The following is a 53,727-nucleotide window of genomic DNA, read 5'->3' as shown; positions in this document are numbered from 1 at the left end:
AGGCCGTCCTCGTCGTCGAGCCTCGGGTAGACGGACATGGGCGGCGCCGGGAGGTCGTGGGCGAGCGCCGCGAGCACCGTGGTCACGCGGATCTGGTCGATGGCGGCGCGCGCGGAGATGCGCGTCTCGGTGAGCAGGTCCTGCTCGCCGAGCGCGATGCCGTGGATGCGCGGATGCGCGGCGATCTCGTCGAGCCGCAGGAGGCCGCGCGCCGACTCGACGAGCGCGTAGAGCGGCACGTCGGCGTCGCCGAGGAGCGCCGCGGCCCGGTCGACGTCGGCGGCGCCCTCCACCTTCGGCAGTCGCACGCCCGCGAGGCCCGCGGCATCGGCGAGCGCCCGCAGGTCGTCGTCGGAGCGGGGAGAGCCGAGGCGGTTGACCCGCACGTGGAAGGCCGCGGGCGTCTGGGCCAGCGTCGGCGCGGCCGCGAGCACCGCCTCGCGGGCGGCATCCTTGCGATCGTCGCGGACGGCATCCTCGAGGTCGACGATCACGACGTCGGCCCCGCTCGTCGCCGCCTTCTCGAACCGCTCGGGGCGATCGCCGGGCACGTAGAGCCAGGTGATCGGATGCTCCACGCTCATGCGACGCATCGTATCGGCGGCCGCGATCGAGAGTGCACAGGCTACCCGGTACCGACAGGGCCTCCCGCCGCCATGGCGAGCCTGCTCTGATGGAGGGGTCGGCCAGGGAGCACGAGGGCGCACCACGCCCCGAGCCCGGCCGGCGACCGCATCCGAGATCCATTGGAGACCACCATGCGCACCGTCGACGCCTACGCGGCCACGTCCGCCACCGACCCCCTCGTCAAGACCACCATCGAGCGCCGCGACGTCGGCGCGAACGACGTGCTCATCGAGATCGCCTACGCCGGCATCTGCCACTCCGACATCCACACCGTGCGCGGCGAGTGGGGCGACATCGCCTACCCGCAGGTCGTCGGCCACGAGATCGTGGGCGTCGTCGCCGAGGTCGGCTCCGACGTCGCGAACCACGCCGTGGGCGACCGCGTCGGCGTCGGCTGCATGGTGAACTCGTGCCGCGAGTGCGAGAACTGCCTCGCGGGCGAGGAGAACTACTGCCTGAAGGGCAACGTCGGCACGTACGCGGCCGTCGACCGCGACGGCACCGTCACGCAGGGCGGCTACTCGACCCACGTCGTGGTCGACGCCGACTTCGTGCTGCGCGTGCCCGAGTCGATCCCGTACGAGGCGGCCGCGCCGCTGCTGTGCGCCGGCATCACGACCTACTCGCCGCTGCACCACTGGAAGGCCGGCCCCGGCGTCAAGGTCGCCGTCGTCGGCATGGGTGGCCTCGGCCACATGGCCGTGAAGATCGCCGCCGCCATGGGCGCCGAGGTCACGGTGCTCTCGCAGACGACGAGCAAGCAGGACGACAGCCTGCGCTTCGGCGCCTCCGCGCACCACGCGACGAAGGACGAGGCGACGTTCGAGACGCTCGCGAACAGCTTCGACCTCATCGTCAACACGGTGAGCGCCGTCATCGACCTCGACGCGTACCTGGGCCTGCTGCGCCGCAACGGCACCCTCGTGAGCGTCGGCGCCCCGCCGCAGCCGCTGCCCGTCCAGGTCTTCTCGCTCTTCGCAGCGCGTCGCTCGTTCGCCGGCTCCGGCATCGGCGGCATCCGCGAGACGCAGGAGATGCTCGACTTCTGCGCCGAGCACGGCATCGCGCCCGAGATCGAGCTCATCGACGCCGACCAGATCAACGAGGCCTACGAGCGCGTGCTCTCGAGCGACGTGCGCTACCGCTTCGTGATCGACGCCGCCACGATCTGATCGCAGCACGACGATGCCCCGGCCACGCGGCCGGGGCATCGTCGTGTCCGGGCGAGGTCAGCGACCGCTCTGCGCCGCGAACACCTCGTCGTAGGTGCCGTCGGCGGCGGCGAACCGCTGACGGCGCACGCGCTCGACGAGCACCTGCGGCGCATCCGGCTGCGTCTGGAGGATGTCGACCACCTCCGCCACGAAGTCCTCGAGCGGCAGCGCGTGGTCGTTGTCGGTCCCCTCGCCGCGCAGCCGCGTCCTGGTGAGCGGCGGGGCGATCTCGACGACCTGCACGCTCGTCTCGCGCAGCTGCTCGCGCAGCGCCTCCGTGTAGGCGTGCACGCCCGCCTTCGTGGCCGAGTAGGTGGGCGTCGCCGCGAGCGGCACGTAGGCGAGCCCGGAGGTGACGGTGAGGATCGTGGCTGCAGGTCGGGTGCGCAGGTGCGCCAGGAAGGCCTCGACGAGCCGGATCGTGCCGAGCAGGTTCGTGGCGATCGTGCGCTCGGCGACGTCGAGCGCTCCGGGCTCGCCGATCCGCTCGAGCTCCATGATCCCGGACATGGTCACGAGCGCGTCGAGGTCCGGATGCGCCGCCACGGCGTCTGCGGCGAGGGTGGCGATGGAGGTGGGGTCGGTGACGTCGACCACGAGGCCGTCGATGCCGTGCTCGTCGCGGATGGCGTCGAGCCGGTCGCGCCGGCGGCCCGCGACGACGACCGTCGCGCCCGCCTCGCGCAGTCGCAGCGCGAGCGCCAGGCCGATGCCCGAGGTGCCGCCTGCGATGAGGATGGTGCTGCCGGGGATGCGCATGGGTGCTCCTTCGTCCTGGCAAAGCGCTGATCTCGGCTTCGCGTTACCGTCGATAACGGTATGCGACGAGCGATTGTCGTGCAAGCCGATACCGCGATTCGGTTAGCATCGTGCACATGGCGCCCGTCGACACCCGCACCCGCATCCTCGACGCCGCAGGAGCCCTCCTCGACGCCGGCGGCCGCGACGCCGTCACCACGCGAGCCGTGAGCACCGCCGCCGGGGTGCAGCCGCCCACGATCTACCGCCTCTTCGGCGACATGGCGGGGCTGCTCGACGCCGTGGCCGCCGCGGGCTTCACCGACTACCTCGGGCGGAAGCACGCGATGGCCCTCACCGACGACCCCGTCGCCGACCTGCGCGTCGGCCACGAGATCCATGTGCGATTCGGGCTCGAGCATCCCGCGCACTACCTGCTCATGTACGGTCGCCCGGATCCCGAGCACGAGACCGACGCGGCGCGCGCCGGCCACGAGCGCCTGACGATGCTCGTCGCACGCATCGCCGCGGCCGGTCGACTCGTCGTCAGCGTGCCGACCGCGGTGGCCATGGTGCAGGCGGCCGGCACGGGACTGACGCTGCAGCTCATCGCCACGCCGCCCGAGGAGCGCGATGCGACCCTGTCGAGCCGCATGCTCGAGAGCGTGCTCGCCGCGATCACGGGCGATCGGGCGGAGGAGCCCACGACGTCGGCGTGGGCCGCGAGCCTGCTCGGATCGCTCGACGACCTCGGCGGCGTGCTCACGCCGGGCGAGCGCGCGCTCGCCGCCGAGCTGCTGCGACGCGTCGCCGACGCACGCTGACGCCCCCCCTTGCGCATCGCGGGACGCAACGGGGTCGCGCTCGCCCGCGCACGGGAGGAGCGTGGAGGCATGAGCGAATCGACCCCGCAGCAGACGCCGTCCGACCCCGACATGCCGATCGAGCCGGACACGGCCGAGCCGGCGCCCGAGGCTCCCGACGTCGAGCAGCCCACCGACCCCACCGCCCCCGGCATCGGCGAGCCCGAGGCCGACGGCCCCATGCAGTTCGCGACGGCCGCGGTGGGCGGCCCCGTGCGGTCGGCGCTCGACGGCCCGGTCACGTCGGAGCTCGACGGCCCGCGCGAGCTCGACGAGGCCGTGGAGCGCAGCGAGCGCGACTGACGTACCGGCCGGCGGGCATGCGGAAGGGGCCGACGGCCAGGTCGACCCCTTCGATCGGTGCTCTCGCGAGCGACCGGTTCGCAAGCCCCTCAAGGCCGCACCATCACGCTACGGCGAACCCCCGACGTTGGCGATGGGCAGAACTCCCCATGTCACCCACGGTGGACGCACGGCATGATGCCTTGCCTCGATCGGCACAGCGGGCACGGAGCCGAGACCCGCGGAGACCAGGAAGGCCACCTGCTCTCGCAGGTGGCCTTCCACTGTCTCAACACAGTGCGCGCCCGGAGGGATTCGAACCCCCAACCTTCTGATCCGTAGTCAGATGCTCTATCCGTTGAGCTACGGGCGCATGGCCTCGAAGGCCGTGGACAAGCATACGTGACCACGGCCCCTCGGCGCGAATCGGCGTGGCGCGAGCCACGCCGCGATCACAGCGGGGTGATGTCGGAGGCCTGCGGACCCTTCTGGCCCTGCGTCACCTCGAACTGCACCTTCTGGTCCTCGTCGAGCGTCTTGAAGCCCGACGAGTTGATCTGCGAGTAGTGCGCGAAGAGGTCTGCGCTGCCGTCGTCCGGGGTGATGAAGCCGTAGCCCTTGCCCGAGTCGAACCACCTCACGGTCCCAGTGGCCATGAGTCTCCCTGTCCTGCCGTGGCGCTGCGTCCGATGCACGGCCTTCGCCGTCGGCCGGGCGGCGGGCAGCCCCTGTCCCCCGCTCGGCGTGCTCTCACGGTAGCGAAGCCATGTCGCGAGTTCGAGCGAGGTCGATGCCGATCTCATAACGGTCTCGGACACGCGCGCGAGCGACGGCCGCCGGCCGTCAGCGGTGCCTGAAGTCCGGGTCCCGCTTCTCGCGGAAGGCGGCCATGCCCTCCTTCTGGTCGTGCGTGTCGAACTGCGCGGCGAAGGCGTGGCGCTCGAAGCGGAGGCCCTCGGCGAGCGACGTCTCGAGCGCGGCGTCGAGCGCCGCCTTCGCCGCGTAGAGGCTCGGCAGCGACTTCGCGGCGATGCCGTCGGCGATGGCGGCGACCTCGTCGAGCAGGTCGTCGGCGGGCACGACGCGCGAGACGAGCCCCGCGCGCTCGGCCTCCTCGGCGCCGATGAGCCGACCGGTGAGCACCATGTCGGCCGCCTTGTAGAACCCGACGGCGCGCACGAGCCGCTGGGTGCCGCCGATGCCGGGGATGACGCCGAGGTTGACCTCGGGCTGCCCGAAGCGCGCGGAGTCGGCGGCGACGATGAGGTCGCACATCATCGCGAGCTCGCAGCCCCCGCCGAGCGCGTAGCCCGAGACCGCGGCGATGACGGGCGTGCGGACGGCGGCGAACCGCGGCCACAGGCCGAAGGGGTCGTCGACGAGCCAGTCTGTGCCCGTCTTCGACTCCATCTCCTTGATGTCGGCGCCGGCGGCGAAGGCCTTCGCGGACCCGGTGAGCACGATGGCGCCGATGCCCGTGTCGGCGTCGAAGGCCGTCGCGGCCTCGACGATCTCGCGCATGATCTGCGCGTTGAGGGCGTTGAGGGCCTCGGGGCGGTCGAGCGTGATCCAGCCGACGCGGCCTCGGGTCTCGACGCGGATGGTCTCGGTCACGGGATGCTCCTCACGATCGGCAGGGGAAGGTCGAGGTCGCCGCCGGGCGGCGGCGAGAAGTAGGCGTCGACGAGCGCGTCGTCGACGTCGGCGAGGGTCGCCGGCTGCCAGCGAGGGTCGCGATCCTTGTCGACGAGCTGGGCGCGGATGCCCTCGGCGAGGTCGTGCGTGCCGATCGCGTGCGCGACGATGCGCAGCTCCTGGGCGAGGGCGGCCTCGAGGCTCGGCAGGTCGGCGCCGCGTCGGCGCGCCTCGGCCGCGACCCGGAGCCCGGTGGGCGACTTGGTGCGGATGAGGGCGGCGGTCTCGCGGTCGGCGTCGCCGCCGGCGTCGAGCGCGGCGAGCACGCCCTCGACCGTCGGCGCGTCGAAGGCCACGGGCACGTCGTCGCCCGCACCGCCGGCGGGCTCGGTCGCGAGCGCGGCGAGCGCCGCATCCGGGTCGTGCTCCTCGAGCGATGCGAGCAGCTCGTCGAGGCGGTGCGAGGGGATGTGGTGGTCGGCGAGACCCGCCCGGATCGCGGCGGCGGGCCCGACGGGCTGGCCCGTGAGCGCCATCCACGCTCCGACGCGGCCGGCTGCGGGCCGCGAGAGCAGCCAGGAGGCGCCGACGTCGGGCGCGAAGCCGATCGTGACCTCGGGGAAGCCGACCCGGCTGCGCTCGGTGACGACGCGATGCGAGGCATGACCGCCGATGCCGATGCCGCCACCGAGGACGACGCCGTCCATCAGCGACACGACGGGCTTCGGGAAGCGCGCGACGGCGGCATCCATGCGGTACTCGTCGCGGAAGAACCGCAGCGGGCCCTCGTCGTCGCCGTCGAGGATGGCCCTGCGGAGGCCGACGACGTCGCCCCCGGCGCACAGGCCGCGCTCGCCGGCGCCGCGGATGACCACGGTGGCGACGCCATCGTCGTCACGCCATGCGTCGAGCGCGTCGAGCACCCCGAGGACCATCGCGTGCGTGAGGGCGTTCATGGCCGCCGGCCGATCGAGGGTGATGACCCCGACGCGACCGCGGCGCTCGACGACGACGTCTTCGCTCATGCGCCCACGCTACCGACCGCGAGGCGCGGCGCCAGGGGTCAGAGGATCGGGGCCTGCTGCTTGCCGGCGGTGATCTGCTCGGCCTCCTGCTCGCTCACGAGCACGAGGCCGCGCGTCGAGTTGGCCATCTCCATGAGCGCCTCGAGCCAGACGCCGTTGAGCTGCGGCACCCGCGACCCAGCGAAGCGGAACTCGAGCGGGATGGACGGCGACATCCAGATGGAGACACGGCCCGAGCCCGCGTTGGCATCGACCGCCCACGAGAGCAGGAACGACTCCTGGCGGCGCAGCTTCGCCGCCACGACCGCCTTGACGTGCGCGAGCATGCGGTCTTCGATCTCGTACTGCGTCGATCCGGCGTAGGTGAGGTGGCCCATGCTGCTCATCCTACGAACTACCACCGACTTTCAGATAATTCAGTGGGAACCGTCAAGGAAGCCGTTGCTGCGATGCAACTAGTTCGCCAGGCTAGGCATCGACCAGTTCGTCAGACGAGCGAACGACGAATCATCCTCACTCGCCTCCTCGCGGACGGGTCCGCGGGGCCCTCCCGCAACCCCGTTGCTCACCCACCGCAGGACCGATGAGATGTCTGGTGACGACGAGGAGCGACATGGGACGCCTGCACTACGGCGACGACGGCACGACGGCACGCCTGGACGACGACGACCTGGAGCACCTCGAGGTCGTGATCGTGAACAAGCTGCGCCGCGCCGAGCCCTTCCTGCTCACGGTCGAGTCGACGGATGCGCTCGAGCCGACCGTCGCCTTCTGGATCCACGAGCACGCCGACCTGCGCTTCGCGTTCGACCGCAAGGAGGCGGCGCCGACGGATCGCACGCGTCTCGAGCACATGATCCAGCAGGCGTCCTCGACGGCGGGGCTGCACCTCCGCGCGGTCTGATCGGGAGATCGGCACCGGTCGGCACCGGTGCCGGCTGCTCCCGGCTGCACACATGTCCCCCGTGCGCAAGGCATGGTGCGGACGTCACCCGTACGGTGTGCTAGGCCCAACGGGGAACACACGCGCTCGTCATCTCGACGGACGCCACAGTGCCTCCTCTTCGCAGTCAGGTGGCCGCATGGCCCGCACGCACTCCGCCCGTCTCGTCCGAGGGGGCATCGCGCTGGCAGCAGCGTCGGCGATCCTCCTGTCGGCAGCGGCACCCGCCTCCGCCGACACCGTGATCGACGGCCCCGTGCCGTTGCTCACGGCCGAGCGGTTCGCGATCCTCGCATCGCAGTCGATCTCGAACACCGGCCCGTCGGTCATCTCGGGCGACGTCGGCCTCAGCGCCAACGGCCCGTCGTCCGTGACCGGCTTCGACGGTCAGGGGCTGACGCTCGAGGGCGAGCAGGTCTTCGGCTCGGACGCCGTCACCGCCAACGGCCACGCGCGACAGGCGTTCAACTCCGCCGCGAGCCTCACGCCGACGGACACGGGCGTCGTCATCACCCAGCTGGACGGGCTCACGCTCTCGCCGGGCACGTACGCCGGCGGCGCGGTCGACCTCGCCGTCGGCGGCGACCTGACGTTCGCCGGCTCGGACCGGTCCGTCTGGGTCATGCAGGTCGAGAGCGCGCTGACGATCAACTCGAACAGCACGATGCTCTTCACGGGCGGCGCCAGCGCGTGCAACGTGCTGTGGCAGGTCGGCTCGTCGGCCACCATCGGCAGCAGCGCGGACTTCGTCGGCACCGTGATCGCCGAGTCGGACATCACGCTCGTCACCGGGGCCGACGTGCAGGGCCGACTGCTCGCCCTGAGCGGCTCGGTCGTGCTCGACACGAACACGATCCAGGTGCCCGCGTCCTGCCCGACGACGGGCACGGTCTCCGAGACCACGGTGCCGAGCATCACCTCGCCCGCACCGCCGGACGGCACGGTCGGCACGCCCTACTCCTTCACCGTCACAGCCGACGGCACGCCCGCACCGACGTACACCGTCGAGGGCGCCCTGCCCCTCGGGCTCACGATCGACACCACGACCGGCGTGATCTCCGGCATCCCGACGACTCCCGGCGCCACGACGTTCACCGTCGTCGCCGACAACCCGGACTCGGACGACGACTCCGAGACCTACACCGTCACGATCACCGCAGCCCCGCCGGTGAGCTCGCCTCCGGTGACGCCTCCGGATGCGTCCGCGCCGCCGTCGACGCCCGGCCAGCCGACCGCACCCGCACCGACGGCCACGGCACCCGGCGCCGGCGTCCCCGGTGGCGGTGGCGGAGGCGACGGCGACGACAGCAGCACCCGTGGGCAGCTGCCGCAGACCGGTACCTCGCCGATCGGCATGCTCGCAGGCCTCGCGCTCGCGCTGATGCTCGTCGTCGCCGGTCTCGTCGTCGCCTCGCGCAGGGGCCGTCCGACGTCGGCGATCCGCAGCAGCTGAGCCGGGGCGCCTGCGGCGTCCGCCGTGTCGCATCGCGACGCGGCGGACGCCGTTCGACCGTCAGGTAGTTCGCGGTCGGAACCATCCCCGAGTCCGATGCTGCATGATCTCCGAGGGGCGCGATCCGCCGCCCCACGGTGGAGCACTGCGACTCCTCGGTCGAGAAGGAGCACGGTGGCGAGGCCCGAGCTGGCGAGCACGGACGAGATCGGCGTCCACGGCGTCGCCCAATCCCTGGAGGAGCTGCGGCTCGCGGAGGCGCGCCTGGAGCGACGCCATCAGCGGCAGTCGACGCTCGCGCCGCGCGATCGCGCGGCCGTCCGCTACATCTTCGAGCGCGCGGACGACGGCGACCCTGCGTCGCCGAAGGAGCTCGCCGACCATCTCGGCATCTCGCAGTCGGCCGTCACGGCGCTCGCGACCCGGCTGGTCGCGGACGGCATCATCGTCACGCGCGTGCACACGAGCGACGGCCGTCGCAAGCTGCTCGTGCCGATGAACCGCAACGACCACATCGATGGTCAGGACCCGCTCACGGACAGCATCCGCCGCGCGGTCGCCGAGCTGAGCGACCACGAGGCCGAGATCGTGCGCGACTTCCTCGAGAACCTGCGCGACATCGTGGACCGAGCGGGCTCGGACGCGAGCAGCACGCCGACGCCGGACGAGTGACAGCGCCGCCATACGGCGCCCGACAGAAGAGCGAGGAGCGATCGATGGAGACGTACCTGCAGTGGTCGAAGCAGGGGCTGAGCGTGCACGGCACCCATTCGAGCGAGGAGGCCGCCGAGATGTGGCGCCGGCATGTGGAGCGCAACGTCGCCGCCGAGGCGCAGGACGGCGTGCGGCTCTCGGCCGAGGACTGGGATGCGGCGGACCGGCTCTGGACGCTGCCGCCCGACGACACCCTGCTGACCGAGCAGCAGCAGGACGACGGCAAGCCGGCGCTCCTGCTGCGTGGCCTGCCCGACGTCTTCTCGATCGTCGGCAGCTAGGAGCGAGCCCGCCGCAGGGCGCCGAGTCCACGCCGTCTGACGCTCCTCGTCCGCGAGCGCAAGGGGCTACGGCTGCCCGCGCACGTCCTCCGATACTTGCCTCCACGCGATGCGAGAGAGGGCGGGGATGGGGACGTTCGAGTACGGGCACGAGCGGAAGCGGATCGACGACGCCGATCTCGCGCTGCTGCAGGATCTCGTCGCGGTCATGCTCCGTCGAGGCACGCCCTTCCTCCTGTCGTTCCAGCACGAGCACGACGGACGCGACTCGCTCTGGGTGCACCCCGAGGCACCGATGCGGTTCCAGTTCGACGGCGAAGCGCCGAGCGGCACGGACCCGCTGCACCTTGACCTCATGACGGCCTACGCGCGATCGGACGAGGGGGTCACGATCCGCGTCTCGCAGTGGGCCTGATGCCGTGCACCGTCAGCGCGGTCGGTGTCGCCGACGCTGCATCGAATGGGCGAGCACGCGCAGCCGCGTCCTGAGCCGTCAGGCCTGCGCGAGCCGACGGAGCGCATCGTGGGCCGCCCGTTCGCTGAGGCCGAGCCGAGCGACGAGGAAGGTGCGGGCGATGATGACGTCGCCGCGCAGGTAGGCGTCGTAGGCCGCCTCGGCCTCCCTGGCGAGCGCCGGCGTCACCTCGCCCTGCGCGCCCAGCTCGTCGGCGAGGTCGCCGGCGGTCGTCACCCTGAACGCCCGGGCGATCTGCGGTGGCAGCAGATGCGACGCGTACGATCCCAGCTCCATGACAGCCCCCATCCGTCGGTCCCGCCGACGTCGAGCCCATCGCTTGCCATGTGCACCCCCGTGCTCCGCACCAGACTCAGCCAGGTCCAGGCCGAGAGGCTCGAAGCAGGTGGATCGCGGATGTCGAGCGGACCCATGGCTGCGTCCGCTCGCTCAGCATCCCGCATCCTCGAGCAGATGCTTCTGTCGCAGAAGCGCGATCCGCACAGCGTGCATGCGCCGGGCCTGGGCGGGCATGTTCGCGTCGTCCGCAGCGGTCCTGCGATGCTGCAGTCGGCGCTCGCAGCGACGGATGCTGCCACGCCGAGGAAGGAGCCCCATGCGCACCCACCCCGAGCCTCCTCGCCACGTGCCGCTCGTCCACGTGACGCGAGGAGCGATCGTCGAGAGCGTGCACCACGGGTCGGTCGTCGCGATCGACGCGTCTGGCCGGTCGGCCCTCGTCCACGGCGATGCCGCGACGCCCGTCTACCCCCGCTCGTCGCTCAAGCCGCTGCAGGCGACCGCCATGGTCCGCGCGGGTCTCGACCTGCCGCCGCGCCTGCTTGCCCTCGCGGGCGCCAGCCACTCCGGCGCAGCGATGCACCGCGAGGGTGCGCGCGCGATCCTCGCCATCCACGGCGTGCCCGAGGAAGCCCTGCGCAACGCCGTCGACCTGCCGCTGGGTGCCGCGGAGCGCGAGGCCTGGCTGCGGGAGGGCGGCGAGCGCACGCGCATCGCGCAGAACTGCTCGGGCAAGCACGCGGCGATGCTCGCGACCTGCGCCGTCAACGGCTGGGACCTCGAGGGCTACCTGCTGCCGCAGCATCCGCTGCAACTGGCGATCCGCGTCGCCGTCGCCGAGCTGTCGAGCGAGGAGCCCGACGCCTCGACCGCGGACGGCTGCGGGACGCCGCTGTGGGCCATCTCCCTCGCGGGTCTCGCCCGGGCCTTCGCGCGCATCGTCTCCTCGCCCGAGGGCACGCCCGAGCGACGCGTCGCGGACGCGATGCGCGCACATCCCGACATGGTGGGCGGCGACGGCCGCGACGTCACCGACCTCATGCTGCACGTGCCGGGGCTGCTCGCGAAGGACGGCGCGGAGGGCGTGTACGCCGCGGCGCTGCCGGACGGACGTGCCGTCGCGCTGAAGATCGCCGACGGCAGCGAGCGAGCACGCCTGCCCGTGCTCCTCGACGCGCTGGCGTCCTTGGGCGTCGACGCGTCCGGCGTGCAGCGACCGGCCCCCGTCCTCGGCGGAGGCCAGCCCGTCGGCGAGCTGCTCCTGGCGCCGAGCGCGACGCGACCCGTCCGCTAGTCGCGACGAGCCGGGGGACAGCCCGGTACTCGCAGGTCCTGGCGCCCCGGCCGCCACTCCGGGACAGTGGATCGAGTGAGGCAGCAGATCGGCATGCAGATGCGGACCGCGCCGAGGCTCCCGGCCCGTTCGGAGCCTCGATGAGGCGTCGACGCGGCATCGCGCTCGCCCTGGCCTCTGCGACGGCCGCGCTGCTCGTCGCCGGCGTCGCGGGCGGCCATGTCGTCGCGACGGCGACGCCTCCCGACGTCGAGGGCACGACCTCCTCCCTCGTGGCGACGACCGGCACGCCCGACGTCGCGTGGCCGGTCGGCGTCGGCGCGAGCGCCTTCTCCGTGCCGCAGCTCGCGGGCGCGGAGGGTGCGGATGGCGCGACCGCGCCGCTGCCGATCGCGAGCATCGCGAAGCTCGTCTGCGCCCTGCTCGTCCTCGAGCGCTTCCCGCTGGCGGACGGCGACTCCGGCCCGTCGATCATGCTCACCGCTCCCGACGTCGCGGCGCTCGGCGAGATGCGCGCGCTCGCCGCCTCGACGCTGCCGATCGCGGACGGCGACGTCGTCACGCAACGACAGTTGCTCGAGGCGTCGATGCTCGTCAGCGCCGGCAACGCCTCCATGAGCCTCGCCCACTGGGCCTTCGGCAGCCAGGAGGCATACGTGGCGGAGGCGACCCGCTGGCTGCAGGAGGAGGGGCTCGAGGGCATCACGGTCGTCGACGCCTCGGGCATCGGCGCCGGCAACGTCGCCACGCCCGCCGCGCTCCTGGGCCTCATGGCGCGCGTGGACGCGTCCCCCGTGCTGCGCGCGATCACGGGGATGACGCAGACCGACCTGCCGAGGCTCGGCCTCGTCTCGAACACGAACGGCGCGCTCGGCATCGCCGGCATCGACAGCGGCAAGACCGGGTCGCTCGACGAGTCGGGCCGCACGGTGCTCGTCGGCGCGACGGTCGTCGTCGGCGGCGTCGACGTGCGCATCCATGCGGCGCTGCTGGGCGTGCCTCGCGAGGTCGACCGCGACGCCGCGATCGCCGGCCTCGTCGCGAGCGTCGCCGCGAACCTCAGGATCACCGACCTCGTCGCCGAGGGCGCGCCCGTCGCGACCTACGCGGGACCGTGGGGTGAACGCGTCCTGCTGCACGCGAGGGAGTCGGCGTCGCTGCTCCTGTGGCCCGGGCAGGCCGTCGAGCTGCGCGTGACGGTGCCGCCCGACCTCGCCGTCGGCGAGGAGGCCGCCGGGTGGATCGACGTCGTCGCCGCAGGCGAGACGATCCGCGTCCCGGTCGGCACCCGCGACACCCTCGCGGGCCCGGATCTGGGCTGGCGCCTCGACCACGCACCCGAGGTGCTGGGCTGGGCGATCGGCGGGCGACGCTAGCGGCGACCGCTCCCGGTCGGGCTCAGTCCCGCGCAGCGCCGACGAGCGCGGCATGCAGGCGCTCGCTCGCGGCGAGATCGGGGTCGTCCGCGCGCACGGCGTGCGCCCTCCCCCAGGCGAGCAGCGCCTCGAGCACGGGCGCGAGGTCCATGCCCGCGGCCGTCAGGTGGTACTCGTGACGACCGGCCGCACCGACAGGCCGCCGCTCGACGACGCCGGCGGCCTCGAGGGCTCGCAGGCGCGCGGCGATGCGGTCTCGGGGCGCTCCCGTGCCTCGGACGATCTGCGTGAACCGGTGCGCTCCCAGCCAGAGCTCGCGCACGACGAGCAGCGCCCAGCGCTCGCCGACGAGCTCGAGCGACGCTGCCACGGGACACGGTCGCCCCGGCAGATCCGCGAGCACGATCGTCGTCGCGTCGGGCATCTCGTCTCCCCGTCCGGCATCCATGCTGCTACGGTGCCTCGCATGAGTTCGATTGTCAAACCACCTGCGACCGGCGTGCGGCAGTCCGCGCTGCTGTGGGTGTCGCTCGGCACGGTGACGACGCTCGCGATCTACGTCGTGCCCCTCGCGACGATCCTCGCCACCTCGCAGGACCTCGACGCCGACGCCGGTGCGCAGGCGTGGATCCTCAGCGCGATGAGCATCGGGCTCGCGGCGGCGCTGCTCGCGGCCGGTGCGCTGGGCGATGCGCACGGCACGCGTCGCGTCTACGCCGCGGGCCTCGTGACGCTCGGCGCGGGCGCGGCGGCGTGCGCCGCGGCGCAGGAGGGCATCGTGCTCGTCGTCGGTCGCATCGTCCAGGGCGTCGGCGGCGCCGCCGTGCTGGCCTGCGGGCTCGCGATCCTCGCGCAGGCGTACCCGGGTGCCGCGCGCACGCGAGCGATGGCGTGGTGGGGAGCGTCCGTGAGCATCGGCATCGCCGCGGGCGCGCTGCTCACCGCGTTCGTAGACGTCGACGGGGGCTGGCGGATCTCCCACGTGGTCACCGGCGTCCTCGCGCTCGCCCTCGTCGTCCCGAGCATGCGCTCGTTCCCCGACCCGCGCTCGGCACGCAGCGGAGCCCGCATCGGCCTGCCGGGCGTCGCCCTCCTCGTCGTCGCGATGGCCGGCATCGTCGCGACGATGACCCAGGCTCGCGAGCGCGTCGACGCCACGGCCGTCGCGCTCGGCGCCATCTCGCTCGCCGCGCTCGTCGGCCTCGTGCTCGTCGAGCGCCGCTCGGGCTCGCCGCTGGTCGGGCCGGAGCTCATGCGCTCGCCGCGCTTCCTCGCCGCGACCGTCGGATCCTTCGCCGTCGGCATCGGCATCACCGGCATGGCCTCGTTCGCCCCCGTCATGGCCCAGGCGGCGCTCGGTGCCGACCTGCGCGGAGCCGCCGTGCCCGTGCTCGCATGGACCGGGGTCAGCATCGTCGCCGCGCTCGTGCTCGGGCGACTGCCCTGGTCGCTCGGCGGGTCCATGCCGATCGGCGTCCTGCTCGTCGGGGTCGCCGCCGCCCAGGCCCTCGCGATCGGTGTCGACGGAGGCTCGAGCCTCTGGCGGCTCACCCTCCCGTTCGCGATCGCCGGGCTCGCGACCGGTGCGCTCAACGGCCTGCTGGGGCGGGAGGCCGTGGCCAGCGTGCCGGCCGACCGTGCCGCGACCGGCAGCGGCGCGAGCAGCACGGCCCGCTACCTGGGCGCAGCCATCGGCATCACGCTCTTCGTCACCATCGCGACGCACGTCGGCGACGATGTCGGCGAGGGCTGGGCCGTCGCATCCGCGGTCTCCGCGAGCCTCACCGCCGGCGGCGGCGCGCTCGTGCTGATCCTCGGATGGATCGGCACGCGCACGGCGGTGCCGAGCCGATGACCCCACACGTGCACGACAGCGAGGACGCAGGAGCGATGGACATGGACGCGAACCCTCCCACCCGCACCCGGACCGTGCGATGGCACGATCCGACGATCGGCGCCGCGAAGGCGCCGACGATGGCTGGGATCGACTACCTGCAGGCGATGATCGATGGCGAGATCCCTCCGCCGCCGATGATCTCGCTCATGGATCTCGACCTCGTCTCCGTGTCGCCGGGCACCGCGACGTTCACGTGCCAGCCCGACGAGTCGCACTACAACCCGATCGGCGCCGTGCACGGCGGGTACGTCTGCACCGTGCTCGACTCCGCCGCTGGATGCGCGGTGCACACCACGCTGCCGGCCGGGGTCGGCTACACGTCGCTCGAGATCAAGGTGAGCTACCTGCGCGCCGTCCGCGGCACGACCGGGCCGCTCACCGCCGTCGGCACCGTCACGAAGCCCGGCTCGAGGGTGGCGTTCGCCGAGGCGGTCGTCACCGACTCGGACGGGCGGGTGGTGGCGACGGCCACCAGCACCCTGCTGGTGTTCCCGATCGCGACGTGACGCGAGCGGCCTGACGAGAGCACGTCGACGAACGTCGGCGAGCGTCCGCGAGCGTCGTGCTCGCTCGCTCGTCGGCGATCAGCTCGCGAGGCGGTCTCTCGTATGGTCGTGCGACGCGTCGATGGCATCGATGTAGGCCGTGATGGCATCGCGGTTCTGGGTGAGGAAGGCGATCTTCTCCGTCATCCGGTCGCGCTCGACGGCGAGCAGCTCGCGCAGGCCGGGCTCCGCGTCCTGGACGACGATCGTGCGCGACCGGTGCAGGCACGGGAGGATGTCGGCCACGATCCGCGTCGGGATCCCTGCGTCGATCAGGCCGCGGATCTTCCGCACCCGGTCGACGAGGTACTCGTCGTAGTCCCGGTAGCCGTTCGCCAGGCGGTTCGGGGTGAAGAGCCCCTGCTCCTCGTAGTACCGGAGCATCCGAGGCGGCACGCCGGTCCGGGCTGCGAGCTCTCCGATGCGCATGGTGCCTCCGACTTGACATTCACACTGATGGCAACGTTGAGACTAGCAATGGACGATTCAGCGCACATGAGGGGAACGACCATGACCACCATCGGCTTCATCGGCAGCGGCAACATCGGCAGCGGCGTCGCGCGGCTCGCGATCGCGGCCGGCTACGACGTGGTGATGAGCAACAGCAGGGGCCCCGAGACCCTCGCCGACCTCGTCGCGGACCTCGGCCCGCAGGCTCGAGCCGCCACGCCTCCCGAGGCGGCCGCCGCCGGCGACCTCGTCGTCGTGACGGTCCCGCTGCACGCGTACCCGGACGTCCCGGTCGAGCAGCTGCAGGGCAGGACCGTCATCGACACGAACAACTACTACCCCGACCGCGATGGCCGCATCGCCGAGCTCGACGACGAGTCGACGACGACCGCCGAGCTGCTGCAGGCGCACCTGCCGCAGTCGCACGTCGTGAAGGCGTTCAACAGCATCTACTTCCCGCATCTCACGGCGCTCGCACGGCCGAGCGGCGACGCGCAGCGCTCCATGCTGCCGATCGCCGGCGACGACGCCGACGCGAAGGCCGCGGTCGTCGCCTTCCTCGATGCGATCGGCTACGACGCGCTCGACGTCGGCCCGCTGTCCGAGGGATGGCGGTTCCAGCGCGACCTGCCCGCCTACACCGCGCCGTACTTCGGCGACCCGCAGGACCCGACCGTCGGCCGTCCCGTCGGCCGAGAGGAGCTCGAGGCACGCCTCGCCGAGGCGAAGCGGTACCGAGACCTCTGAGCGCGGACGCTCCGACAGCCGCGAGCCGAGGCCCGTCGGGCCCCAGGGTACGTTCCGACACAGGGGGTGGGCGCACGGTGCTGGCAGCCGGTTCGCGCGCCGGGTGGATGGCGGGCGGGCACACGACGAACCGCCGCCGGACACGTGGTGTCCAGGGCGGCGGCCGGCCGTGCGCGTGCGGTCAGCGCTGGGCGCGTGCGGCCAGACCGGCGAGGACGAGCGCCGTCACGGCGACGCCGATGCCGAAGGCGAGCGGCTGCTCGTCGCGGAGCGTGCGGATGCGCCGGCCCATGGAGCGGGCTGCGTCGCCGAACGACGGCGAGTCGCGCACCTCCTCGATGGCCGCGCGGGCCTCTCGGGTGCCGCTCTCCACGACCTCTCGTCCGCGCTCGAGCGCGTCCTCTGCCGTCCTGCGGGCGGTGGTGGTGTCATCGGTCATGGTGCGGTCCTCTCAGGGGATGCGGTGTCGTGCATGGTCGGGCGCTCAGCGCCCGAGGTCCTTGGCGCGCTTGCGAGCGGCCTTCGCGAGGTGCTCGGCCTTCTTCCCGGCGTCCTTGCGCAGGCGCTTCGCCGTCTTCCCGGCGTCCTTCTGCAGCTGCTTCGCCTGCTGCTCACGACGCTTGCGGGCCTTCGGGTCGTTCCAGAGCCGCACGAGCTGGTGACGCACGGACTCGCGTGCGACCGGGCGGTTCGCCCGGGTGCCGAGCACGTAGCCCGCCGCGGCGATGCCGGCGACGATGAGGATCTTGGTGCGCATGGTTCGCTCCTGTCGTTGGTGGTCGCTCGGCGTCAGCCGACGCGGCCGATGGGGTCGGTGGTGCAGGGGATGCCGATGCGCTCGGTGGAGCCGCTCATGCGACTCGCGACTGCTCGGCGTCGTCCTCGTCACCCGGGATGAACACGTCGGTGACGGTCACGTCGATCTCGGCGACCTCCATGCCGACGAGCTCGGTGATGCTGCGGGCGACGGCGCGACGCACGTCCTCCGCGACGACCTGCAACTGCTCGGGGTACTCGACGACGATCGTGACGTCGGCCGCGACCTGCTTCTCGCCGACCTCGACCTTGATGCCCTGGCCCTGGTCGCGCTGGCCGATCGCGTCGCGGACGTTGCCCACGAGGCGGGCGGCGCCGCCACCGAGGTCGTGCACGCCGCGCACCTCGCGCGCTGCGATGCCGGCGATCTTCGCCACGACCGGGTCGACAATGGTCGTCGTGCCGGTCACGGCACCGTTCGATGCGGAGGCGGGGGTGGTGTCGATGGTCATGATGGCTCCTTCCGGTCGTGACGTTCGAGGTCTTCGAGGGTGAGACGTCACGACCAGGCGAATCGTCACGCAGGTTCTCGCGTCGATCTGGCATGAGCCCGCGGCGAGGAGCCCGACGGTCATGCCGGTCGAGGGGTACGACGACGGGCCCTTCGACCACGGTGTTCACCTTCGTGTGCCACGCTCCGGCCATGGCGAAGGACGTTGACCACGACGAGGTCATGCGACAGGTGATCGTGCGACTGCAGGAGCGATTCCCGGACGCGTCCGAGGAGGAGGTCGCGCGCGTCGCCCGAGAGGAGCTCGACGCGCTCTGGCAGCTGCCGGTGCAGGACTACCTCACGATCCTCACGGAGCGCGCAGCGAAGAAGCGCCTGAAGAAGAGGTAGCCCGCAGGCTCGGCTCGACGCACCGCAGCAGCGATCTCCGCGGCGAGCGTGGACAGGCGCGGGCGAGCGACGCATCCCGAGATGCGAAGAAGCCCCCACCGGTGATCCGGTCGGGGCTTCTCGCAGTGCGGAGACGGAGGGATTTGAAACCTGCCTCGTAATGCGCAATTACAACGAAGCGGCGTCAGATGCCTGATTCTTGGCGGATCCCTGATCACAGCGAACTTGCTCCATTAGGGCGCGTACCGTCGAACTGTTGCCATTCTGTTGCCACGCCTACTGGCCTTCCGAAGGCCAATTGACGCGCTAGAGAAGGTCTTCCCGCCCGACTAAGCGAGCGAAGCGAGCCAGCGCCTTCGGGTGGCGTGCGAGATCCATCAAGGCCAGCTCCCGTTGTGCTTGAAGACGCGCGGTCTTGACACGCGAGGCGGGGTCCTCAGGAGTTCGCGCCTCGATCGACATTGCCACCAAATGAGTCAGTGGCTCGCCGATGGCTCGGCGGAAGTCGAAACCGAGGAGTTGAAGCACGTTCACGACCTCGATCGACAGCAGCGACTGCAGGGCAGGAAGGATCTGCTCAAGCTCAGCCTCCTTCCCCGAGGCAACCGCCAACTCTTGCACCACCGGAAGGACGTTGGACGTGATGTAGGCGATGTCGCCAGGTGTCATCCGCTGTGAGACGAGCTCCGCCTGGTAGGCCTGCGCGATCCTCGTGATGTCCGACTTGTCCTCGATGAGCTCGCCGATGATCTGCGAAAGCTCCTCGATGGTGGCCTTGTCGTCACCCCTCGCGCGTTGCGCTCTCACTCGCTCCTGAATGTTCAGGGCAGTGTTCCTCGCGAGTGAGGCACCCAGACTCACACCGAGCTCGGCCAACTTCTCGTTGACGTCCACGACCCTCCAATCGTCTTGGGCGAGAGTACAACTGCGAGCTGCTCGAGCTCTATCGGCAGCTGAACTCCTTCGATTCCAAGTCCATCGTCCAGTTAGCGTCGGTGCTGACGCCACGAGCTACGAACCTCGAGGTCGAGGAGGCAACGGATGCGTCCACTCCATCACTGGCCCTGCTTCCTCACGTCTCCAACGGACGACGATGTCTCTGCGGAAAGGGTCGTCGTACGTGGGGGCGAACATGAACGCGAAGGCACTCTTCGGGCCAAGGTCGAACGGCTGCCGCTGGGAAGCGTCGAGGTGCAGTTCCAACGAATCAGGGATGGAGCGCACTTCGACCGCCAGCGCAGGCAGCGGACTGTTGTTGGTCACAAGGAACGTGTCTCCACCGCTCCAGGCAACGGACCATGGCGGCCCATCGAAGATGCTTCGCTCGATAGCCGCGATCATTGCACCGGACGCCGCCGCACGCTCGGCCGCCGTTACGGCGCGCTCCTCGGCCGACGCCGCCCTACCAGCAGCCTCTTCCGCTCGCTGATGAGCGACGATAGCCACGACGACCCCTGCGACCGCGGCGGAACTCGCGAGCAGGGACAGGATCAGTTCCACGCAGCGAGGCTACGGCGCATCGTCGAACGAAGCGTTCCCCGACGCGGGATCGCTCTTGCCGCGGCGTCAGGTCTCGCCGGCAGCGCCCTCCTCGTCCGGATCATCTCGGTCGATCGCGGTCGGCTCGTCCCACGAGTCCCGAGGCTCTTCGTCCAGATGCATCTCGCTGCGGAGCTCGTGAAGGCTCTCGCTCCGCCGGTGGAGGTCCTCAAGCTCGTCGGCTCGCGAGCCGTCGCCGGTGACTCTCGCCTCGAACTCGAGGTTCGCTATGGCAGCTTCCACAAGTGCGATGTCGAGGGTCAGCTGCTCTCGGCTGTAGTAGCCGAGGTGGTGGACGCCGTGATCACGTCGCAAGAGTTGCCGTCGCAGGAGCGAGGTGGGGTCGGGACGCCGTGTCATGTCGCCCTCGACGAACCGACGTCCCATTTCTGTAGCGCTCATGAGGGTCGATCGGTCGACGAGTGTCGACCACATCTTCGCCACGGAGCCTGCCTCTTCGATGACCTCGGTCGACGGAGTAGCGACCGCGGTCTCTTTCGCGACCTCGAGGAAACGCCGCGACGAATAGAAGAGGACGGGCTGACCGACTCGCGCGGTGAACTCCGCGATCAACTCCGTGCGCGGTCCGAGCCGCTCGCCACGATGCTTGTGCCACCAATCGCTCTTCGTGTCGTCGGTGACGAAAATGATCGGCGCACTCTCCCGATCGGCGAACTCGAGCAGTTGCAGCCAGACGAACACGTCGCCTACTCCACCGTCGTCTTTACCGCGATCCTCGAATCCTGGCGGCGTCTTCGCCTTGATGCGCTTGAGGGCCTCGGCCGTCAACGTCGGGATGCGGTCGTCTCCGAACGCCTCTCCAACCTTCCCTTCGTAGAGCTCCGTGATCTTCGAATGCGTCTCCTCGGGCTCGCCGTCGTCATGGCGCTGCGTCTCGACAGCCAGGCCTTCACGCTCGACGAGCGTGCGCAGGCCCGCCTTCGCCGCCTCCCACTCCTTCGAGATTCGCTGTGCGTCCAATGTCGACGTCGCACGCATCGACTCCAGGCCGCGCGGCGGCTTCATGCCTTCGATCTCGGCGATGAGCCGCTGGAGCTCGCGCTTCTGCTCGGACGAGACCTCGCGCCAGTTCCGGAGATACTCCAGGGCGACCTGGTGCGGGAGCCACAACCTGTCCTCGAGCTGGCTCATCACCTCGAGGAAGTCATCGCGATTCGCCTTGCTGTAGCGGAGGAGATTCAGGAGCACGTTCGTATCGAAGACGATTCGGCCGCTCTTCCACGTCCGAAGGCGATCGTCCTCGCTGACAGGGAAGTGCTCCGGGAACATGGATCGCATCGCGGCCTCCCTGAATCGGTTCGTGACGTCGCGGCCGTTGGCCGCGCCTCCGATCCTGACGGAGAACGACGCGCGGATGCTGAATGCGCGCGAGCCGCTGCTGACGCAGGACTCGGGCTCCCGTTGGACGCGACATTGGCTGCCGAGCTACGCCCGCAGGCGTCCGGGCTCTGAGGATCCGCTCGAGCGACGAGCCGCAGCCGATGGGTCACCGTCACGGTGTGACAACGCCCACGCGAATGCTCGACGGGCGTCCGAGGAACAGATACATCAGGCTTTCGGGAAGGTACCCGGGGGCTCGGAGCCAGCCCCGGACGCGTTCCCCATCTCCTCGCCGCTCGGCAATCTGGACCAGGCGTGCTTCGGCGTCTGCAAAGAGATGAGCTCGACGCATCCCGTGCGGTCCACGCATGAACTCCTCGAGTGCGCTGTCGCCAGCGGTCTTGTCGAGTATCCACTTTCTCAACTGCGAAGCGCCGGTTGTCATGTCGTTGATGACGTTGAGCCCCTGCACCTGGTGCCAAATGTCGAGGATTGATGCGCTCGGAGCATTCGCCGGCTCGTCGGCGGCGATGGCCAGGTACCGGAGGAATCGCCCAACCGTCTGCGCGTTGTGCTCGACATTCACAGGGACGAGGGTGCTCAGGACGGCCTCCGCTCCGGCGCGCAATAGCAAGTCGCCGATGCTGACGACACCGCCGCCTCGCGGCGAAGTGTGACATGCGCTGAGGATGACCATCGGCGGCATCGGGCCCAGATCGAGCCCCAGGCTTCGCGCTGACTCGCCGATGACGATTCCTGCGACGTTGGACTTTGAGTCGTGGAAGCCATGCGCGCTGATGATCAGGATGTCGGGAGACTCCTGCGCCACCGTCTTTCTGAACGCATCCGGCGAGGCTACTTCGCGGATATCGAAGCGGACTCCCGCAGCGGCCATCTCGGTCGCGATAGCTGCCCACGCGGCCCTTGAGGCGATCCCGATTCGATCCGAGCGGGGAATGCACTCCACGACGAGGATCCGGAACCCGGGTTGAATGCGATGGAGGCTCGGGGGGCTCAACTCGAGCTGTAGTGCACGCGTCAAGGGATTGATGCTCCGGTAGCTGATGGGCAACCGGTTTGAGAGGGGTGACGAGTCGCCGGGCAGAGTGAGGAGCCCAAGCGGGAAGTTCGTGAATGCGTCGATGTGGGACGCATTCTTGATAGCGGCTACGAACTCGCCGGTCCAGATCTTCGCCGCCGCCTTGTCGATGCGATCGATCAGCCGCTTGACTGCGGCCGGCTTCGGGCCCTCAGCCCAATGGCGTTCGAGGTCCGCGATCGCTTGGAACATTGCTCGGTCGAGCACGCCTTCGAGCACCAAGCCCATCGAGTGGTCACCCGCGGATGCGTGCGAGACAAGGAGGCTGCGTACGTCGGGGTAGTCGTCGTTGAAGGTGCCGCGCGCGCTTCCCTCCGAGATCGTCGCCAGCCGTTCGTACGTTCCGGACGTACCCGACATGCTGACCGTGAGCCGCGTTCGCGTGGCGTTCATTTGTTCTTGGATCACCTGCGGAAGCTTCTGCTCCGCGGCAAGAGGAGTCGCACCCTCCCCTTCGAGTTCGACGAGAGCGTCCAGTCGAACTCGAAGATGACGCACGCCGGCAGCCGACTGGAACGGAGACTCAGCGTCATCGATCGTGCCCCGCGGAAATCCCATCAGTCGGGCGAGCCGGCGAAGAGAGAGCACTGAGCCGTCTTCAGCAAGAGGCCACGTCCACTGAATCGCGGTCGAGTCGACAGTGACGCCTGCTGGCCAATCGCCGCTCCACTGTGAAGCCAACTCGGCCCAATGCTCGTCAAGACTCTCTTGGTCCAAAGAGTCGAAGCTGGCCGGCGCTAGTCGAAAGCCAACGTGCGCGGCGACGGACCGAGCTGCCTCCAGTTGTGCTTCCGCGGCCAAGATAACGACAGGGTCGAACCTTGCGACCAACTGTTCTATGAGATCGAGGTCCGCAAGGAGCGAGTCGGGAATCAACGCGATCGAATGTGACCGGTGGTCACTCCGAGCCTGATCCTGGACGCCTTGAAGCGGGAGGTCGAGTGTTTCGAAGCGATTCTTGGGCAGGTGCAGCGCGTAGGCGACGCCGATGAGCGCGGGGGTCACATCCTCGTCGAATGTGCCGCCCTGCGGCTGGGCAACTATCGGTGTGTATGCCTGGGCCGGCTCTGGCCCTAGCGGCACCGCCACGACATACAACGGCGCAGGAAACGAGACTTCGCGCTCTGGCTTCATTCGTTCAGGATGACGCCGTCGACTTGGACTCAACCTTGAGTCCGGTCACGACAGAGCGTCGACGCCCTCATGGCCGACGAGCGCGCCATCTGGATGGCTAGCAGGATGACGCCAGTCCACAGTCGTCTCGAGCATCAGCCTCGTCGGCATGGAGGTGTTCGGAGCCGAGGAAGTACGGATCGACGACCCAACGCATCACCTGCTGGGCGAGGGTGAGCGTGCTCAGGATGCGGCGCAACGCCACGCCGATTCCGACGCCCACCTGGCTGGCAATGAACTCCGCGCTCTTCGGCCGCGTCATGCCGCGCAGCACTTCATGCACCCTTTTCCGCGGCGACACCTGCGATCGTCTGAGCGTCGGCGATGTGCATGAGTTCGCTTCGATCAGATCGCTCCCTGGGCTATGAACGTCCGCAGTGCATGCACCCACGCTCGTAGCACCTGGCAGCACGGACGGCCCGACCACCCGTCCCCGTGCCCCGTCTTTGCGGGCTCGGAGCCCTCTCCGTCGCTGCTCGCCAGGCCAACGGAGAATGCAGTCAACGGTCCACGCCCGCGCAGATCTCACGCACGCGCCGTTCGACGCCGCCCATTCCCTCTTCGAGCAGAGCACGGACGAGTGCCGACCCGACGATCGCGCCGTCTGCGTACTCGAGCACCTCGCTGACCTGGCTCGGCGTCGAGATTCCGAGGCCGACGCAAGCACGCAGAGCTCCTGCGGCTCGCAGACGGTCCACGACGCCGCGTGCGGCGGCATCGACGTCGGAGCGCGTGCCCGTCACCCCATGGTCGATGCCGCGTACAAGAAGCCTTGCTCGCGGCGACGACTCCCTCTAGACGCTCGGCGTTCGACGAAGGGGCCGCGAGGAAGATGCGGTGGAGGCCCTTCCGCTCCGACGCATCGGGCCACTCGCTTGCTTCGTCCGGGATGACGCCGTTCGCCGCGTTCACAGCTGCACCGCGTCTTCGTCGAGCAGACCGAAGTGGCGGGCGGCCGTCGCGACATCCTTGTCGCCGCGCCCCGAGAGGTTCACGAGTACGAGGGCTTCCGGGCCCATGTCCGCGGCGAGCTTCATCGAGCCGGCCAGTGCATGCGCGGACTCGAGGGTAGGGATGATGCCCTCCGTAGGCGAGAGGAGTCGGAACGCCTCGATCGCCTCGTCGTCGGTGGTCGGCGCGTAGGTGACGCGCCCCGTCGACGCGAGGTGCGCATGCTCGGGCCCGTCGCTGGGATAGTCGAGGCCGGCCGAGATGCTGAGGCTGTCGACCGTCTGGCCGTCCTCGTCCTGCATGAGGTACGACTTCGTGCCCTGCAGCACGCCTACGCGTTCGAGCGTGAACGACGAGGCTCATCCATGGCAGGGCAGCCAACAAACACCTCTCGCACGTCCCCCACTCGACGTGTAGGACGCCACACTCCGACGCTGCGTGCGGCGTTCATCGTTCGGCACTGCTTGGCTGCAGGTCATGAGCGAGCAAGACCTCAGGACCGGTTTCGTCGAGGACGACGGTGTCGAAGACGATCCCGCCGTCGCAGGGACAGTGACGTTCAATCCCGCGACTGGCACGACGCTGCACGTTTCCTACGCCTCCCGGATGCCACAGTTCGCACGACCCGAGCGTTGGTTCGAGGACATGGGTGCACAAATCCCATCGACGCTGATCTTCGACGACGGAGGAGGTTCGATCACCCTCATCGACCCCGGCGTGGTGCGCATGCGAGGACACGGCATCGTGAGTGTGCAGGTGCGCGCTGACGTGACCGTCTTCGGACTCCCCCGCTCCTGGCAGTCTGCATACGCGGTGGAGCGGTTCGCCTCCGTGCTCGACGGGCTCGGGCCGCTCTGCGGGTTCGCGCCAGTGACGATCGGAGAGGCAGGAGGGACGAGGCGCATCGTGGTGTCGCTCGAACCTCAGGAACGGATCGAGTGGGAAGCCCAGGGCTACACGTACTCACTAGTCTCCCGCGCGAGCTGGACCGGGCGCGATGGCGAACACTTCGAGATCGTCGACTCGAGGCCGTATCTCGAGACGAGGCGCACGGACGGATCGATCGTGAGTGATCACTTCTCGGCTCATTGGCCGATCCGGGCGCTGCTGACCCTGCTCTACGGCGCGCCGGTGCGCTGGCGCGAGCATTGGTTGCAGGACGACGAGTTTCCGACCTGGACGGCCGGCGGGACCGCGGTCACGGGGACGTCGTCTCGCGTCGAGCTACGGAGCACGGTTCGCGATCACGACGAACCGGAGTCGGACGACCTCCACCGCGTCAACCTGTCGGTCGGTATCGAGCCCCTCATCGACGGCGGCTTCGTTCGGTGGATCGATCGCTACGCCGACGATGAGTTCCGCCGCGCCGTCGACCCCGCGGTCGAGGTGTTCAACGGGGCGACGCGATTCGTCGAGCCGCAGCTGATGATGCTCGCGATGGCTCTCGACCGCTTCGGGCACTACCGGTTCGAGCGCAAGGCCCGACGTCCTCAGCACGTGAACATCCTGAAGTGCCTCGACGAGGCCGGCCTCGACCTACCGGCGATCGGAAGCCGTCTCGGCATCGCGAGCGCGATCGCTCGAATGAACAACGACCTGAAGCATCCTGACCGCGAGACCGACCCGACTTCGCCCGAGATCAGAGCCGTGACCCGTCTTGCCAAGTTCGTCGTCCGTGCCCAGCTCCTGGACCTGGTGGATGTTGATCCGGACGGCCGAATCGGCTTCTTCACGGGCTTCCAGGCGAGGGAGGTCATTCGACGCTTCACCTCGCATGGAATGACGGTCGCTGACGACGGCACGATCCTGCACGCCGGGTAGCGAAGATCGTCCGCGCGGGAACTACTCCTCGAGGCCTCGCGACGGACCTACCGACACATGAAACTGGCTCGCGCCGAGTTCGGTTCGGAGTCTCAGCGAAGTGGACTGCTCGCGGGCACGGCGCGACCTAGCTCCAAGGCAGTTTGCGTTGCCCTACTCTTCATCAGGCGCGGCCTCGACGCGCTAGCCGTTGACCCTCAGTCAGGCGCCGAGCAATGTCGGCGCAGCAAGAAGGACGGAGCGCTCGCGACCCGTGAATGGGTCGTGGACGACAGTTGTCGCGTCCTCGTCGATCAGTCTCGCCGCCACCTGCGCGGCCACTGTGGCATCGAGTCGGCCGGCTTGTCGCAGAGCAAGAGCCATGAGGAATGTGTCTTGCGCTGTGCACTCCAGCGCAGCCGCTTTGGGACGGGTCGCGCTGGTGCTCCAAACCGGAGTATCGGTGTCGGCAAAACGACGATCTCGGAGGACTGCGTTTACCTCAGTCGCCGCCGCATCATCTTCACGGATTCGACGAACTAGCGGAGACGTGAGCAGCGGGAAAGTGTCCTGCGGGTAAGTTCGCCGAACGATCTGCAGGTGCGCTCGAGCATAGATCACGGGCAGAGCCTCGGCGGTCGAGCACCTGACCGAGATCGCGAGAGTGTCTCGCCACGACCGCGACTCCCGGGAGCCATACGACCCGAACCAGCGTTCGAGATCTTCGAACATTGCCCTACTTTGCACGTCGTCGGGAAAGAGCTCGCAGAACAGAGCCCTGAGCGCGGGTTCGACATCGAAATTGGAGTGCTCCACGACTAGTCGACGGATGACCTCGATTGGGAGCTCCCACGATGAGGAATCAACTAGCCGCGCATAGAACGGGTCATCCTCGTCATCGAGAGCGTCCCCGTCGCCTGCAGCATCAAGGAATGCGGTGAAAAGGCCTCGATCCCGCTGTCCACGGCGATACTTCCAGAGCAGGTACTCCCGGCTCGGCGCGAGCTCGAGCTCGAGCTCAGGCGATGCTTCTGTGAGGAGGAGTGACTCGATAGCGGGTGCGACCGTACCCGATGTGCTCAGGTACCCCAACACCGTTCTACGAGCGTCATCCACGTTCGCCTCACGACGACGAGCTTGGTTGAGCAGGTGGAAGATGTCCTCTCCGAAGTGGTTAAAGAGGTCGACCCAATGCCTATTGACGAGCTCGATGAGCTCTCTGTCGAGCCCACCGAAGAGGTGCGAGAGCGCCGTCCCGGGTTGTGTGGGGTTCCCGATCGTCTCCCGGAGCCCGTCATGCAGGCGAAGGTCGCCAAGCATCAGCATGCTTACCCAGGCCGTTTGTCGCCGGTCTTGGAACGCGGGCCCATAGGCACAGAGCTCTTCTCGTGTCTGCTCGCGCAACCAATTAGAGACGTCAGTGACTTGATCGGCGTCAGCCTCGGGCGACAGTCGATAACGCTCGAGTCGGCGAATCAATCCGACGGCGCTCGTCCTTTGGACAGCTAGGTCGGGATCCATCGGCCAATGCTTCAGCGTGGTGCTGAGGGTCTTCGGCGACAGATCAGACCGGGTGAGCGCGCCAACGAGGACCTCCCGCAGCTGCGGAGGCAGATAGGCGAACCGGCCGAGCGCGATGCTCATCATCCGTGCCGCGGTGTCATCAGTTCGTGCCCCGTAAGCGCGAATGACAGCCGCTGGAGTCGGATCCGCGATCCCGCTGGCACTTCGCCGCGGTTGCACTAGAAGTCGTTCGGCGAACTCCACCACTGCTGGATTCTCGGGCCAGGCCGCGATGATCGCATCTACGTGCCATGAGAGGAAGTTGGTGTCGACGGCAACGCAGCGCGTTGCCAGATCGTCGGCGTCATTCCTCGCCAGCACTGCGAGAGCCCGCGGGTCATCAGTCCTCCCGGCAAGGTCGCGCCAGGCGCGAGCCAACGACATCGCGACGACGACACGCTCCTCGGCGTGCTGGCTACTTTCGGGCTCGCGGAGCAACGCTGCCAGCAGCTCCAGACCGTCAGAGTCCCCTAGAGCCTCAACGGCGACCGGCGCAAGCGGCGCGGCGGACGAGTAGCTACCCCTAAGACGGTCCGTGATCACGGATCGCACCAGGCGATCGTTCGGAAAGCGGCGAAGGAGCGCAGCTGCCGCTCCGGCGGGACGCCACGCGTCGAGCGCATCGAGCAGGGTCGCCTTCGCCTCATCGTCTGGAAGACGCCGCACTACCTCGTAAAATCCGCCGTCGAGCAGAGCGCGATCAGCTGCATCCTTCACGCCCACTGAGGCAGCTCGCAGAAACGCCCCATCGAGGTACCAGGCGTCGGGCATGAGCGCGAGGTTGTACAGAGCCAGTCCATGACGCTCGGGGTGAGCAAGTTGCTCGACCACCCATGCACGTATCTGGCCGTCCTCCTTGTGCGTGGTGCACGCAAGGAGCCACGCAAGCGAGCGATTACCTCCATTCCGAGTCGACAACGTCTCGAGCACGAACGCCGCTGACTGCGAGTTTCCCGCCAGCGCATCCTGGATCAGCGGTGCGGCCAGGCGTTCCCAGTGATCGGTGGGGCGAATATTGTCATCGCGCAACAGGTCAACCAGCCACCCACGCTCTTGATCCGTTAGATGGCGGGACGGCGCTTCGGCATCTTGCAGAAGGTGGATGGCGCACACCCTCAGCTCGGGTGTGGACTGTTCGCGCGCCCACGCGAGCAGCTCAGGCAGTTTGGGCCATGTCGGCCACCCTGTGCCTAGGCACAGTAGTGCGTAGGCCTGATCCACAGCACTAGTACCCGATTGCACCAGCTTCTCAATGGTGGTGCCGACTCGTGGGTCGTCCGAGTAGCGTGCCGCGATTGCATGCGCGGCGTTGAGCTTCGCATCATCGTCCCGATGCCTTAGCCCCCAGAGCAGGACGGTGAGCACCTCGGTCTCATGAGCGCTTGGCTCCCGAAGCGCCCACAGGGCGGACACCGGCTCGGGATCCGATGCGCGCAGCCAGCGTGCGAAGGTCTTCATCAGCTGAGGTTGGAGGTGCGCGAACTTGGTCATCGAGACAAGTGCCTCGATCAGCTCGGAACGATGCCCTTCAAGGGGGTGGTTGTCGACCCGCTCGATTATTCGGCCCACCCACGTGCTGGAAGTATCCGCCGTGACCGCCACCTCGGAGGCGATGGCGCTGGCGATGAGTTCGAATAGGTGGTCGGGATCGATGTCGTCGTGGCGCTCGAGGTCCTCGATCAACGCGGAATTCGCTTGCGGATCCGCTCTGGCCGCAAGAGCGGCCATGAGAACGTCTCGCCAAGACGGGTCCGGCACTCGATCCTTCAGCACTTCCTTGAAATGCTCTTGGGACACACTTGCCAGGTGCTCGCCGGCAAGTTGATCCAACAGGACTCTGTGAAGGAAGCTCACGACTCCTGCCCCGTGAGGCACGACTATCCCGTACTCATCCTCCGCCTGGGCCAGCATCGCCCGGGCGAGACGCGCCGCCTGCGTCAACGGGTAGGCGAGGCCATCCTCTCGGCACAGCTCGTCTCGGAACTCCCGCACCATCTCGACTCGCGGCACGGCCGCAAACGCGTTCTTTTTTCGGAGGCTGTACGCGACACCGCGGAGAACCACAAAGACGTCGGACGAAGAGAAGTCAGACCCGGAGGCATGGGACGCGCGCCGCCTCATCTGGGGGTGACGATCGAGCAGCAAGGCCAATAGTGCCGAGTTGAGCGCGAAGCGTTGAGTTGGCAGCGACTCTCCGCGCCAGGTCCGCGCGAGCATGTTGAGGAAGAGAGGCGTCTGCAGGAGGGGCTGAAGGGCCGGAAATCGAGCAAGCTCAGCGAGGAACGTCTCAGCTTGCGGGGCAGCCGCCCCGCGCGAACTGTCGGGACGCGCTTTGGCCAATGCGCGACCAACGAGTGTCACTTGCTGCGCTGGCGTCATCGGCGCGAGCGTCGCCGTTCGCCACGAGCCAGTCCAATGCAGCTTCTCCGTGGAGTGTGGACGGGCGCTCACGATCGCGCTGATGTGTCGATGTTCGATGAAAGTCTCGATAAGGCCCAGAGCTTGGTCTGCGGTGACGCGGTCACTCCATTCATCGATGCCGTCGACGATGAGAACCGAGCGCTCATCCTCAAGGGCGGGCTCGAGCGCGTCCCAAGCCTCAGGTGCGCCATGCAGCGTCACCCATGCGCGGAGCGCAGTGGCCACCGAGTTCGACGTGGAGTCCTGAAGGTGGCGACACAGGAACGCGAAAGGCAACCAGAGAGGAAGGCATCCGCTGTGCGCTCGCTGGAGCGCAGCGGACTGAGGTGACGTCGCTAGCAGGTCCATGGCGGCGAACATGAGAAAGCAGGACTTGCCTGTCCCGGGACCGCCAAGGAGCAGACGCAACGATCCAGATTCCGCCCACTCATCGATGCGCTGGCGCTCGAGTTCCTGAGACCTACTCGAGGGTGTGCGCGCCAGCGAACGACTGCTGCGGCGACGGAGGACGGGACCGCCTTCGTAGATCGGGGTCGGGAGGGGGTCCTCCGGTGACGTGTCTTCCATGCGCACATCAAGCTGGGCAGAGCGTCCGCCTTCGGCATCCCTGACCGGATGTGTGTCCAACATGACGTAGCCCGCAGTGACCGAGTCACGCTCTGAAAGCAATGCCGGTGCACCCGCAGACTGAAATGCGGCGTGGTAGAGCTTCCGTAGCGCCTCCCTCGCAGCCCGAGCGTCAGGCGCACTCATCCGTCGTTCAAGTTGCTGCAGCGCGGAGCTGCTACAGAAGGCGACCGCCCATCCCGGGCCGAAGAGATCATCGACAATCCGCGGCTCGTCTCGAAGGAGCGTCGACACTTCCTCGACACCCCACGCCACGAACGCGATTCCTTCCGCAGCAAGTCGATCTCGACCAGAGCGGATCGCGGCGTCGAGCTTCGTGTCTCGAAGGTTCGCGCTCGTTGCGTAGTAGAAACGGGCGCATCGGTCCGCCCACGATCCCCCGAGAAAGTCGTCGATCGCCTTAGTGATCGCCGATGCGCTAACGGCCTGGACTCGTCGCGACTGGAGCGCCACGTAGGTTTTCGAGCGCTCGTCTCGGTTTCCGCCGGCGGGCGAGATCCGCGCGTAGACGTCGATTCCCTCCTGGGCCTGACCAGGAACACCGTAGAGGGTTGCTTCTTCGATCACGGCGTCAGTTTCGAGAAGCCGAGAGAAGAGACGCTCTGCGTTCTCGGGCGTCAGCGAGCCGATGGGAAGCACTGGCGGCTTCGAGATCACCGGCGGCAACGGCCATTCTCCCGTGGGCGCAGACCGGAGCGAGGCAAGCAGGGCGTTGCGATCGGCCATCTGCCTATTCTCGCGGCAAGCGCGCGAAGGAGTCTGTGCGGGGTCGGGCCGCTCGTGAGACCACCCCGTTCTCGGCCGGGCATGTACGACTCGGATCGGCAGGGACACCCCCTGGGGGAACCCTTCGCCCCCGGTGTCCTTGGCGGGCCGCTCCGCGTTCTGTCGCTCGCGATGCGCGCGAGTCTGGGGGGCCGAGGCCACGCTCTGCAAGCGCGATTAAGAGCTCCGTTCTGCGCTCATTGAGGAAGTCGTGATTAACGATCCAAGTCACGAACCCGAACCGGGGCCTCAGTTTCCGTCTCAACGACGGGTCAACTGGCGCGTCATTGCCGAGGTGCGCGCGCCGAAGTGGGGTACCCGTGACGGCACCCCACTTCGACGGAAGTATCAGTTGCGGCTGGGGCCCAGCTCGGGCGGAAGCCCTCCACGTCTTCCCAGTTCCAGGCTTCGTCGCTCGCGATCCTGCCGCCGGATGAGATTGCGGGCCGCTTCCACGTCGTTGGGCTCTCCTGCGTGCTCCCAGGCGCGACGACGGAGGTCCGTCAGCGACACGCTGGCGTCGTCGATTCCGAGATGGTCACGAAGCTCACTTCGGTGCCGATCCTCGAGTCCCCGTACCGCAGCCTCATGCACCACGTCTTCCATGACGGCGACTCTCGCGATGATTTCCGCTGGCATGACCTTGTATCGGCTTGCGCGGTAGTGCTCTGTCACGGCACGAACTGCGTCCGGGTAGTCCAGGTCGAAGATCGTCTCGTGCCAGAGCTCGACGGCGACTTGGTCGATCTCACGCCCGTCGTACTGCGAGATGCGCGCGAGCAGCATCGAGGTCTCGGACTTCAGCATGGTTTGCCTCCTGGGCCTTGTTTCGTTCGACGAGGGCGAGGAGCTCTCGACTGCGGTTGGTCAGAACGGTCTGGGTTTGAGTCGGGTACGTGCGCTCCCAGCCACGACTGCTGAGCCATCTCTGCATGCCCTGCGTGAACTTGGGATCTTCGTTCGCTCGTGACTGTGCGTACGCGTGCGCGCCTTCCGTGATCAGCTCGAGGTCGACGCCCGACCTCGCGGCTCGTGCGAACGCGGGCCAGGCATCCGCACTGCCGTCATGTGCTTGCGCAGGGTAGGCATCCGTGAATGCCGCGAAGGCGGTGTCGATGCGGGAAGGGTTCTCTGGCGGGTTCTCTGATGGGTTCCTCTGACGGGTTCTTCTTGCCCGGCCAGCCAGGCCGCATGACCTGGACTCGTTGGCCGCTTGCTCGGACTGGTTGGCCGCTTGCTCGGACTGGTTGGCCGCCTGCGCGGAGTCGTTGCCAGGCTGCACAGTGACCTCTGCGCCCAGGAGTAGGCGGAACTCGTCGCTGGTCCGCGAACCGTCCATTCGGCGACGTCGGGACCGCTTGATCAGGCCGGCCTCCTCCAGCTCATGCAGAGCCCGACGGACCGTACGTTCGCCCCGCCCGGTCTTCGCCGCCAGCGTCGCCTGCGAAGGGAAGCAGAGTCCGTGCTTGTCGGCGAACTCCGCGAGGGCGAGCAGTACGTGATGGGCCGCCGGGCTGATGAGAGCGACCTGGTCCCATGCCCAGCCGTAGAGCTTGACGCTCATCGCAGCCCGGTCGTCGCTCGATCGCGGGCGCGCCGCTCGATGCTCACGCCGCCGTGCTCGTGCGCTCGGACGCCTCGATCCACGCAACCACGTCGCGTCGCCGGTAGAGCACGGTGCGCGGGGTGGGCTTCAGGAAGACGGGCCCCGTGCCCGCGTAGCGAAGCTGGGCGAGGTGCCCCTTCGTCATCCCGGGAATCAGCGCGCAGGTCTGCAGAGGCGTGAGGTAGACCTCGATGTTCTCGTTCACGAGCGTCCTCTCGGTTTATTGAGGTTTCGTCAATCATGATGCATCAGAACGAATGGTTACGCAAGCCATGCGATTTTGATACAGTCACCTTGTGAAGTTCAGGGACATTGATGGCGCGGTCGGCGCGACGATCAGGGCGTATCGCCTCGACACAGGAAAGAGCCAGGACGCTCTCGCGGCGGAGATGACCTACCGCGGCTTCCCAATGAGTCAGCCCACGATTGGAAAGATTGAAAGGGGGGATCGCAAGGTCACGCTCGGCGAGGCGCTCGCCTTCGCCGACACTCTCGAGATCGACCCGCTGGCTCTCACCCGCCCGTCAGTCGATGTGCCCAGCGACGTCCTGCTCCGCCGAATCGCTGACGATCGCGCCCACCTCAAGGACACACTTCGACGCTTTGAGGAGATGCAGTACGCACTGGCAGTTGGAGCCGACGACCTCGCCCACGTCACTAGTGAGCTGGAGGAGCTCCTCCTCGAAGGAGTCGAGGACATCGTTCGGGAGTACCGCAATGAGACGACAGAGGCAGTGCGGCAGCGCCGGGCGAACGACAACGCCCGGGCATTCGAGAAGTTCGGTGTGCACCCGCGCCAACCAACGAGCGGACTGGTTGGCAAGCGCGAAGAGAAGTTCGGCGACACGGTGCAGGACAATATGCCGGGCTTCGGACCCGACTCGGGCCTCGATGCTTCTGATCGAATGGCACTGCTCGAGCGGATCGCGAAGGAGCAGGAGCGGCTCACGAAGGAGGAAGCACATGGCTAGCGTCTACCCTTACGTTGCACGTGGCAGGACTCTTTACCGCGCCGTGTGGCGCGGTCCGGACCACAAGCAGACGCAGAAGCGCGGGTTCGAGACGAAGAAGGCCGCGCTCGAGCACATCGCGCGGCAGACCGTCGCAAAGAGCGATGGGACCTACATCAGCCCGAGCGACGCCAGGGCTCGGGTCGGCGATCTCGCCGCCCCGTGGCTCGCCGACAAGCAGCGACTGCTCAAGCCCTCCTCGTACGCGCCGCTCGAGGCGTCGTGGCGGAACTACGTCGAGCCTGCGTGGGGCTCGCGGGTCATCTCGACGATCCGCCACAGCGAGATCCAGTCGTGGGTTGCCGGGATCGACAAGTCGTCGACGGTCGTGAGTCCAGCCTTCGGGATCATCGACGGGATCCTCGGCGTCGCCGAGCGCGACCGCCGCATCTCGTCCAACCCTGCGCGGGGCGTGAAGCTGCCGAAGAAGGCGGCCGCACGCCCGCGCCGCTACATGACGCACGAGGAGCTCTGGAGCGTCGCCGAGCACGCAGGCACCCGCGGCACGCTCGTCCTCACCCTCGGCTACTGCGGGCTCCGCTGGGGCGAGCTCGTGGCCCTCCGCGTTCGCGACGTGAACTTCCTGCGCCGCCGGCTCTCCATCACGCGCAACGCGGTCGAGGTCAATGGTGAGTTCCACCTCGACTCGACCAAGACGAACGAGAATCGCGAGGTCCCGGTCACGCGCGAGGTTCTCGACCGAATCGCGCTCGCATGCGAGGGCAAGGGACCCGACGACCTCATCTTCGACGATGGCCACGGCGGCTTCATGAAGCGCACCCGTGCGAGTGCCGGTTCGAAGTCCTGGTGGAAGACGGCTCTCGCGAAGGCCGAGGTCGAGCCCATGGTGCTGCACGACCTGCGACACACGGCCGCCTCGCTCGCCGTCTCGGCCGGCGCGAACGTCAAGGCGATCCAGCGGATGCTCGGTCACGCGTCCGCGGCGATGACGCTCGACCAGTACGCGGACCTCTTCGACGACGACCTCGACGCTCTCACGGAGCGCCTCGATCAGGCCATCGCGGCACGAGTTGTTGCCAAGATGTTGCCAGCAGCGTCGTAGCGACCAACGCAGAAGCCCCGACTCCCCCGTGATTTCGGGGCAGTCGGGGCTTTTCGCAGTGCGGAGACGGAGGGATTTGAACCCTCGGTCCCCTATAAGGGGACTCCACCTTAGCAGGGTGGTGCACTCGGCCGAACTATGCGACGTCTCCATGGCCTTGCAGGCCGGAGGCAACTCTAGCAAACGCCGCGCGGGCCTCGGCACCCCGTCGACCAGGGCGCCTCGCGCTCAGAACTGGTACGGGACGACGCACGTCTCCTGCGACGCATCCGTGCCCTGCACGCCCTCGATGGGCGCCTCGGACGCGGGCGGCGACGCAGCCGGATCCGTCGCGGCAGGGTCGGTCGCGGCAGGATCCGTCGGCGCCGCGCTCGTCGGCGCGGGGTCGGTCGGCGGCGCACTCGTCGCGGCAGGATCGGTCGCCGCGGGATCCGTCGGCGTGCCCGTGGCCTCGGCGCCCTGGCCGGTCGCGTTCGGGTCGAGCGTCACCGGCTGATCGGCGGCGATGAGGGCCATGACCTCGTCGGCCACGGCCGTCGGCACGACGCGTCCCGTGCCGTTCGACGCGGACGGGTACTGGATGAACTGCATCGTGTCGAGCGGGATGTCGGCGAGCACGCGAGCCATCGACACCATCGTGCCGATGTCGTTGAGCGACGACGACATCGTCATGCTGCTCGTCGCGACCTGGGCGATCGAGTACAGGCGACCGAGGTCGGTGAGCACGGCGTCCGACTGCAGCTTGCGGATGAGGGCCGAGAGGAAGACCTGCTGCGACGAGATGCGCGAGAGGTCGGAGCCGTCGCCGACGCCGTGGCGCATGCGCAGGAAGGCGAGCGCCTGCGCGCCGCCGATCTCGTGCGTGCCCTCGGTGATCGAGAAGCCGGTGTAGGGATCCTCGATGTCGCCGGCGAAGCACACGGGCACGCCGCCCACGGCCGACGACATGTTGACGACGCCGTCGAAGCCGATGACGGCGGCGTACGGGATGTCGAGGCCCGAGATCGACTCGACGACGGTGGCGACGCACGCGAGGCCGCCGCGACCGAGCGCGGTGTTGAGCTGCTGCCCGCGGGCTGCGGGCGCATCGGCCCCGCCCTCGGGGTTCGCGCAGGCGGGGAAGTCGATGAGGAGGTCGCGCGGGAAGGAGACGACCGTCGCACGCTGGTGGTCCTCGGAGACGTGCAGCAGCATCGTCACGTCGTTGAGGGCGCCGCCGGTGTAGCCGTCGTCGACCGAGCCCTGGCCCTCGCGCGAGTCGGAGCCGACGAGCAGGATGTTGAAGCCGCCCTGCTGCTCGGCGAACGCGGGAGGCGGGTCGCCGCCGAGGTCGACGGTCTCGATGTCGCCCTGCAGCTGCAGGAACGAGACGCCGAGCACCCCCACGGTCGACACGAGCACGACCGTGAGGCCGAGGGCGACGAGGCCGACGATGCGACGCACGGGATGCCGACGCCGGAGGCGCCCATGGCGCGGTCGGACCTCAGGCGCGTCGACGATCTTCGGCGGTGCCATCGGTCTCCTTCCCGGACGACGACATGGGCGGATGCGCGGAGGGCGTGGGATTCGAACCCACGAGGCATCGCTGCCCACCGGTTTTCAAGACCGGCTCCATCGGCCGCTCGGACAGCCCTCCTGGCCCGCGGCGCGGACGGCCCATGGTATCGGGCGAGGCTCTGCGAGCGCCGTGGGCCTCGCTATGAGGATGCCCAGCGTGCGGCGCGCCTGCGCGAGGGGGCTAGGAGCGCGCCGAGTCGATCGCGGCGAGCGGCTCGAGCACGTCGGCGAGGCCGTCCTCGTCGACCGTCGCGGTCTGCTCGTTCGACGCGGCGACGACCTCGTCGGGCGCCTGCCCCATCGCGACGGCACGACCGCCGCCGGCGGCCGCCCACTCGAGCATGTCGATGTCGTTGCGGCCGTCGCCGACGACGAGCACGCGCTCGCGCGGGATGCCGGACGCGTCGACGACGCGCTGCAGGCCCGTGGCCTTGTTGACGCCGTCGGGGGCGATGTCGAGCCACGACGAGAAGCCGATGGCGTACGAGACCTTGTGGAGGCCCATGCCCTCGACGATCTCGAGGAACTCCTCGACGCCGTGGTCGGGGCTCATGACGACGACGCGCATCGCGGGCTCGACGGCGAGGCCGGTGAACGCGACCTCCTCGGCTCGGTCGAGGTTCCAGTCGTCCATGCCGCGCGTGTAGCGGCGGAAGCCCGAGGCGTCCTCGACGAGGAAGCGCGCATCCGGCAGGCCCTGCACGATGCGCTCGAGCGCGGGCGCCGCGTCGAAGACCTCGACGTGCTCGCGCACGTACTCGCCGCCCTCGCGCCGCAGGATGAGCGCGCCGTTGGCGACGACGAGCCACTCGGGCTCGATGCCCACGCGCACGGCGAGCGACTCGGTGGTCGACTGCGAGCGGCCGGTCGCGAGCACGACGAGGTGCCCGGCGTCGACGACGGCGCGCACGGCCTCCGCCACGCGCTCGGAGAGCGAGTCGTCCTCGCGCACGGTCGTGCCGTCGATGTCGAGGGCGATGAGCCAGCGATCGGTCATGCCACCGGCTCCAGCACCTCGAGGCCGCCGAGGTACGGCCGCAGCCGCTCGGGCACCCGCACGGATCCGTCGGCCTGCTGGTGCGTCTCGAGGATCGCCACGAGCCACCGCGTGGTCGCCGCGGTGCCGTTGAGGGTCGCGACGGGCGCCGTGCGTCCCGTCTCGGTGCGGTACCGCGTCTGCAGCCTGCGCGCCTGGAAGGTCGTGCAGTTCGACGTCGACGTGAGCTCGCGGTAGGTGCCCTGCGACGGCACCCACGCCTCGATGTCGAACTTGCGCGAGGCCGACGACCCGAGGTCGCCCGCGGCGACGTCGATGACGCGGTAGTCGAGCTCGCACGCCTGCAGCATGCGCTCCTGCAGCGCGCGCAGGCGCTCGTGCTCGGCCTCCGCCTCATCCGGCCTCACGTACGAGAACATCTCGAGCTTGTTGAACTGGTGCACGCGCAGGATGCCGCGGGTGTCGCGCCCTGCGGAGCCGGCCTCGCGGCGGTAGCACGTCGACCACCCGGCGTACCGCAGGGGCTGCTCGACGTCGAGGATCTCGTCGGCGTGGAAGCCGGCGAGCGCGACCTCGGAGGTGCCCGTGAGGTAGAGGTCGTCGGCGGGCAGGTGGTAGACCTCGGCGGCGTGCTCGCCGAGGAAGCCCGTGCCCTGCATGACCTCGGGGCGCACGAGGGTCGGCGTGACGAGCGGCGTGAAGCCGTCGGCGAGCACCTCGTCGAGGCCCATGAGCATGATGGCGAGCTCGAGGCGCATGCCGATGCCCGAGAGGAAGTAGAAGCGGCTGCCGGCGACCTTGACGCCGCGCGCGAGGTCGAGGGCGCGGAGGCCCTCGGCGAGCTCGACGTGGTCGCGCGCCGGGAAGTCGAACGTGCGCTCGGTGCCGTGGGTCGACAGCAGCGCGAAGTCGGCCTCGCCGCCCGCGGGGACGGACGGGTGCACGAGGTTGCCGATGCGCCCCATCGCGGCATCGAAGGCCGACTCGGCCTCGCCGACGGCCGCCTGCGCGGCCTTCACGGACTCCGATGCCTCCTTCGCCTGCGCGATGAGGGCTGGGCGCTCGTCCTTCGACGCCTTCCCCACCAGCGCGGCGTGCGCGTTCTGGGCAGCTCGCAGGCGCTCGAACTCGCCGATCGCCGCGCGACGCGACGCGTCGGCGGCGAGCGCATCGTCGACGACGTCGACGGAGTCGCCACGCACCTGCTGGCTGTGCCGTACCGACTCGGGCTGCTCGCGCAAGAGGGAGGGGTCGATCACCCGCCCAGTCTAGGCTGAGCGCGTGAGAGCAGCCGTCGTCTACAACCCCGTCAAGGCAGACCGACGAGCGCTCGAGAAGGCGATCGCCGGCGCGCAGCCCGACGACTGGGACGAGCCCGTCTGGTTCGAGACCGCCGCGGACGACGACGGCCGCAAGGCCGTGGAGGACGCGGTGGCCGAGCAGGTCGACGTCCTGCTCGTCGCCGGCGGCGACGGCACGGTGCGCATGGCAGCCGAGATCCTGGCCGGCACCGACACGGCCCTCGCCCTCGTGCCCTCGGGCACGGGCAACCTCCTGGCGCGCAACCTCGGCATCGACGTCACGTTCCTGCGCGCGTCCGTGCGCACGGCGTTCGACGGCAAGGACCGCCGCATCGACGTCGGCTGGGCGGAGTTCGAGCAGCCCGGCGGCGCGAAGCAGAAGCACGCGTTCGCCGTCATCGCCGGCTTCGGGCTCGACGCGGCGATGATCGAGAACACCGACTCGGAGCTCAAGAGGAAGGTCGGCTGGCTCGCCTACGTCGACGCGATCGTGAAGTCGTTCCAGCGCATCCAGCGCGTGCGGATGCGCTACCGCGTCGACGGGGGCCAGCAGCGCACCGTGGGACTCAACACCCTCATGGTCGGCAACTGCGGCGCCCTCACCGGCAACGTCGTGCTGCTGCCCGAGGCGAGCATCGACGACGGCAGGCTCGACATCGCCATCCTCCGCCCGAAGGACGCGTACGGCTGGCTGCAGGTCGCGAAGTACGTCGCCGTGAACTCGGCGCTGCTCACGCGCGTGCTGCGGCGCCGGAGGCTCATCGGCCCGCAGAAGGCCGTGCCGACCCTCGGGTACGGGCAGTGCCGATCGTTCGCGGCGCGGCTCGACGAGCCCATGCCGGTGCAGATCGACGGCGACTCGTACGGCGAGGCCATCGCGATGCGCTTCACGATCCAGCCGAACGCGCTGATCGTGAAGGCGCCCACGCGCGTGCCGCTCGCGCGCCCCGTCTCCTAGCGCCTGCTCGCGGGAGGTCGTCGTGCGCGCGCTCGTCTACGACCGCTTCGGCGGGCCCATCGTCGTGCGCGACGTGCCCGAGCCCGTCGCGCCGAGCGGCGGCGTCGTCGTCCGCGTCGCCGCGTCGGGCCTGTGCCGCAGCGATCGGCACGCGTGGGCCGGGCACGACGACTCCGTCACGCTCCCCCACGTGCCCGGCCACGAGCTCGCCGGCACGATCGCGAGCGTCGGCGAGGGCGTGACGGCATGGCACGTCGGCGACCGCGTCACGGTGCCGTTCGTGCACGGCTGCGGCACGTGCGCATGGTGCCTCGCCGGGCACGCGCAGGTGTGCCCCGACCAGACCCAGCCCGGCTTCACGCATCCCGGGTCCCACGCCGAGCTCGTCGCGGTGCGCGCCGCCGACGCCAACCTCGTCGCGCTGCCCGAGGGCATCGACGACGCGGCGGCCGCGAGCCTCGGATGCCGCTTCGCGACGGCGTTCCGCGCGCTCTCGGCCCGCGCGCGACTGCAGCCGGGCGAGCAGGTGGCGGTCTGGGGCGCGGGCGGCGTCGGCCTGAGCGCCGTCATGATCGCGCGAGCCCTCGGCGCGAGCGTCGTCGCGGTCGATCGCAGCGAGGATGCCCTCGCGCTCGCGCTCGAGCTCGGCGCCGAGCACGCGGTGCTCGCGGGGCCGGAGGCCGTCGCCGAGGTCGTGGAGCGCACGCACGGCGGCGCCCACGTGTCGCTCGACGCCGTCGGCAGCGCCGAGACCGCGACGTCGAGCGTGCGCTCGCTGCGGCGGCTCGGACGGCACGTGCAGGTGGGGCTGCTCGCAGGCGCGCCGCCCGCGCTGCCCCTCGACCGCGTCATCGGCTGGGAGCTCGAGGTGCTCGGCAGCCACGGCATGTCGGCGCGCGACTACCCGCGGCTGCTCGACCTCGTCGTCCACGGCGCCCTGCGCCCCGACCTGCTCGTGCGCCGCACCGTGGGCCTCGCCGAGGCGGCGACGCTCGTCGGCGCCGACGCACCGGGTGCCGGCATCACCGTGCTCGATCCTCGTCGGGGCTGACCCGCTCGAGCCGCACGGTCGCCACGAGCAGCCCCGCGAGCACGGCCCCCGCGCCACCGGCCACGATGTCGCCGATCGTGTCGTCGTAGTCGACGAAGATCGCCTCGTCGACGAGGTTGTGGCCGAGCCACTCGACGATCTCCCACAGCGCCGAGAGGGCGAGCCCGAGGGTGGTCGCGAGCGCGATCGCGACGAACGAGGGCGTGCTCTCGGCGCTCGGATGCGCGACGACGCCCGTGCGGGCGAGCACCAGCATGCCGACCACGACGATCACGCCGGTGCAGACGACGTGGATCGCGACGTCCCACCACGCGATGGCGGCGTAGAGGTCGAGCACGCCGCTCCAGGCCGCGACGAGGATCACAGCGCCCGTCAGCGCGTCGACGCCGCCGCGCAGGCCGAGCATGCGCAGCACGAGCGCCGCCGAGGCGGCGAGGAAGAGCACCGCGACGTCGGTCGGCCCCCAGCCGATCGCGGCGGCGACGACGCTCGCGAATCCGGCGACGCGCACGAGGTCGGCGAGCACCTCCCACGCCGAGCCCGGCCTGCGGACGAAGTCGGTGCCGATGCGCTCCCGGCTCACGCGGCCGCCCCGGGCACGCGCACGACGGCGTGCACGCCGAGGTGGTCCGACGGCCAGCCGCCGTCGAACGAGCGGCCGTCGATCGCGGTGCGGCGCACCTCGACGCCGTCGCTCACGAGGATCCAGTCGAGCCTGCGACCGCGCTCGCGAGGCGAGCGGTAGGAGGCGTGCGTCGCCCACAGCGGCGTCGTGCGATCCTCGGCGACGGCCCAGGCGTCGTGCAGCAGGTCGTCGGCCTGCAGCGCCGCGACGGTCGACGATCCCTCGCCGGCGTTGAGGTCGCCGAGCACGATCGCGGGGCGTCCGCACTCCTGCACGACGTCACGGATCGCGGCCGCCGAGCGCAGTCGCGAGCGCCGCGACGACAGCGACAGGTGCGTCGAGATCGCGAGCACGATCGCGTCGGTCGCGCGATCGCGCAGCGCCGCCGCGACGAGCACGCGCGGGAACCGGTTGCCCCACGACCGCGAGCCGGGGCGCTCCGGCTCGTCCGAGAGCGCGTGCTGCCACCACTCGAGCACCTCGAGCCGCTCCTCGTCGACCACGAGCAGGCATGCCTCGTCGCCGCCGTCGGCGGCGCGTCCGCGGCCGAGCACGCGATGGCCGGGGCCGAGCGACTCGCGCACGAACGTCGCCTGGTCCGGCATGGCCTCCTGCACGGCGAGGATCGCCGGGCGCTCGACGTGCAGCGCGGCACGCAGGCGCGGCGCCCGCAGCCGCCAGCGGTCCGCGGCCTGCAGGGTCGGCACGCGCCTGCGGATGTTCCAGGTCGCGACGTGCAGGTCGCCGTCCTCGAGGTCGCCCACGATCGAGCCGGTCATCGCGTCGCCTGCGATCCCGTGCCCGCGGCCTCGCCGCTCCTGCGTGCACGTCTGCGTGGCGTGATCGATCGACCGACGGCGCGGCGCGACCAGCGAAGCGGCGGGAACTCCTCGGGCCAGTGCACGGCGACGGTGCGCATGCCGCGCACGAGCCGACGGCCGAACCCGCGACCGGGGCCGAAGGGACGCATCGACATGCCCATGCCGCGGGACCGTCGCACCCAGCGCACCCGATGCCGCTCGCCGAGGTGGAAGGCGAGGTCGAGGTCGTCGTGCAGCTCCGGGTCGTCGCGGTGCACGTGCGCGCTCACCGCCTCCCACGCCTCGCGGCGCATGGCGACGTTCGAGCCGAAGACGGGCGGATGCCCGAGCGCGGCCGACGTGAGCACGACGTAGGTGCCGAGGTACAGGGCCTCGAGCGGTCGGCGCAGCAGGCGCGGCCCGTCGACGAACGCGGCGCCGGCGGAGACCGCGGCGACGCTCGGGTCCTCGTCGAGCGACCGCAGCATGCGCGCGATCCATGCCTCGTCGGGCCGGCAGTCGGCGTCGAGGCGCAGGATGACGTCACCGGTCGCGGCGTCGTAGCCGCGCGATGCGGCGGCCGGGATGCCGGGGACGTCGCAGCGCACGACGACGGCGCCCGCCGCGCGTGCGACGTCGGCGGAGTCGTCGCTCGATGCGTTGTCGACGACGACGATCTCGTCCGCGGGTCGGCTCTGCCGTGCGAGCGCGGCGAGGCAGGCGGCGAGCTCTCGCGCATCGTCCTTCACGGGCACCACGACCGAGGCGCGCACGGGGCGGTGCTCACGCGGCAGGATCATGACCCCAGTTCATCAGCGAGTACCGCCAGTCGGTCTCGCGCACGTCGCCGTCCGGACGCTGCGCGAGGTGGCGGTGCACGTAGCCGACGACCTTCCGCATCCATCGCACGTCGTCGAGGGTGAGGTCGTTCTTGCGCGTGCGCAGCAGGCGCACGATGCGGCGTCCCGAGCGGTGGCCCGTCGACTCGCCGCCGTCGGAGTCGCCGACGCGACGGGAGTCGTCGGTCTCGAGCCAGCGCTCGAGGTCGGCGGGGGCCATCGTCACGCTCTCGCGCCAGTCGTCCCACACCTCGTCGAGCAGCTCGTCGCGCTCGCTCACCGTCGCCTCCCTCGTCGCGACGCTCGGACGTCGCTCTCGCGACGCTACGGGAGCGCCGTTCGACGGCGCCGGGGGTTGCCCGCGGCGCGGACGGTGAGGTACCTCAGCCGGCGAGCAGATCGACGACGAGCTTGCCGTGCACGTGGCCGCCCATGAGCACGCGGTACGCGTCGGCCGCATCCTCGAGCGGCACGGTGCCGGCGATGGGCACGTCGAGCGTGCCGTCGGCGGCGAGCGCCGCGAGCTCGTCGAGCGCGCCGGTGACGGCGAGGTCGGTGGCCACTCCCGCGACGCCGGCGTGGCCCTTCGTCGCGATGCCCACCATGCGCGCCACGGGCACGCCGAGCGCGATTCCCGCGTCGATGCCCGCCGTGCCGTGGGTCTCGAAGACGGCGTCGACGCCGCCGAGCGCCCGCAGCCGATCCACGAGACCCTCCCCGTACGCGACGGGCTCGGCGCCGAGCACGCGGAGGCGGTCGTGGTTGCGCTCGCTCGCGGTGCCGAGCACGCGGATGCCGCGGTGGCTCGCGAGCTGCACGGCCAGCACGCCCACGCCCCCGGCGGCGCCGTTCACGAGGAGCGTCTCGCCGCGCTCGAGGTGCAGCTGCTCGACGCCCGCCCACGCCGTGCGACCGGCGACGACGAGCGCGGAGGCCCGGACGTCGTCGAGGCCGTCGGGGATGCGCGCGAGGCGCTCGACCGCCGGGTCGACGATCGTGCGGTCCTGCATGGCGCGTGTGCGCGCCGACCCGAAGACGCGATCGCCGACGGCCAGGTCGGGAACGCCCTCGCCGACGGCGTCGACGACGCCCGCGATGTCGTTGCCGACGCCGAGCGGCGGCTCGAGGCCGCGGCTCGTCGCGGCGGCGGTGCCGGAGAAGATCTTCCAGTCGACGGGATTGAGCGCCGCGGCGTGCACGCGCACGCGCACCTCGCCGGGTCCGGGCTCGGGGTCCGGCACCTGCTCGAGCTCGAGCACGGCCGGACCGCCGAAGGTGCGATGCATCAGGCGACGCACGGCTACGCCTCCGGCTCGCCGGCGAGCAGGCCGCGCAGCCAGTCGCGCGCCTCGACGAACGATGCGTCGCCGTAGCGGGCGTGCACGTCGGTCGACTGCGCGTCGGCGCGCGGGTACGAGCCGAGGAAGACGACCTTGGGGCTGAAGCGCTTGAGCCCGACGAGCGCGTCGGCCACGCGCTCGTCGGCGACGTGGCCGTCGAGGTCGAGCACGAACCGGTAGCGGCCGAGCCGGTCGCCGATGGGCCGCGACTGGATGAGCGACAGGTTGACGCCGCGGGTCGCGAACTGCTCGAGCATCTCGAGCAGCGCGCCGGGCGCATCGCTCGGCAGCTCGGCGATGACCGACGTCTTGTCGGCGCCGGTGCGCGCGGGCAGCGCGCCGTCGCGACCGACGAGCGCGAAGCGCGTCACGGCGTTCGGGTTGTCGATGACGTCGGTCTCGAGCACGGCCACGTCGACGTGGTCGGTGATCGACGGCGTCGAGAGCGCGGCCTGGCCCGGCTGCAGCGCCATCGCCGCCGTGACGTTCGACGGCGCGGGGATGTGCTGGTGCGCGGGCAGGTGCTCGCCGAGCCAGGCGAGGCACTGCCCGTAGGCGACGGGATGCGCGACGACGACCTCCACGTCCTCCAGCCGCGTGCCGCGCGCCGCGACGAGCGAGAACGACACCGGCACGAGGTGCTCGGAGCGGATGCGGAGGCCAGGGGTGGTGGCGAGCGCGTCCTGCGCCGCGGTCACGACGCCCTCGAGCGAGTTCTCGACGGCGATCATCGCCGCATCCGATCGCTCGTCCGTCACGTCGCGCAGCGCCTCGGCGACGTTCGCGACGGGGGCGCGCTCTGCGACGTCGGCGCCGGGCACCTGCAGCAGCGCGCGCTCGGTGAAGGTGCCGGCGGGGCCGAGGTACGAGTAGCGCGTCACGGCTCCAGCGTATGCGGGGCCGCGTCGGTCGTTCGCGAGCATCGCGCCGAAGACCGGTGACCGGAAGTCGACGTCGTCCCGAGCGCGCGGTCCCACGCTCGTCTCGCGACGTACGGTGGGCCGATCTGCTCTGAGGAGGACCCGTGAGATCGTTCGTCAAGGTGAACGGAATCCTGCTCTTGGCGCTGGTCGCGACGGTCACGTCGACAGTGAGCGCCCATGCCGAGGAGAGCAGCGACGAGGCCATCGCGATCGGCTCTGCGGTGGCCGTCGGCGTGATCGATCCGGCCTCGGTTGCTGTCGCGGACATCACGGATGGACAGGTCGAGGAAGCCGATGTCCGGCTCACCGTCCCTGACACCACGTCGGACCCATTCACCCTCGAGGACTCGCTCGGCACGTCGGTTGCGTTGACTGTCGGCGAGGATCTGCCGCCGGCCGCAATCCTGCCATTGGCCGATGCAGCGGGTGGGGTGCTCGATTCCGGCGCGGCGATCGCAGAGACAGAACCGGGTGTCTCGACGATCCCGATGGCGCACGACGATGGTGGCCTGCAGGTCGTCTCGATCATCGAATCGCCATCGGCGGCCACGCGCTTCGAGTACGGGTTGACGGTGCCGGAAGGCGTCTCGATCACGATCAACGAGCTCGGAGCGATTCAGGCGGTCACGTCGGACGGCACATTCGTCGCTGCAGTGCTTCCCGCTTGGGCGGTCGGCGCCGCGGGTCGAGCTGTTCCTACGCACTACGAGCTCACACCTGGAGGCTTTGCCCAGGTCGTCGCGCATGACGACTCATTCCAGTTCCCGATTGCGGCCGACCCGTATCGAGGAATCGATCTCATCAACTATTGGGCCTGGGGAGGCAACGCGATCGCGGTGCACGTGACCCCATGGATGGGGGCGGTTGGTGAGGCGGTTGCGATCACGAACGGCTGGAACGAGCTCACCTCCCGCGTGTTCGCCCAGAACTACTACAGCGGTACGCTCCTCAGCCGCCCTACGTATCGACAGCAATGGGTCTGCCATGCGGTGGGCAAGTCCGTGATCGGTTTCCTCGGCTTCCTCGGCCTGGATCAACGTCCAGCCTGGACGCTCGAGGGCTACCGTAGAACCATCTCGAGCCCGGGTCTGATGGTGTCATCGCGATGCAACTGGTGAGGGAGAGCCCTGTGTCGGGGAGAACCTCGCGACCGACCGAACGAGCGCAGTTGCTGTCGCTCGGTGCGGCTGCGCTCGCTCTCGTCGTCGCGCTCGCCATCCTCGGTCGGTCGATCACCTTCGATACGCGATTCTTCGAACCGCGAGAGCTCGACGGCATGCATGCATGGTTGTGGCGAGCAACCGGCATCGCGCTCCTGGTCGTCGTCCTTGCTCTGAGCATCCTCCTCACTCGGATGCTGCGAGCGACCATGGGAGTCGGGGCCGCGGTGATGGTGGCTGGCGTCGCGATGCTGGGACTCGGACTCCTGCTCTTCGCTCTGAGCTACGAGGACGACCCGGATGCGGCCTATGCCGTGTTCGGGACGATCTCGATCTTCGTGGCAGCCTTCGGAGCCGTGGCATTCGTCGTCGGCGCCGTGAGCGCCGCGCTCGAAGGGAGTCGTGCAGAGTCGAAGGAGGACTAGGTCCTCGACGGCCGGCGAGGATCATGCCGATGCCGACGAGCAGGGCCAGGATGCAGACGACGTTCGCGTCGCCGACCACGATCGCGACGACGACGTTCGCGGCTCGATTGGTCCTCCCTCAAGGCTCAGGCGTACAGGCCGGGCCCTCGAGGACGGCAGCACTGAGCTCGACCTCGCTCCTCATCGCACCGAGCGTCCGGTCGAGCCGTGCCACCGAGCGTCGCGCAAGGCGGTGCCCTCCCATCGACGCGGTGCCAGGATGGGCCCATGAGCAGAGCAGGCACCGTCGCACAGCCCTCCGACCTCATCGACGTCGCCGCGCTCGAGCGCGCGTACGTCGAGCTCGTCCCGGACGTGTCGAACCCGGATCAGCAGGTCGCGTTCGGCACGAGCGGCCACCGCGGCAGCGCCTTCGACACGGCGTTCAACGAGACGCACATCCTCGCCATCACGCAGGCGATCGTCGAGTACCGCGCCGCGCAGGGCATCACGGGCCCCCTCTACATCGGTCGTGACACGCATGCGCTGTCGCTGCCCGCCGAGCGCAGCGCCCTCGAGGTGCTCGTCGCGAACGGCGTCCGCGTCGTCGCCGACTCGCGCGGCTCCGTCACCCCGACGCCCGCCGTGTCGCGCGCGATCCTCGCCTACAACGCCGCGGGCAACGCCGACCAGGCGGACGGCATCGTCGTGACCCCGTCGCACAACCCGCCGCGCGACGGCGGCTTCAAGTACAACCCGCCGCACGGCGGCCCCGCCGACTCGGACGCGACGGGCTGGATCGCCGACCGCGCGAACGCGCTCATCGCCGCCGGGCTCGAGGGCGTGCAGCGGACGGAGGTGCTCGGCGGCAGCGACGAGCGCGTCGAGCTCGTCGACTTCCGTGCCGACTACGTCGAGGCGCTCGGGTCGGTCATCGACTTCGAGGCGATCAAGGCGGCAGGGCTGCACATCGGGGCCGACCCGCTCGGCGGCGCAGCGGTCGACTACTACGCGGCGATCGCCGAGCGGTACGGCATCGACCTCACGACGACGAATCCCGAGGTCGACCCGACGTGGGCGTTCATGACGCTCGACTGGGACGAGAAGATCCGCATGGACTGCTCGAGCCGCGACGCGATGGCATCGGTCCTCGCACGCAAGGACGAGTTCGACATCCTCACGGGCAACGACGCCGACGCCGACCGCCACGGCATCGTGACGCCCGACGGCGGGCTCATGAACCCGAACCACTTCCTCGCCGTCGCCATCGAGTACCTCTTCACGCACCGCCCGGGCTGGCGCCAGGATGCCGCGATCGGCAAGACGCTCGTGTCGTCGTCGATGATCGACCGCGTCGCCGAGTCGCTCGGCCGGCGGCTGTGGGAGGTGCCGGTCGGCTTCAAGTGGTTCGTGCCGGGCCTCGTGGACGGCTCGGTGGGCTTCGGCGGCGAGGAGAGCGCCGGCGCCTCCTTCCTCCGCGCGGACGGCACCGTGTGGACGACGGACAAGGACGGCATCCTGCTGTGCCTCCTCGCCTCCGAGATCCGCGCCGTCACCGGCAAGACCCCCACGCAGCTCTACGCGGAGCTCACCGAGCGCTTCGGCGCCCCCGTGTACGAGCGGGTCGACGCGCCCGCGTCGCGTGAGCAGAAGGCGCGCCTCGGCAGGCTGACCGGCGACGCGGTGACGGCGACCGAGCTCGCCGGCGACCCGATCGTCGCGAAGCTCGTCGAGGCGCCCGGCAACGGTGCACGCCTCGGCGGCCTCAAGGTCGTCACGGATCGCGCGTGGTTCGCGGCGCGTCCCTCCGGCACCGAGGACGTCTACAAGATCTACGCCGAGTCGTTCGTCGGCGTCGACCACCTGCGTCAGGTGCAGGCGGAGGCGAAGGCGATCGTCGACGCCGCGCTCGCCGGCTGAGCGCACCGGGTCGCGCCCGCCATGGCGTGCGCGGCCCGTCAGCGTGCGATGCCGAGCTCGACGAGCACGACGCCCGCCCCGATGAGCAGGATGCCGAGCGCCATCACGAGCGTCAACGGCTCGTCGAAGAGGATGCGGCTCAGCACCGCGGTGATCGCGACGCCCGCGGCGGCCCACACGCCGTAGGCGACGCCGAGGGGCATGTCGAGCGACAGCGCCGCCGAGAGCATCGCGAACGCGGCGACGTACCCGACGACGACGGGCACGTACCAGCGCCGCGACGGCGACTCGCCCGTCGTCGCCATGCGCAGCGAGAGCGTCGCGGTGATCTCGAGCGCGATCGCCGCGGCGAGCAGGACCCACGGCATCAGCGCGCTCCGTCCTGCGCGGTCGCCGCGCCTCGTCGCCGGTGCGCCGCCTGCGAGCCGAGCTCGACGAGCAGCACGCCACCGATGATGAGCACGATGCCGATGCCCATGAGCGGCGTGAGGGGCTCGGCGAAGAGCGCCGTCGACAGCACGGCCGTGAGCGCGACGCCCGTCGCGCCCCAGATGCCGTAGGCGACGCCCAGCGGCATGCCCGCGCGGAGCGTGCCGCCGAGGCAGGCGAACGACCCGACGTAGCCCGCGACGACGAGCACGTGCAGAGCAGGGGCGTCGAGGGCCGCCTTGAGCGCGAGCGACGCCGACACCTCGAGCCCGATCGCACCGCCGAGCAGCAGCCAGCGACGCACCGTGGTGCTCATGCCGCGACCGGCGGCAGTGCGGTCGCGAGCGCCTGGGACTCCATGCCGCCATCATGCCGTCCCCTCCGCCGCGGGGGCACGCGCATCTCGAGGCTCCCCTATGTACCCCGATGTCGGTCATGGCATGCTGCTGCCATGGACTGGACGCACAGGACCACGGTCGCCGTCGCGACCATCGCGCTCACGCTCTCCGCCGCCGCCTGCACGTCGACGACGACGCCCGAGCCCTCCCCCACGCCCACCGCATCCGCGTCGCAGGCGCCCTCGACGTCCCCGTCGCCGACCCCGAGCGCCGCACCGTACGAGGATCCGGGCGAGCCCGCGGGCTCGCTCGCTCGTGCCGACTTCGCGGTGGTCGACGGCATCCCGACGACGAGCACGACGGCGCTCGGCGGCATGGTCTCGGGGCAGGCGTTCGTCATCGAGGGGCAGTGCGTCGGCGGCGAGTCGATGGGCTTCCGCCTCGACCGCGCCGAGGGATCCGATCCCGAGGAGCGCCTGCTCGTCGAGGGCACCCTCGACTGCGACGTCGCCGCGGATCAGGACCTGGCCTACGCGTTCCCGTACGACGGCCCCGTGCAGCTGACGATCGCGCCCGACGAGGACGTCACGCAGGCGTGGGCCATCGTCCGCGCGACGTAGCGAGCCCCGCCTAGGGCGTGATCCGCACGTCGGGCCCCAGCACGTCGGTGACGAACTGGATGCCCGACTCGACCGTGAGCTCGTTGCGCCACGCCGAGCGCGTGAGCGGCTCCGCGGCGTCCACGAGCGGGTACATCTGCAGGTTCACGCGGTTGATCAGGTCGTTCGAGGCGAGCTGCTGCGGCGTCAGGTCGTAGTGCATGTACGTGGGGATCGCACGCGGATCCTCGACCGTCACCGTGCCGTCGGGGTCGACCGTGACGTCGACCTGCGCGATGGCGGCGAGGATGCGCGGGATCTCGATCTGGGTCGAGAGCGCGTTGCCGATCGAGTAGAAGACGAACGCGCGCGTGCCGTCGGCCCGGTCGATCCACGACGCGGGCTGCAGCACGTGCGGGCCGGTGCCGACGATGACGTCCGCGCCGAGATCGGCGAGCCACTGCCCGCGCTCGACCTGCGATGCGTTCTCGTCGAGCGAGTACTCCGTACCCCAGTGCACCGAGACGAGCTGCACGTCCGACTGCTCCACGGCCTGCGCCATGAGCGACTCGACGAGCGCCGTGTCGCCGAGGCGGTTGAGCGCGAACGGCTCATGCCCCTCGTTCGACAGCTCGGTGAAGGCGAGGAAGGCGACGCGCACGCCGTCGACCTCGGCGATCGAGAGCGTCTGCTGCTCCTCCGGGCTGCGGTTCGCGCCGGCGATCAGCGTCGGCTGCAGCGCATCCCACTGCCCGCGCGTGATGTCGATGCCCTCCTGGCCCCAGTCGGCGAGGTGGTTGTTCGCGAGGTTGATGGTGTCGCAACCCGCCTGCGACATGCCGGCGCTCAGCGCGCCCGGCGCGTTGAAGCGCGGGAAGAACGACAGCCCCATCTCGTCGCCGGCGCTCGGCACCTCCTGGTCGCAGAAGACGAGGTCGGAGTCGGCGTAGCGTGGCTGGATCGCCTGGGCGAACCCAGCGAAGTCGTACGAGCCGTCGGGCTGCTCGGCGTCGAAGACGACCGAGTCGTGGGGCAGCCAGTCGCCCATGGCGCTGAGCGTGATGGTGGTGGGCTCGGGCTCGGCGGTCGCGGAGGGCGACGGTGCCGTCGTCTCGGAGGCCGTGGGTGCCGTCGACGACTCGTCGTCGAGCGCGCCGGCCTGGCAGCCGGTGAGGACGACGACGGCGAGGGCGACGAGCGCCGTGGAGGGCTGGAGCAGGCTGCGCACGCGATCAGCCTGCCATGTCGATCCTTCGCGAACGCGGGCTAGATCGAGAGGAAGGCGATCGCGACGATGACGGCCACGATGAGCAGCACGACGCCGAACCAGGTGCCGGGGTTCTCGGCGTCGCCGTAGCTCGTGCCCCAGGACGACCCCGAGCGGTACCTGCGGCCGCTGCCCGAGCTCGAGCCCCAGGAGAACCCACCGCCGCCGCCACCGCCCGACGATCCGAACGAGCCGCCACCGGATCGCCGGCTGCCGAAGGAGCCCGCCGAGCTGCGACGGCTGCCGAAGGATCCCGATCCGCCGCTGCGACCGCCGAAGCCGCCGCTCCTGCCGGAGACTCTGCCTGCCTTCATGGTGGATCCCTCCTGCAGCGGATGCGGTCGAGTGCGACGCTAGCGAGCGCGGCTGAGCGTGGGCTCCGGCCGTCAGCCGTAGTTCGGCGCGGCAGGCAGGCCGAGGTGCTCCTCGAGCGTCTGCGCACCGGACTGCGTCATCGCGGTCGCGAGCTCGACGCCGACGAAGCGCAGGTGCCACGGCTCGTACTCGTAGCCGGTGATGCCCTCGAGCCCGTTCGGGTAGCGCACGACGAAGCCGTGCTGCCACGCGTTCGCCGCGAGCCACTGCCCCGACGGCGTGGTCGAGAACGCCACGTTCAGGCGGGCGACGCCCGAGGTGCCGACGACGTCGACCGCGAGGCCCGTCTGATGCTCCGAGTGGCCCGGGCGCGCGCTCGTCGTGTCGGCCTCCGCCTGCCCGTATTGGTTGACGAAGCCCTGGTAGATCGACGACTGCGTCGCGTACGACCGGTACGAGGAGAAGACGAAGACGCCCTCGCCGATCGCAGCGCGCTGCGCCTGGTCGAGCGCGACGAGCGCCGCGTCGACCTCGGGCCGCACGAGCTCGTCGCCGTCCTGCGCGATCGACACGGCGACGAGCTGCGGCGCGTAGTCCGGGGGCTGCAGCGGGCGGCGCTTGTTGACGATGACCTGGAGGCTCGCGCCCGAGTCGATGTCGTACTCGGCCGGCGGCGCCGTCGTCTCGGTCGGCGTCGGCGACGGCGACGGCGACGGCGATGGGCTCGGGCTCGGCGACGGCGCAGGCGAGGCGCTCGGGCTGGGCGAGGGCGACGGCGACGGCGAGCCGCTCGGGCTGGGGCTCGCCGAGGGCACGGGATCGCCCGCGCACGCCGTCAGGGCGAGCACGGCGGCGGCGGTCAGCGCGGCGCGACGCGAGTACATGGGCATGCTCCAAGCCTACGGTCGACAGAAGTTGCAGTCTCTGCAATAATCGTTCCTTGCGGTCGCAGCGTGGAGACCAGCACGCAGCACCACACCTCTTCTTGGAGACGTCATGTCAACACCCCGCACCTCCGCCTCGCAGTCGAAGGCGAACGCGATCGCGGCCGCCGGCGGCATGACCCGCCGCGAGATCAACCTCGTCATCCTCGGCCTCATGGCCGCGATGTTCCTGTCGTCGCTGTCGCAGACCGTCGTCGGCACCGCCATGCGCACGATCGCCGACGACCTGCACGGCCTCAGCCTGCAGGCGTGGGTCACGACGGCCTTCCTCATCGTCTCGACCGTCATGACGCCGATCTACGGCAAGCTCTCCGACCTCTTCGGCCGCCGACCGCTGTTCCTCATCGCGATCGTGCTCTTCCTCGTCGGATCCGTCGCATCGTCGTTCGCGCAGGACATGATCCAGCTCGCGGGCTTCCGCGCCCTGCAGGGTCTCGGCGCCGGTGGCCTCATGTCGCTGCCGCTGACGATCATGGGCGACATCCTCGCTCCGCGCGAGCGCGCCAA

The 53,727-nt window shown here is 69.9% G+C and carries 60 protein-coding genes, 3 tRNA genes and 1 pseudogene (1 of these 64 cut by a window edge); 24 read left to right on the top strand and 40 right to left on the bottom strand.

Annotated features, from left to right (window positions below):
* A protein-coding gene (locus ABD249_RS02115; RefSeq protein WP_344339789.1) for an HpcH/HpaI aldolase/citrate lyase family protein crosses the window boundary here: on the bottom strand, positions 1–584 show its 5' portion. 262 nt of this gene lie to the left of the window's left edge; only the first 584 of its 846 coding nucleotides appear in the window; its start codon is at positions 582–584; its stop codon lies beyond the left edge, outside the window.
* A gap of 174 nt (positions 585–758) precedes the next feature.
* On the opposite strand from ABD249_RS02115, the gene ABD249_RS02110 reads away from it, so the two are divergent.
* Positions 759–1,799 carry an NAD(P)-dependent alcohol dehydrogenase gene (locus tag ABD249_RS02110; RefSeq protein WP_344339787.1) on the top strand — a complete coding sequence of 347 codons (1,041 nt, stop codon included), beginning with the start codon at positions 759–761 and terminating at the stop codon, positions 1,797–1,799.
* A 57-nt stretch (positions 1,800–1,856) separates the two neighbouring features.
* On the opposite strand, the gene ABD249_RS02105 is transcribed toward ABD249_RS02110, so the two are convergent.
* On the bottom strand, positions 1,857–2,600 hold the full coding sequence (locus ABD249_RS02105) for an SDR family oxidoreductase (protein WP_344339786.1): 744 nt from the start codon (positions 2,598–2,600) through the stop codon (positions 1,857–1,859).
* Between the two features lie 116 nt (positions 2,601–2,716).
* Here ABD249_RS02105 and ABD249_RS02100 point away from each other — a divergent pair, with 116 nt between their 5' ends.
* Positions 2,717–3,403, top strand: a complete 687-nt coding sequence (locus tag ABD249_RS02100; protein WP_344339784.1) for a TetR/AcrR family transcriptional regulator — start codon at positions 2,717–2,719, stop codon at positions 3,401–3,403.
* A gap of 69 nt (positions 3,404–3,472) precedes the next feature.
* Entirely contained in the window at positions 3,473–3,745 is a 273-nt protein-coding gene (locus tag ABD249_RS02095) for a hypothetical protein (RefSeq protein WP_344339783.1), read from the top strand.
* A 279-nt stretch (positions 3,746–4,024) separates the two neighbouring features.
* Here the strand turns inward: ABD249_RS02095 and ABD249_RS02090 are convergent.
* The 5 genes from ABD249_RS02090 to ABD249_RS02070 all read right to left on the bottom strand — a co-directional run bounded on the left by ABD249_RS02090 (position 4,025) and on the right by ABD249_RS02070 (position 6,761).
* Positions 4,025–4,097, bottom strand: a tRNA-Arg gene (locus tag ABD249_RS02090).
* Between the two features lie 79 nt (positions 4,098–4,176).
* On the bottom strand, positions 4,177–4,380 hold the full coding sequence (locus ABD249_RS02085) for a cold-shock protein (RefSeq protein WP_344339782.1): 204 nt from the start codon (positions 4,378–4,380) through the stop codon (positions 4,177–4,179).
* A 187-nt stretch (positions 4,381–4,567) separates the two neighbouring features.
* Positions 4,568–5,338 (bottom strand): enoyl-CoA hydratase-related protein, encoded by a 771-nt coding sequence (locus tag ABD249_RS02080; protein ID WP_344339779.1) that lies wholly within the window; start codon positions 5,336–5,338, stop codon positions 4,568–4,570.
* Complete coding sequence (locus tag ABD249_RS02075; protein WP_344339778.1) at positions 5,335–6,384, bottom strand: enoyl-CoA hydratase/isomerase family protein; 1,050 nt, start codon at positions 6,382–6,384, stop codon at positions 5,335–5,337. The genes ABD249_RS02080 and ABD249_RS02075 overlap by 4 nt, the downstream gene beginning before the upstream one ends.
* Positions 6,385–6,422: 38 nt before the next feature.
* Positions 6,423–6,761 (bottom strand): DUF7882 family protein, encoded by a 339-nt coding sequence (locus tag ABD249_RS02070; RefSeq protein ID WP_344339775.1) that lies wholly within the window; start codon positions 6,759–6,761, stop codon positions 6,423–6,425.
* 236 nt (positions 6,762–6,997) lie between these two features.
* On the opposite strand from ABD249_RS02070, the gene ABD249_RS02065 reads away from it, so the two are divergent.
* The 5 genes from ABD249_RS02065 (at position 6,998) to ABD249_RS02045 (ending at position 10,190) form a co-directional block, all read left to right on the top strand.
* Positions 6,998–7,288 carry a DUF7882 family protein gene (locus ABD249_RS02065; RefSeq protein WP_344339774.1) on the top strand — a complete coding sequence of 97 codons (291 nt, stop codon included), beginning with the start codon at positions 6,998–7,000 and terminating at the stop codon, positions 7,286–7,288.
* Positions 7,289–7,466: 178 nt separating this feature from the next.
* Positions 7,467–8,780 carry an ice-binding family protein gene (locus tag ABD249_RS02060; RefSeq protein ID WP_344339771.1) on the top strand — a complete coding sequence of 438 codons (1,314 nt, stop codon included), beginning with the start codon at positions 7,467–7,469 and terminating at the stop codon, positions 8,778–8,780.
* A gap of 174 nt (positions 8,781–8,954) precedes the next feature.
* On the top strand, positions 8,955–9,452 hold the full coding sequence (locus tag ABD249_RS02055) for a MarR family winged helix-turn-helix transcriptional regulator (protein WP_344339768.1): 498 nt from the start codon (positions 8,955–8,957) through the stop codon (positions 9,450–9,452).
* Between the two features lie 44 nt (positions 9,453–9,496).
* On the top strand, positions 9,497–9,775 hold the full coding sequence (locus ABD249_RS02050) for a hypothetical protein (protein WP_344339766.1): 279 nt from the start codon (positions 9,497–9,499) through the stop codon (positions 9,773–9,775).
* 127 nt (positions 9,776–9,902) lie between these two features.
* Entirely contained in the window at positions 9,903–10,190 is a 288-nt protein-coding gene (locus tag ABD249_RS02045; RefSeq protein ID WP_344339764.1) for a DUF7882 family protein, read from the top strand.
* 78 nt (positions 10,191–10,268) lie between these two features.
* On the opposite strand, the gene ABD249_RS02040 is transcribed toward ABD249_RS02045, so the two are convergent.
* Positions 10,269–10,526 carry a hypothetical protein gene (locus ABD249_RS02040; protein ID WP_344339761.1) on the bottom strand — a complete coding sequence of 86 codons (258 nt, stop codon included), beginning with the start codon at positions 10,524–10,526 and terminating at the stop codon, positions 10,269–10,271.
* Between the two features lie 319 nt (positions 10,527–10,845).
* Between ABD249_RS02040 and ABD249_RS02035 the strand changes: the two genes are divergently transcribed.
* Entirely contained in the window at positions 10,846–11,823 is a 978-nt protein-coding gene (locus ABD249_RS02035) for an asparaginase (RefSeq protein WP_344339759.1), read from the top strand.
* Between the two features lie 140 nt (positions 11,824–11,963).
* Positions 11,964–13,199, top strand: a complete 1,236-nt coding sequence (locus tag ABD249_RS02030; RefSeq protein WP_344339757.1) for a D-alanyl-D-alanine carboxypeptidase family protein — start codon at positions 11,964–11,966, stop codon at positions 13,197–13,199.
* A gap of 22 nt (positions 13,200–13,221) precedes the next feature.
* On the opposite strand, the gene ABD249_RS02025 is transcribed toward ABD249_RS02030, so the two are convergent.
* Entirely contained in the window at positions 13,222–13,647 is a 426-nt protein-coding gene (locus tag ABD249_RS02025) for a winged helix-turn-helix transcriptional regulator (protein WP_344339755.1), read from the bottom strand.
* An 18-nt stretch (positions 13,648–13,665) separates the two neighbouring features.
* Here ABD249_RS02025 and ABD249_RS02020 point away from each other — a divergent pair, with 18 nt between their 5' ends.
* Both ABD249_RS02020 and ABD249_RS02015 read left to right on the top strand, forming a co-directional pair.
* On the top strand, positions 13,666–15,054 hold the full coding sequence (locus ABD249_RS02020; RefSeq protein WP_344339753.1) for an MFS transporter: 1,389 nt from the start codon (positions 13,666–13,668) through the stop codon (positions 15,052–15,054).
* Positions 15,055–15,173: 119 nt separating this feature from the next.
* On the top strand, positions 15,174–15,602 hold the full coding sequence (locus ABD249_RS02015; protein ID WP_344339751.1) for a PaaI family thioesterase: 429 nt from the start codon (positions 15,174–15,176) through the stop codon (positions 15,600–15,602).
* A 78-nt stretch (positions 15,603–15,680) separates the two neighbouring features.
* Here the strand turns inward: ABD249_RS02015 and ABD249_RS02010 are convergent, their stop codons facing one another.
* Positions 15,681–16,070 (bottom strand): MerR family transcriptional regulator, encoded by a 390-nt coding sequence (locus ABD249_RS02010; RefSeq protein ID WP_344339749.1) that lies wholly within the window; start codon positions 16,068–16,070, stop codon positions 15,681–15,683.
* Between the two features lie 81 nt (positions 16,071–16,151).
* On the opposite strand from ABD249_RS02010, the gene ABD249_RS02005 reads away from it, so the two are divergent.
* Positions 16,152–16,838: an NADPH-dependent F420 reductase gene (locus ABD249_RS02005; RefSeq protein WP_344339748.1), complete on the top strand. Its 687-nt coding sequence runs from the start codon at positions 16,152–16,154 to the stop codon at positions 16,836–16,838.
* A 181-nt stretch (positions 16,839–17,019) separates the two neighbouring features.
* Here ABD249_RS02005 and ABD249_RS02000 read toward each other — a convergent pair whose 3' ends face one another.
* From ABD249_RS02000 to ABD249_RS01990, 3 genes are all read right to left on the bottom strand, one after another.
* Positions 17,020–17,277 carry a hypothetical protein gene (locus ABD249_RS02000; protein ID WP_344339745.1) on the bottom strand — a complete coding sequence of 86 codons (258 nt, stop codon included), beginning with the start codon at positions 17,275–17,277 and terminating at the stop codon, positions 17,020–17,022.
* A 45-nt stretch (positions 17,278–17,322) separates the two neighbouring features.
* A complete protein-coding gene (locus ABD249_RS01995; protein WP_344339744.1) occupies positions 17,323–17,595 on the bottom strand; it encodes a hypothetical protein in 273 nt (90 codons plus the stop codon).
* A 94-nt stretch (positions 17,596–17,689) separates the two neighbouring features.
* Positions 17,690–18,106: an Asp23/Gls24 family envelope stress response protein gene (locus ABD249_RS01990; protein WP_344339742.1), complete on the bottom strand. Its 417-nt coding sequence runs from the start codon at positions 18,104–18,106 to the stop codon at positions 17,690–17,692.
* A gap of 191 nt (positions 18,107–18,297) precedes the next feature.
* Between ABD249_RS01990 and ABD249_RS01985 the strand changes: the two genes are divergently transcribed.
* The gene (locus ABD249_RS01985) at positions 18,298–18,495 is read left to right on the top strand and encodes a three-helix bundle dimerization domain-containing protein (protein WP_344339741.1); all 198 of its coding nucleotides are present in this window, start codon (positions 18,298–18,300) and stop codon (positions 18,493–18,495) included.
* A gap of 306 nt (positions 18,496–18,801) precedes the next feature.
* Here the strand turns inward: ABD249_RS01985 and ABD249_RS01980 are convergent, their stop codons facing one another.
* From ABD249_RS01980 to ABD249_RS01950, 7 genes and pseudogenes are all read right to left on the bottom strand, one after another.
* Positions 18,802–19,389: a hypothetical protein gene (locus ABD249_RS01980; RefSeq protein ID WP_344339739.1), complete on the bottom strand. Its 588-nt coding sequence runs from the start codon at positions 19,387–19,389 to the stop codon at positions 18,802–18,804.
* 117 nt (positions 19,390–19,506) lie between these two features.
* Entirely contained in the window at positions 19,507–19,995 is a 489-nt protein-coding gene (locus tag ABD249_RS01975) for a hypothetical protein (RefSeq protein WP_344339737.1), read from the bottom strand.
* A 66-nt stretch (positions 19,996–20,061) separates the two neighbouring features.
* Complete coding sequence (locus tag ABD249_RS01970) at positions 20,062–21,333, bottom strand: PIN-like domain-containing protein (RefSeq protein ID WP_344339735.1); 1,272 nt, start codon at positions 21,331–21,333, stop codon at positions 20,062–20,064.
* Positions 21,334–21,547: 214 nt separating this feature from the next.
* On the bottom strand, positions 21,548–23,608 hold the full coding sequence (locus ABD249_RS01965) for a CHAT domain-containing protein (protein ID WP_344339734.1): 2,061 nt from the start codon (positions 23,606–23,608) through the stop codon (positions 21,548–21,550).
* A gap of 97 nt (positions 23,609–23,705) precedes the next feature.
* Positions 23,706–23,930: a hypothetical protein gene (locus ABD249_RS01960; protein WP_344339732.1), complete on the bottom strand. Its 225-nt coding sequence runs from the start codon at positions 23,928–23,930 to the stop codon at positions 23,706–23,708.
* 217 nt (positions 23,931–24,147) lie between these two features.
* Positions 24,148–24,390: a tryptophan synthase subunit alpha gene (locus tag ABD249_RS16130; protein ID WP_425546270.1), complete on the bottom strand. Its 243-nt coding sequence runs from the start codon at positions 24,388–24,390 to the stop codon at positions 24,148–24,150.
* A gap of 165 nt (positions 24,391–24,555) precedes the next feature.
* Positions 24,556–24,957: pseudogene (locus ABD249_RS01950) on the bottom strand (tryptophan synthase subunit beta); the annotation flags it as partial.
* A 118-nt stretch (positions 24,958–25,075) separates the two neighbouring features.
* Here ABD249_RS01950 and ABD249_RS01945 point away from each other — a divergent pair.
* Positions 25,076–26,419 carry an ApeA N-terminal domain 1-containing protein gene (locus ABD249_RS01945; RefSeq protein WP_344339730.1) on the top strand — a complete coding sequence of 448 codons (1,344 nt, stop codon included), beginning with the start codon at positions 25,076–25,078 and terminating at the stop codon, positions 26,417–26,419.
* A 201-nt stretch (positions 26,420–26,620) separates the two neighbouring features.
* Here the strand turns inward: ABD249_RS01945 and ABD249_RS01940 are convergent, their stop codons facing one another.
* The 4 genes from ABD249_RS01940 to ABD249_RS01925 all read right to left on the bottom strand — a co-directional run bounded on the left by ABD249_RS01940 (position 26,621) and on the right by ABD249_RS01925 (position 33,585).
* Positions 26,621–31,735, bottom strand: coding sequence for a hypothetical protein (locus tag ABD249_RS01940; RefSeq protein WP_344339727.1), 5,115 nt, complete (start codon positions 31,733–31,735; stop codon positions 26,621–26,623).
* A 387-nt stretch (positions 31,736–32,122) separates the two neighbouring features.
* Positions 32,123–32,581, bottom strand: a complete 459-nt coding sequence (locus ABD249_RS01935; protein WP_344339726.1) for a hypothetical protein — start codon at positions 32,579–32,581, stop codon at positions 32,123–32,125.
* On the bottom strand, positions 32,523–33,338 hold the full coding sequence (locus tag ABD249_RS01930; protein WP_344339724.1) for a helix-turn-helix domain-containing protein: 816 nt from the start codon (positions 33,336–33,338) through the stop codon (positions 32,523–32,525). Before ABD249_RS01930 ends, ABD249_RS01935 begins: the two co-directional genes overlap by 59 nt.
* Positions 33,339–33,381: 43 nt before the next feature.
* Complete coding sequence (locus ABD249_RS01925) at positions 33,382–33,585, bottom strand: helix-turn-helix transcriptional regulator (protein WP_344339722.1); 204 nt, start codon at positions 33,583–33,585, stop codon at positions 33,382–33,384.
* 91 nt (positions 33,586–33,676) lie between these two features.
* Here ABD249_RS01925 and ABD249_RS01920 point away from each other — a divergent pair, with 91 nt between their 5' ends.
* Positions 33,677–34,351 carry a helix-turn-helix domain-containing protein gene (locus ABD249_RS01920; protein WP_344339719.1) on the top strand — a complete coding sequence of 225 codons (675 nt, stop codon included), beginning with the start codon at positions 33,677–33,679 and terminating at the stop codon, positions 34,349–34,351.
* Positions 34,344–35,453: a tyrosine-type recombinase/integrase gene (locus ABD249_RS01915; RefSeq protein WP_344339716.1), complete on the top strand. Its 1,110-nt coding sequence runs from the start codon at positions 34,344–34,346 to the stop codon at positions 35,451–35,453. The genes ABD249_RS01920 and ABD249_RS01915 overlap by 8 nt, the downstream gene beginning before the upstream one ends.
* 61 nt (positions 35,454–35,514) lie before the next feature.
* Here the strand turns inward: ABD249_RS01915 and ABD249_RS01910 are convergent.
* The 5 genes from ABD249_RS01910 to serS all read right to left on the bottom strand — a co-directional run bounded on the left by ABD249_RS01910 (position 35,515) and on the right by serS (position 39,266).
* A tRNA-Ser gene (locus tag ABD249_RS01910) sits at positions 35,515–35,604 on the bottom strand.
* A 77-nt stretch (positions 35,605–35,681) separates the two neighbouring features.
* Positions 35,682–36,968 carry an LCP family protein gene (locus ABD249_RS01905; protein ID WP_344339715.1) on the bottom strand — a complete coding sequence of 429 codons (1,287 nt, stop codon included), beginning with the start codon at positions 36,966–36,968 and terminating at the stop codon, positions 35,682–35,684.
* A gap of 36 nt (positions 36,969–37,004) precedes the next feature.
* A tRNA-Ser gene (locus ABD249_RS01900) sits at positions 37,005–37,089 on the bottom strand.
* Positions 37,090–37,191: 102 nt separating this feature from the next.
* On the bottom strand, positions 37,192–38,007 hold the full coding sequence (locus ABD249_RS01895) for an HAD-IIB family hydrolase (protein WP_344339713.1): 816 nt from the start codon (positions 38,005–38,007) through the stop codon (positions 37,192–37,194).
* The gene (gene serS, locus ABD249_RS01890; RefSeq protein WP_344339712.1) at positions 38,004–39,266 is read right to left on the bottom strand and encodes a serine--tRNA ligase; all 1,263 of its coding nucleotides are present in this window, start codon (positions 39,264–39,266) and stop codon (positions 38,004–38,006) included. The genes ABD249_RS01895 and serS overlap by 4 nt, the downstream gene beginning before the upstream one ends.
* Positions 39,267–39,288: 22 nt before the next feature.
* Here serS and ABD249_RS01885 point away from each other — a divergent pair, with 22 nt between their 5' ends.
* Positions 39,289–40,266, top strand: a complete 978-nt coding sequence (locus tag ABD249_RS01885; protein WP_344339711.1) for a diacylglycerol/lipid kinase family protein — start codon at positions 39,289–39,291, stop codon at positions 40,264–40,266.
* A gap of 22 nt (positions 40,267–40,288) precedes the next feature.
* Positions 40,289–41,317: a zinc-binding dehydrogenase gene (locus ABD249_RS01880; RefSeq protein WP_344339709.1), complete on the top strand. Its 1,029-nt coding sequence runs from the start codon at positions 40,289–40,291 to the stop codon at positions 41,315–41,317.
* Here the strand turns inward: ABD249_RS01880 and ABD249_RS01875 are convergent.
* The 6 genes from ABD249_RS01875 to pheA form a co-directional block, all read right to left on the bottom strand.
* Positions 41,289–41,900, bottom strand: a complete 612-nt coding sequence (locus tag ABD249_RS01875; RefSeq protein ID WP_344339706.1) for a DUF2238 domain-containing protein — start codon at positions 41,898–41,900, stop codon at positions 41,289–41,291. The genes ABD249_RS01880 and ABD249_RS01875 overlap by 29 nt on opposite strands.
* Complete coding sequence (locus ABD249_RS01870; protein WP_344339704.1) at positions 41,897–42,721, bottom strand: endonuclease/exonuclease/phosphatase family protein; 825 nt, start codon at positions 42,719–42,721, stop codon at positions 41,897–41,899. The genes ABD249_RS01875 and ABD249_RS01870 overlap by 4 nt, the downstream gene beginning before the upstream one ends.
* The gene (locus tag ABD249_RS01865; protein ID WP_344339702.1) at positions 42,718–43,542 is read right to left on the bottom strand and encodes a glycosyltransferase family 2 protein; all 825 of its coding nucleotides are present in this window, start codon (positions 43,540–43,542) and stop codon (positions 42,718–42,720) included. Before ABD249_RS01865 ends, ABD249_RS01870 begins: the two co-directional genes overlap by 4 nt.
* A complete protein-coding gene (locus ABD249_RS01860) occupies positions 43,526–43,861 on the bottom strand; it encodes a DUF3140 domain-containing protein (RefSeq protein WP_344339700.1) in 336 nt (111 codons plus the stop codon). The genes ABD249_RS01865 and ABD249_RS01860 overlap by 17 nt, the downstream gene beginning before the upstream one ends.
* A 103-nt stretch (positions 43,862–43,964) precedes the next feature.
* Positions 43,965–44,867, bottom strand: a complete 903-nt coding sequence (locus ABD249_RS01855) for an NADP-dependent oxidoreductase (protein ID WP_344339697.1) — start codon at positions 44,865–44,867, stop codon at positions 43,965–43,967.
* A 14-nt stretch (positions 44,868–44,881) separates the two neighbouring features.
* Positions 44,882–45,844: a prephenate dehydratase gene (gene pheA, locus ABD249_RS01850; RefSeq protein ID WP_344339868.1), complete on the bottom strand. Its 963-nt coding sequence runs from the start codon at positions 45,842–45,844 to the stop codon at positions 44,882–44,884.
* Between the two features lie 101 nt (positions 45,845–45,945).
* On the opposite strand from pheA, the gene ABD249_RS01845 reads away from it, so the two are divergent.
* From ABD249_RS01845 to pgm, 3 genes are all read left to right on the top strand, one after another.
* Entirely contained in the window at positions 45,946–46,962 is a 1,017-nt protein-coding gene (locus tag ABD249_RS01845; RefSeq protein ID WP_344339696.1) for a hypothetical protein, read from the top strand.
* The gene (locus ABD249_RS01840) at positions 46,950–47,429 is read left to right on the top strand and encodes a hypothetical protein (protein WP_344339694.1); all 480 of its coding nucleotides are present in this window, start codon (positions 46,950–46,952) and stop codon (positions 47,427–47,429) included. Before ABD249_RS01845 ends, ABD249_RS01840 begins: the two co-directional genes overlap by 13 nt.
* Before the next feature lie 267 nt (positions 47,430–47,696).
* Positions 47,697–49,328, top strand: coding sequence for a phosphoglucomutase (alpha-D-glucose-1,6-bisphosphate-dependent) (gene pgm, locus ABD249_RS01835; protein ID WP_344339691.1), 1,632 nt, complete (start codon positions 47,697–47,699; stop codon positions 49,326–49,328).
* Between the two features lie 38 nt (positions 49,329–49,366).
* Here pgm and ABD249_RS01830 read toward each other — a convergent pair whose 3' ends face one another.
* On the bottom strand, positions 49,367–49,696 hold the full coding sequence (locus ABD249_RS01830; protein ID WP_344339690.1) for a DMT family transporter: 330 nt from the start codon (positions 49,694–49,696) through the stop codon (positions 49,367–49,369).
* Positions 49,696–50,073 carry a DMT family transporter gene (locus ABD249_RS01825; protein WP_425546269.1) on the bottom strand — a complete coding sequence of 126 codons (378 nt, stop codon included), beginning with the start codon at positions 50,071–50,073 and terminating at the stop codon, positions 49,696–49,698. The genes ABD249_RS01830 and ABD249_RS01825 overlap by 1 nt, the downstream gene beginning before the upstream one ends.
* Positions 50,074–50,208: 135 nt before the next feature.
* Here ABD249_RS01825 and ABD249_RS01820 point away from each other — a divergent pair, with 135 nt between their 5' ends.
* Positions 50,209–50,715: a hypothetical protein gene (locus ABD249_RS01820; RefSeq protein WP_344339688.1), complete on the top strand. Its 507-nt coding sequence runs from the start codon at positions 50,209–50,211 to the stop codon at positions 50,713–50,715.
* 10 nt (positions 50,716–50,725) lie between these two features.
* Here the strand turns inward: ABD249_RS01820 and ABD249_RS01815 are convergent, their stop codons facing one another.
* The 3 genes from ABD249_RS01815 to ABD249_RS01805 form a co-directional block, all read right to left on the bottom strand.
* Positions 50,726–51,922: a CapA family protein gene (locus ABD249_RS01815; protein WP_344339686.1), complete on the bottom strand. Its 1,197-nt coding sequence runs from the start codon at positions 51,920–51,922 to the stop codon at positions 50,726–50,728.
* Between the two features lie 38 nt (positions 51,923–51,960).
* On the bottom strand, positions 51,961–52,275 hold the full coding sequence (locus ABD249_RS01810; protein WP_344339684.1) for a hypothetical protein: 315 nt from the start codon (positions 52,273–52,275) through the stop codon (positions 51,961–51,963).
* Between the two features lie 72 nt (positions 52,276–52,347).
* Positions 52,348–53,166 (bottom strand): M15 family metallopeptidase, encoded by an 819-nt coding sequence (locus tag ABD249_RS01805; RefSeq protein ID WP_344339682.1) that lies wholly within the window; start codon positions 53,164–53,166, stop codon positions 52,348–52,350.
* A gap of 169 nt (positions 53,167–53,335) precedes the next feature.
* Between ABD249_RS01805 and ABD249_RS01800 the strand changes: the two genes are divergently transcribed.
* A partial coding sequence (locus ABD249_RS01800; protein ID WP_344339865.1) for an MFS transporter occupies positions 53,336–53,727 on the top strand: 392 nt, incomplete at its 3' end.

Source organism: Agrococcus versicolor (assembly GCF_039531815.1).
Lineage (GTDB): Bacteria > Actinomycetota > Actinomycetes > Actinomycetales > Microbacteriaceae > Agrococcus > Agrococcus versicolor.
The sequence above is the reverse complement of the archived record's forward strand: the minus strand, read 5'-3'. Positions and strand labels throughout refer to the sequence as shown.

Excerpts from the sequence above, each read along its gene's own strand:
- ABD249_RS01940 (WP_344339727.1), bottom strand. The coding sequence starts at position 31,735 with ATGGCCGATCGCAACGCCCTGCTTGCCTCGCTCCGGTCTGCGCCCACG.
- ABD249_RS01970 (WP_344339735.1), bottom strand. The coding sequence starts at position 21,333 with ATGCGATCCATGTTCCCGGAGCACTTCCCTGTCAGCGAGGACGATCGC.
- ABD249_RS02060 (WP_344339771.1), top strand. The coding sequence starts at position 7,467 with ATGGCCCGCACGCACTCCGCCCGTCTCGTCCGAGGGGGCATCGCGCTG.
- ABD249_RS02050 (WP_344339766.1), top strand. The coding sequence starts at position 9,497 with ATGGAGACGTACCTGCAGTGGTCGAAGCAGGGGCTGAGCGTGCACGGC.
- ABD249_RS01945 (WP_344339730.1), top strand. The coding sequence starts at position 25,076 with ATGAGCGAGCAAGACCTCAGGACCGGTTTCGTCGAGGACGACGGTGTC.
- ABD249_RS02000 (WP_344339745.1), bottom strand. The coding sequence starts at position 17,277 with ATGACCGATGACACCACCACCGCCCGCAGGACGGCAGAGGACGCGCTC.
- ABD249_RS01915 (WP_344339716.1), top strand. The coding sequence starts at position 34,344 with ATGGCTAGCGTCTACCCTTACGTTGCACGTGGCAGGACTCTTTACCGC.
- ABD249_RS02010 (WP_344339749.1), bottom strand. The coding sequence starts at position 16,070 with ATGCGCATCGGAGAGCTCGCAGCCCGGACCGGCGTGCCGCCTCGGATG.
- ABD249_RS02030 (WP_344339757.1), top strand. The coding sequence starts at position 11,964 with ATGAGGCGTCGACGCGGCATCGCGCTCGCCCTGGCCTCTGCGACGGCC.
- ABD249_RS02020 (WP_344339753.1), top strand. The coding sequence starts at position 13,666 with ATGAGTTCGATTGTCAAACCACCTGCGACCGGCGTGCGGCAGTCCGCG.
- ABD249_RS01895 (WP_344339713.1), bottom strand. The coding sequence starts at position 38,007 with ATGACCGATCGCTGGCTCATCGCCCTCGACATCGACGGCACGACCGTG.
- ABD249_RS01965 (WP_344339734.1), bottom strand. The coding sequence starts at position 23,608 with ATGAAGCCAGAGCGCGAAGTCTCGTTTCCTGCGCCGTTGTATGTCGTG.
- ABD249_RS02005 (WP_344339748.1), top strand. The coding sequence starts at position 16,152 with ATGACCACCATCGGCTTCATCGGCAGCGGCAACATCGGCAGCGGCGTC.
- ABD249_RS02045 (WP_344339764.1), top strand. The coding sequence starts at position 9,903 with ATGGGGACGTTCGAGTACGGGCACGAGCGGAAGCGGATCGACGACGCC.
- ABD249_RS01830 (WP_344339690.1), bottom strand. The coding sequence starts at position 49,696 with ATGCCGTGGGTCCTGCTCGCCGCGGCGATCGCGCTCGAGATCACCGCG.
- ABD249_RS01810 (WP_344339684.1), bottom strand. The coding sequence starts at position 52,275 with ATGAAGGCAGGCAGAGTCTCCGGCAGGAGCGGCGGCTTCGGCGGTCGC.
- ABD249_RS02085 (WP_344339782.1), bottom strand. The coding sequence starts at position 4,380 with ATGGCCACTGGGACCGTGAGGTGGTTCGACTCGGGCAAGGGCTACGGC.
- pgm (WP_344339691.1), top strand. The coding sequence starts at position 47,697 with ATGAGCAGAGCAGGCACCGTCGCACAGCCCTCCGACCTCATCGACGTC.
- ABD249_RS01995 (WP_344339744.1), bottom strand. The coding sequence starts at position 17,595 with ATGCGCACCAAGATCCTCATCGTCGCCGGCATCGCCGCGGCGGGCTAC.
- ABD249_RS01985 (WP_344339741.1), top strand. The coding sequence starts at position 18,298 with ATGGCGAAGGACGTTGACCACGACGAGGTCATGCGACAGGTGATCGTG.
- pheA (WP_344339868.1), bottom strand. The coding sequence starts at position 45,844 with ATGCTCGCGAACGACCGACGCGGCCCCGCATACGCTGGAGCCGTGACG.
- ABD249_RS01905 (WP_344339715.1), bottom strand. The coding sequence starts at position 36,968 with ATGGCACCGCCGAAGATCGTCGACGCGCCTGAGGTCCGACCGCGCCAT.
- ABD249_RS02105 (WP_344339786.1), bottom strand. The coding sequence starts at position 2,600 with ATGCGCATCCCCGGCAGCACCATCCTCATCGCAGGCGGCACCTCGGGC.
- ABD249_RS02100 (WP_344339784.1), top strand. The coding sequence starts at position 2,717 with ATGGCGCCCGTCGACACCCGCACCCGCATCCTCGACGCCGCAGGAGCC.
- ABD249_RS02015 (WP_344339751.1), top strand. The coding sequence starts at position 15,174 with ATGGCTGGGATCGACTACCTGCAGGCGATGATCGATGGCGAGATCCCT.
- ABD249_RS01840 (WP_344339694.1), top strand. The coding sequence starts at position 46,950 with ATGCAACTGGTGAGGGAGAGCCCTGTGTCGGGGAGAACCTCGCGACCG.
- ABD249_RS02065 (WP_344339774.1), top strand. The coding sequence starts at position 6,998 with ATGGGACGCCTGCACTACGGCGACGACGGCACGACGGCACGCCTGGAC.
- ABD249_RS01870 (WP_344339704.1), bottom strand. The coding sequence starts at position 42,721 with ATGACCGGCTCGATCGTGGGCGACCTCGAGGACGGCGACCTGCACGTC.
- ABD249_RS01930 (WP_344339724.1), bottom strand. The coding sequence starts at position 33,338 with ATGAGCGTCAAGCTCTACGGCTGGGCATGGGACCAGGTCGCTCTCATC.
- ABD249_RS01990 (WP_344339742.1), bottom strand. The coding sequence starts at position 18,106 with ATGACCATCGACACCACCCCCGCCTCCGCATCGAACGGTGCCGTGACC.
- ABD249_RS02095 (WP_344339783.1), top strand. The coding sequence starts at position 3,473 with ATGAGCGAATCGACCCCGCAGCAGACGCCGTCCGACCCCGACATGCCG.
- ABD249_RS02110 (WP_344339787.1), top strand. The coding sequence starts at position 759 with ATGCGCACCGTCGACGCCTACGCGGCCACGTCCGCCACCGACCCCCTC.
- ABD249_RS01805 (WP_344339682.1), bottom strand. The coding sequence starts at position 53,166 with ATGCCCATGTACTCGCGTCGCGCCGCGCTGACCGCCGCCGCCGTGCTC.
- ABD249_RS01865 (WP_344339702.1), bottom strand. The coding sequence starts at position 43,542 with ATGATCCTGCCGCGTGAGCACCGCCCCGTGCGCGCCTCGGTCGTGGTG.
- ABD249_RS01935 (WP_344339726.1), bottom strand. The coding sequence starts at position 32,581 with ATGCTGAAGTCCGAGACCTCGATGCTGCTCGCGCGCATCTCGCAGTAC.
- ABD249_RS01820 (WP_344339688.1), top strand. The coding sequence starts at position 50,209 with ATGGACTGGACGCACAGGACCACGGTCGCCGTCGCGACCATCGCGCTC.
- ABD249_RS01825 (WP_425546269.1), bottom strand. The coding sequence starts at position 50,073 with ATGAGCACCACGGTGCGTCGCTGGCTGCTGCTCGGCGGTGCGATCGGG.
- ABD249_RS02025 (WP_344339755.1), bottom strand. The coding sequence starts at position 13,647 with ATGGATGCCGGACGGGGAGACGAGATGCCCGACGCGACGACGATCGTG.
- ABD249_RS02040 (WP_344339761.1), bottom strand. The coding sequence starts at position 10,526 with ATGGAGCTGGGATCGTACGCGTCGCATCTGCTGCCACCGCAGATCGCC.
- ABD249_RS02035 (WP_344339759.1), top strand. The coding sequence starts at position 10,846 with ATGCGCACCCACCCCGAGCCTCCTCGCCACGTGCCGCTCGTCCACGTG.
- ABD249_RS02075 (WP_344339778.1), bottom strand. The coding sequence starts at position 6,384 with ATGAGCGAAGACGTCGTCGTCGAGCGCCGCGGTCGCGTCGGGGTCATC.
- ABD249_RS01855 (WP_344339697.1), bottom strand. The coding sequence starts at position 44,867 with ATGCATCGCACCTTCGGCGGTCCGGCCGTGCTCGAGCTCGAGCAGGTG.
- ABD249_RS02070 (WP_344339775.1), bottom strand. The coding sequence starts at position 6,761 with ATGGGCCACCTCACCTACGCCGGATCGACGCAGTACGAGATCGAAGAC.